Source organism: Variovorax sp. GW821-FHT10B04 (assembly GCF_059415645.1).
Map to the genome: position 1 here is coordinate 223,482 of NZ_JBWKNQ010000006.1, position 57,273 is coordinate 280,754.

General features: G+C 66.2%; 51 protein-coding genes (2 of these 51 running past the window's edge). 34 read left to right on the top strand and 17 right to left on the bottom strand.

The genetic code is table 11. From position 1 onward, the window contains the following. The 3 genes in view from AC07PZ_RS17255 to AC07PZ_RS17265 are tightly spaced (at most 23 nt apart) and all read left to right on the top strand, a layout consistent with a single transcriptional unit that may run on beyond the window. Positions 1-1,051, top strand: partial view of a thiamine pyrophosphate-binding protein gene (locus AC07PZ_RS17255; RefSeq protein WP_495296341.1) — the 3' portion only. Its footprint begins 701 nt before the window's first position; only the last 1,051 of its 1,752 coding nucleotides appear in the window; the start codon falls outside the window, past its left edge; its stop codon occupies positions 1,049-1,051. After that, positions 1,048-2,499 carry an aldehyde dehydrogenase gene (locus AC07PZ_RS17260; protein ID WP_495296342.1) on the top strand — a complete coding sequence of 484 codons (1,452 nt, stop codon included), beginning with the start codon at positions 1,048-1,050 and terminating at the stop codon, positions 2,497-2,499. The genes AC07PZ_RS17255 and AC07PZ_RS17260 overlap by 4 nt, the downstream gene beginning before the upstream one ends. A 23-nt stretch (positions 2,500-2,522) precedes the next feature. Then, complete coding sequence (locus AC07PZ_RS17265; protein ID WP_495296343.1) at positions 2,523-2,948, top strand: GlcG/HbpS family heme-binding protein; 426 nt, start codon at positions 2,523-2,525, stop codon at positions 2,946-2,948. Between the two features lie 11 nt (positions 2,949-2,959). On the opposite strand, the gene AC07PZ_RS17270 is transcribed toward AC07PZ_RS17265, so the two are convergent. Then, positions 2,960-3,862 carry a LysR family transcriptional regulator gene (locus AC07PZ_RS17270; protein WP_495296344.1) on the bottom strand — a complete coding sequence of 301 codons (903 nt, stop codon included), beginning with the start codon at positions 3,860-3,862 and terminating at the stop codon, positions 2,960-2,962. A gap of 85 nt (positions 3,863-3,947) precedes the next feature. Here AC07PZ_RS17270 and AC07PZ_RS17275 point away from each other — a divergent pair, with 85 nt between their 5' ends. From AC07PZ_RS17275 to AC07PZ_RS17320, 10 genes are all read left to right on the top strand, one after another. Continuing rightward, positions 3,948-5,042: an amidohydrolase family protein gene (locus AC07PZ_RS17275; protein ID WP_495296345.1), complete on the top strand. Its 1,095-nt coding sequence runs from the start codon at positions 3,948-3,950 to the stop codon at positions 5,040-5,042. Then, entirely contained in the window at positions 5,039-5,944 is a 906-nt protein-coding gene (locus AC07PZ_RS17280; RefSeq protein ID WP_495296346.1) for a VOC family protein, read from the top strand. The genes AC07PZ_RS17275 and AC07PZ_RS17280 overlap by 4 nt, the downstream gene beginning before the upstream one ends. A gap of 47 nt (positions 5,945-5,991) precedes the next feature. Continuing rightward, the gene (locus AC07PZ_RS17285; RefSeq protein WP_495296347.1) at positions 5,992-6,855 is read left to right on the top strand and encodes a fumarylacetoacetate hydrolase family protein; all 864 of its coding nucleotides are present in this window, start codon (positions 5,992-5,994) and stop codon (positions 6,853-6,855) included. A 4-nt stretch (positions 6,856-6,859) separates the two neighbouring features. Further along, positions 6,860-8,419 carry a bifunctional 3-(3-hydroxy-phenyl)propionate/3-hydroxycinnamic acid hydroxylase gene (locus AC07PZ_RS17290; protein ID WP_495296348.1) on the top strand — a complete coding sequence of 520 codons (1,560 nt, stop codon included), beginning with the start codon at positions 6,860-6,862 and terminating at the stop codon, positions 8,417-8,419. A 35-nt stretch (positions 8,420-8,454) separates the two neighbouring features. Then, complete coding sequence (locus tag AC07PZ_RS17295) at positions 8,455-9,429, top strand: Bug family tripartite tricarboxylate transporter substrate binding protein (protein WP_495296349.1); 975 nt, start codon at positions 8,455-8,457, stop codon at positions 9,427-9,429. A 216-nt stretch (positions 9,430-9,645) separates the two neighbouring features. After that, positions 9,646-11,331, top strand: coding sequence for a ShlB/FhaC/HecB family hemolysin secretion/activation protein (locus AC07PZ_RS17300; RefSeq protein WP_495296350.1), 1,686 nt, complete (start codon positions 9,646-9,648; stop codon positions 11,329-11,331). 72 nt (positions 11,332-11,403) lie between these two features. Continuing rightward, positions 11,404-12,234 (top strand): hypothetical protein, encoded by an 831-nt coding sequence (locus tag AC07PZ_RS17305; RefSeq protein WP_495296351.1) that lies wholly within the window; start codon positions 11,404-11,406, stop codon positions 12,232-12,234. A gap of 65 nt (positions 12,235-12,299) precedes the next feature. Continuing rightward, entirely contained in the window at positions 12,300-13,028 is a 729-nt protein-coding gene (locus AC07PZ_RS17310) for a hypothetical protein (RefSeq protein WP_495296352.1), read from the top strand. Between the two features lie 21 nt (positions 13,029-13,049). Further along, positions 13,050-21,692: a two-partner secretion domain-containing protein gene (locus AC07PZ_RS17315; protein ID WP_495296353.1), complete on the top strand. Its 8,643-nt coding sequence runs from the start codon at positions 13,050-13,052 to the stop codon at positions 21,690-21,692. Beyond that, positions 21,650-22,063, top strand: a complete 414-nt coding sequence (locus AC07PZ_RS17320) for an Imm8 family immunity protein (RefSeq protein ID WP_495296354.1) — start codon at positions 21,650-21,652, stop codon at positions 22,061-22,063. The genes AC07PZ_RS17315 and AC07PZ_RS17320 overlap by 43 nt, the downstream gene beginning before the upstream one ends. Positions 22,064-22,217: 154 nt before the next feature. Here the strand turns inward: AC07PZ_RS17320 and AC07PZ_RS17325 are convergent, their stop codons facing one another. After that, positions 22,218-22,541, bottom strand: coding sequence for a hypothetical protein (locus tag AC07PZ_RS17325; protein WP_495296355.1), 324 nt, complete (start codon positions 22,539-22,541; stop codon positions 22,218-22,220). Positions 22,542-23,034: 493 nt separating this feature from the next. Here AC07PZ_RS17325 and AC07PZ_RS17330 point away from each other — a divergent pair, with 493 nt between their 5' ends. After that, entirely contained in the window at positions 23,035-23,253 is a 219-nt protein-coding gene (locus tag AC07PZ_RS17330) for a hypothetical protein (RefSeq protein ID WP_495296356.1), read from the top strand. 424 nt (positions 23,254-23,677) lie between these two features. Then, positions 23,678-24,580: a LysR substrate-binding domain-containing protein gene (locus AC07PZ_RS17335; protein ID WP_495296357.1), complete on the top strand. Its 903-nt coding sequence runs from the start codon at positions 23,678-23,680 to the stop codon at positions 24,578-24,580. On the opposite strand, the gene AC07PZ_RS17340 is transcribed toward AC07PZ_RS17335, so the two are convergent. The 4 genes from AC07PZ_RS17340 to AC07PZ_RS17355 form a co-directional block, all read right to left on the bottom strand. After that, entirely contained in the window at positions 24,581-25,474 is an 894-nt protein-coding gene (locus AC07PZ_RS17340; RefSeq protein WP_495296358.1) for an NAD(P)-dependent oxidoreductase, read from the bottom strand. It lies immediately after the preceding gene. 55 nt (positions 25,475-25,529) lie between these two features. Next, positions 25,530-26,540 (bottom strand): Bug family tripartite tricarboxylate transporter substrate binding protein, encoded by a 1,011-nt coding sequence (locus AC07PZ_RS17345; protein ID WP_495296359.1) that lies wholly within the window; start codon positions 26,538-26,540, stop codon positions 25,530-25,532. A 24-nt stretch (positions 26,541-26,564) separates the two neighbouring features. Then, complete coding sequence (locus AC07PZ_RS17350; protein ID WP_495296360.1) at positions 26,565-28,043, bottom strand: aldehyde dehydrogenase; 1,479 nt, start codon at positions 28,041-28,043, stop codon at positions 26,565-26,567. Positions 28,044-28,143: 100 nt separating this feature from the next. Then, positions 28,144-29,217, bottom strand: coding sequence for a flavin reductase (locus tag AC07PZ_RS17355; protein WP_495296361.1), 1,074 nt, complete (start codon positions 29,215-29,217; stop codon positions 28,144-28,146). Between the two features lie 361 nt (positions 29,218-29,578). Here AC07PZ_RS17355 and AC07PZ_RS17360 point away from each other — a divergent pair, with 361 nt between their 5' ends. From AC07PZ_RS17360 to AC07PZ_RS17410, 11 genes are all read left to right on the top strand, one after another. After that, positions 29,579-30,940, top strand: a complete 1,362-nt coding sequence (locus AC07PZ_RS17360) for an LLM class flavin-dependent oxidoreductase (RefSeq protein WP_495296362.1) — start codon at positions 29,579-29,581, stop codon at positions 30,938-30,940. Continuing rightward, positions 30,940-32,316, top strand: a complete 1,377-nt coding sequence (locus tag AC07PZ_RS17365; RefSeq protein ID WP_495296363.1) for an acyclic terpene utilization AtuA family protein — start codon at positions 30,940-30,942, stop codon at positions 32,314-32,316. Before AC07PZ_RS17360 ends, AC07PZ_RS17365 begins: the two co-directional genes overlap by 1 nt. Continuing rightward, positions 32,313-32,624, top strand: coding sequence for a DUF4387 domain-containing protein (locus AC07PZ_RS17370; RefSeq protein ID WP_495296364.1), 312 nt, complete (start codon positions 32,313-32,315; stop codon positions 32,622-32,624). Before AC07PZ_RS17365 ends, AC07PZ_RS17370 begins: the two co-directional genes overlap by 4 nt. Before the next feature lie 75 nt (positions 32,625-32,699). Further along, the gene (locus AC07PZ_RS17375; RefSeq protein WP_495296365.1) at positions 32,700-34,109 is read left to right on the top strand and encodes an MmgE/PrpD family protein; all 1,410 of its coding nucleotides are present in this window, start codon (positions 32,700-32,702) and stop codon (positions 34,107-34,109) included. 103 nt (positions 34,110-34,212) lie between these two features. Further along, entirely contained in the window at positions 34,213-35,124 is a 912-nt protein-coding gene (locus AC07PZ_RS17380; protein WP_495296366.1) for a LysR family transcriptional regulator, read from the top strand. 228 nt (positions 35,125-35,352) lie between these two features. Then, a complete protein-coding gene (locus AC07PZ_RS17385; RefSeq protein WP_495296367.1) occupies positions 35,353-36,525 on the top strand; it encodes an ABC transporter substrate-binding protein in 1,173 nt (390 codons plus the stop codon). A 39-nt stretch (positions 36,526-36,564) separates the two neighbouring features. Beyond that, positions 36,565-37,434, top strand: a complete 870-nt coding sequence (locus tag AC07PZ_RS17390) for a branched-chain amino acid ABC transporter permease (protein WP_495296368.1) — start codon at positions 36,565-36,567, stop codon at positions 37,432-37,434. Between the two features lies 1 nt (position 37,435). Next, complete coding sequence (locus tag AC07PZ_RS17395; protein WP_495296369.1) at positions 37,436-38,428, top strand: branched-chain amino acid ABC transporter permease; 993 nt, start codon at positions 37,436-37,438, stop codon at positions 38,426-38,428. Further along, entirely contained in the window at positions 38,425-39,204 is a 780-nt protein-coding gene (locus AC07PZ_RS17400; protein WP_495296370.1) for an ABC transporter ATP-binding protein, read from the top strand. The genes AC07PZ_RS17395 and AC07PZ_RS17400 overlap by 4 nt, the downstream gene beginning before the upstream one ends. Beyond that, on the top strand, positions 39,191-39,901 hold the full coding sequence (locus AC07PZ_RS17405; protein WP_495296371.1) for an ABC transporter ATP-binding protein: 711 nt from the start codon (positions 39,191-39,193) through the stop codon (positions 39,899-39,901). The genes AC07PZ_RS17400 and AC07PZ_RS17405 overlap by 14 nt, the downstream gene beginning before the upstream one ends. 112 nt (positions 39,902-40,013) lie before the next feature. Then, positions 40,014-40,943: an amidohydrolase family protein gene (locus AC07PZ_RS17410; RefSeq protein ID WP_495296372.1), complete on the top strand. Its 930-nt coding sequence runs from the start codon at positions 40,014-40,016 to the stop codon at positions 40,941-40,943. Positions 40,944-40,982: 39 nt separating this feature from the next. Here AC07PZ_RS17410 and dmeF read toward each other — a convergent pair whose 3' ends face one another. Next, on the bottom strand, positions 40,983-41,963 hold the full coding sequence (dmeF, locus tag AC07PZ_RS17415) for a CDF family Co(II)/Ni(II) efflux transporter DmeF (RefSeq protein WP_495296373.1): 981 nt from the start codon (positions 41,961-41,963) through the stop codon (positions 40,983-40,985). A 64-nt stretch (positions 41,964-42,027) separates the two neighbouring features. Between dmeF and AC07PZ_RS17420 the strand changes: the two genes are divergently transcribed. Next, complete coding sequence (locus AC07PZ_RS17420; protein ID WP_495296374.1) at positions 42,028-42,303, top strand: metal/formaldehyde-sensitive transcriptional repressor; 276 nt, start codon at positions 42,028-42,030, stop codon at positions 42,301-42,303. A gap of 13 nt (positions 42,304-42,316) precedes the next feature. Here the strand turns inward: AC07PZ_RS17420 and map are convergent, their stop codons facing one another. Both map and AC07PZ_RS17430 read right to left on the bottom strand, forming a co-directional pair. Next, on the bottom strand, positions 42,317-43,108 hold the full coding sequence (gene map, locus AC07PZ_RS17425; RefSeq protein ID WP_495296375.1) for a type I methionyl aminopeptidase: 792 nt from the start codon (positions 43,106-43,108) through the stop codon (positions 42,317-42,319). Further along, complete coding sequence (locus AC07PZ_RS17430) at positions 43,105-43,371, bottom strand: ParD-like family protein (RefSeq protein ID WP_495296468.1); 267 nt, start codon at positions 43,369-43,371, stop codon at positions 43,105-43,107. Before AC07PZ_RS17430 ends, map begins: the two co-directional genes overlap by 4 nt. Positions 43,372-43,512: 141 nt before the next feature. Here AC07PZ_RS17430 and AC07PZ_RS17435 point away from each other — a divergent pair, with 141 nt between their 5' ends. Beyond that, complete coding sequence (locus tag AC07PZ_RS17435; RefSeq protein WP_495296376.1) at positions 43,513-44,034, top strand: CinA family protein; 522 nt, start codon at positions 43,513-43,515, stop codon at positions 44,032-44,034. Positions 44,035-44,049: 15 nt separating this feature from the next. Here the strand turns inward: AC07PZ_RS17435 and AC07PZ_RS17440 are convergent, their stop codons facing one another. Next, on the bottom strand, positions 44,050-45,258 hold the full coding sequence (locus tag AC07PZ_RS17440; protein ID WP_495296377.1) for a GAF domain-containing sensor histidine kinase: 1,209 nt from the start codon (positions 45,256-45,258) through the stop codon (positions 44,050-44,052). Between the two features lie 407 nt (positions 45,259-45,665). Between AC07PZ_RS17440 and AC07PZ_RS17445 the strand changes: the two genes are divergently transcribed. Together AC07PZ_RS17445 and AC07PZ_RS17450 are read left to right on the top strand one after the other, a co-directional pair. After that, positions 45,666-46,070 (top strand): ferric uptake regulation protein, encoded by a 405-nt coding sequence (locus tag AC07PZ_RS17445; protein WP_495296378.1) that lies wholly within the window; start codon positions 45,666-45,668, stop codon positions 46,068-46,070. Between the two features lie 42 nt (positions 46,071-46,112). Continuing rightward, entirely contained in the window at positions 46,113-46,700 is a 588-nt protein-coding gene (locus AC07PZ_RS17450) for a nitroreductase family protein (RefSeq protein ID WP_495296379.1), read from the top strand. Between the two features lie 43 nt (positions 46,701-46,743). On the opposite strand, the gene AC07PZ_RS17455 is transcribed toward AC07PZ_RS17450, so the two are convergent. From AC07PZ_RS17455 to AC07PZ_RS17470, 4 genes are read right to left on the bottom strand one after another with little or no spacing between them, the layout of a single operon-like run. Next, positions 46,744-47,769 (bottom strand): tyrosine-type recombinase/integrase, encoded by a 1,026-nt coding sequence (locus AC07PZ_RS17455; protein WP_495296380.1) that lies wholly within the window; start codon positions 47,767-47,769, stop codon positions 46,744-46,746. Between the two features lie 39 nt (positions 47,770-47,808). Next, complete coding sequence (locus tag AC07PZ_RS17460) at positions 47,809-48,525, bottom strand: hypothetical protein (protein ID WP_495296381.1); 717 nt, start codon at positions 48,523-48,525, stop codon at positions 47,809-47,811. Positions 48,526-48,535: 10 nt separating this feature from the next. Next, a complete protein-coding gene (locus tag AC07PZ_RS17465; protein ID WP_495296382.1) occupies positions 48,536-49,726 on the bottom strand; it encodes a PrsW family intramembrane metalloprotease in 1,191 nt (396 codons plus the stop codon). Continuing rightward, on the bottom strand, positions 49,723-50,283 hold the full coding sequence (locus AC07PZ_RS17470; protein ID WP_495296383.1) for a hypothetical protein: 561 nt from the start codon (positions 50,281-50,283) through the stop codon (positions 49,723-49,725). Before AC07PZ_RS17470 ends, AC07PZ_RS17465 begins: the two co-directional genes overlap by 4 nt. A 187-nt stretch (positions 50,284-50,470) precedes the next feature. On the opposite strand from AC07PZ_RS17470, the gene AC07PZ_RS17475 reads away from it, so the two are divergent. Next, complete coding sequence (locus AC07PZ_RS17475) at positions 50,471-51,916, top strand: serine hydrolase domain-containing protein (protein ID WP_495296384.1); 1,446 nt, start codon at positions 50,471-50,473, stop codon at positions 51,914-51,916. 30 nt (positions 51,917-51,946) lie between these two features. Here the strand turns inward: AC07PZ_RS17475 and AC07PZ_RS17480 are convergent, their stop codons facing one another. Further along, positions 51,947-52,765: a sulfite exporter TauE/SafE family protein gene (locus AC07PZ_RS17480; protein WP_495296385.1), complete on the bottom strand. Its 819-nt coding sequence runs from the start codon at positions 52,763-52,765 to the stop codon at positions 51,947-51,949. Between the two features lie 99 nt (positions 52,766-52,864). On the opposite strand from AC07PZ_RS17480, the gene AC07PZ_RS17485 reads away from it, so the two are divergent. Further along, on the top strand, positions 52,865-53,629 hold the full coding sequence (locus AC07PZ_RS17485) for an AraC family transcriptional regulator (protein ID WP_495296386.1): 765 nt from the start codon (positions 52,865-52,867) through the stop codon (positions 53,627-53,629). 4 nt (positions 53,630-53,633) lie between these two features. On the opposite strand, the gene AC07PZ_RS17490 is transcribed toward AC07PZ_RS17485, so the two are convergent. Further along, the gene (locus tag AC07PZ_RS17490) at positions 53,634-54,086 is read right to left on the bottom strand and encodes a RidA family protein (RefSeq protein WP_495296469.1); all 453 of its coding nucleotides are present in this window, start codon (positions 54,084-54,086) and stop codon (positions 53,634-53,636) included. 308 nt (positions 54,087-54,394) lie between these two features. Here AC07PZ_RS17490 and AC07PZ_RS17495 point away from each other — a divergent pair, with 308 nt between their 5' ends. Together AC07PZ_RS17495 and AC07PZ_RS17500 are read left to right on the top strand one after the other, a co-directional pair. After that, positions 54,395-55,891 carry a M20/M25/M40 family metallo-hydrolase gene (locus AC07PZ_RS17495; RefSeq protein WP_495296387.1) on the top strand — a complete coding sequence of 499 codons (1,497 nt, stop codon included), beginning with the start codon at positions 54,395-54,397 and terminating at the stop codon, positions 55,889-55,891. Between the two features lie 5 nt (positions 55,892-55,896). Next, complete coding sequence (locus AC07PZ_RS17500) at positions 55,897-57,072, top strand: aminotransferase class V-fold PLP-dependent enzyme (RefSeq protein WP_495296388.1); 1,176 nt, start codon at positions 55,897-55,899, stop codon at positions 57,070-57,072. 22 nt (positions 57,073-57,094) lie between these two features. Here the strand turns inward: AC07PZ_RS17500 and AC07PZ_RS17505 are convergent, their stop codons facing one another. Further along, positions 57,095-57,273 carry the 3' end of a helix-turn-helix transcriptional regulator gene (locus AC07PZ_RS17505; RefSeq protein WP_495296389.1) on the bottom strand. Its footprint extends 709 nt past the window's final position, so 179 of the gene's 888 nt are visible here — the last part of the coding sequence; its start codon lies beyond the right edge, outside the window; its stop codon occupies positions 57,095-57,097.

Below are 57,273 nucleotides of genomic sequence, written 5' to 3' on the forward strand. Positions count from 1 at the left end.
ACGCCTGAATGCGCCGGTCGTGCCGACGCAGATGGCGCTGGGCGTGATCGCCAGCGACAGTCCGCACTTCATCGGCCACGGCGGCCTGATCGCGGGTGACGCGGTGCGTGCCGCGTTCGACGGCGCCGACGTGGTGCTCAGCATCGGCTGCCGCTACTCGTCGTGGATGTGGGACGACCGCGGCCCGTTCGCGCGGCGCCATCACCGCACCATCAGCATCAACATCGATCCGTCCGCGCTCGGCCATCCGGCGCTGCACGAGGTCGCGATGCAGGCCGATGCCGGACTGGCGCTGCAGGACCTGCTGGCGGCGCTGGGGGACGCTGCCTTCGACGGCGTCGAGCCCGGCTGGCTCGGCGGCGTGCGCCAAGTGCGGGCACGCTACGAAGACAGGCTGGCGACGATGGCCGCCGACCCGGATCCGGTCATGCATCCGGCCGCGCTCGCCACCGCCATCGCCGCCGCGATGCCGTCGGATGCGCTGGCCGTGTTCGACGGCGGCCACACCACGTTCTGGAGCAACGACCTCACACCGGTCGATGACGTGCGCACGCGCTTCCACGAGCCGGGCATGAGCCACCTCGGCTTCGGCCTGCCCTATGCGATCGCCTTGCAGTTGCAGCAGCCGGGCCGCCCGGTCGTCAACATCACCGGCGACGGCTCCTTCGGCTTCACGCTCAACGAGCTCGACACCGCACGCCGCGCGGGGGCACCGGTGCTCACCGTCATCCACAACAACGCGGCGTGGGGCATCATCCGTTCCGGCCAGAAGGCGCAGTTGGGCTTCGAATTCGGTACCAGCTTGGAAGGCACCGACTACGCGGCCATCGCGCGTGGCTTCGGCTGTTTCGGTGAACGCGTCGAACATGCGGACGACGTGGCGCCGGCGATGGCCCGCGCCCTGGCTTCGGGCCTGCCGGCCGTGCTCGACTGCCGCACGCGCTTCGTGCCGCATCCGGCCGGGCCGTCGTTCGGCGCCATGAACCGCTTCGGCTTCGACGCACTCACACGCCCTCCGGCACCACCTCCTTCGAAAGAGAAACAACCATGAACGACATCCAGATGCTGATCGGCGGCCAGGCCGCCCTGGCGAGCGACGGCCAGACCTTCGAGCGGCGCAATCCGCTCGATGGCGCCGTCGCCACACGGGCGCCCGCCGCGACGCCGGCCGACGCCGTGCGCGCGGTCGAGGCCGCCGCCGCTGCCTTCCCGGCCTGGTCCGCGATCGGCCCGACCGAGCGGCGTGTGCTGCTGCAGAAGGCCGCCGTGGCGCTCGAGGCCAAGACCGCGCGCTTTATCGAACTGATGGCCGCCGAGACCGGCGCCGCCGCGCCCTGGGCCGGCTTCAACGCGCACCTGGCCGCGTCGATGCTGCAGGAGGCCGCCAGCCTCACGACGCAGATCGGCGGCGAGGTCATCCCGTCCGACGTGCCCGGCAGCCTGGCGATGGGCCTGCGCGTGCCGGCCGGCGTGGTGCTCGGCATCGCGCCGTGGAATGCGCCGGTGATCCTCGCGGTGCGCGCCATCGCGACGCCGCTGGCCTGCGGCAACACGGTGGTGCTCAAGGGCTCCGAGCTGTGCCCGGCGACGCACGGCCTGATCATCGAGGCGCTGCAGGAAGCCGGCCTGCCCGTCGGCGTCGTCAACTTCGTGACCAACGCGCCGGCCGATGCCGCGGCGGTGGTCGAGGCGATGGTGGCGCATCCGGCGGTGCGCCGTGTCAACTTCACCGGCTCGACCGGCGTGGGGCGCAAGGTCGCGCTGACCTGCGCGAAGTATCTGAAGCCCGTCGTGCTGGAGCTCGGCGGCAAGGCCCCGTTCGTGGTGCTGGACGATGCCGATGTCGATGCGGCCGTCGACGCCGCGATCTTCGGCGCCTTCGCCAATTCGGGCCAGATCTGCATGTCGACCGAGCGCTTCGTGGTCGACGAGGCCGTGGCCGACCGCTTCGTCGACAAGCTCGTCACGCGCGCGGTCGCGCTGCCCAGCGGCGACCCGCGCAACGGCCCGACCGTGCTCGGCTCGGTGGTCGACCAGGCGACCGTGGCGCGCTGCAATGCGTTGATCGACGACGCGCTGGCCAAGGGCGCGCGCCTGCTGTGCGGCGGCAAGTCCGACAGCACGCTGATGCCCGCCACTGTGCTCGACCACGTGACGCGCGAGATGGCGATCTACCACGAGGAGAGCTTCGGTCCGGTCAAGCCGGTCGTGCGCGTGAAGGGTGTCGAGGCAGCCATCGCATGTGCCAACGACAACCCCTTCGGCCTCTCGGCGGCGGTGTTCGGCGGCGACATCGGCCGCACGCTGCAGGTGGCGAAGCGCATCGAGTCGGGCATCTGCCACGTCAACGGCCCGACCGTGCACGACGAGGCGCAGATGCCCTTCGGCGGCGTGAAGGACTCGGGCTACGGCCGCTTCGGCGGGCGTGCAGGCATCGAGGCCTTCACCGAGCTTCGCTGGATCACCGTGCAGACGGCGCCGCGGCACTATCCTTTCTGACTCCAACTTCCTTCATCCACACCATGACCGCACTCACGCTCGAACTCGCGCAACAGATCATCACCGGGGCGCTCGCCCAGTCCAGGCAATCGGGCTACCAGCCGATGGGCGTCGTGGTGCTCGATGAATCCGGCAACCTCAAGGCCTTCGCGCGCGAAGATGGCGCGAGCATGTTCCGCTTCGAGGTGGCGCAGGCCAAGGCCTGGGGTGCGGTCGGCATGGGCGTGTCGAGCCGCGTGCTGCTCGAGCGCGCCAAGGGCAATCCGAGCTTCTACGTGTCGCTGGCTTCGACGGCCAATGGCCGCCTCCTGCCGCAGACGGGCGCAGTGCTGATCAAGGATGCGGCCGGCCGCACGATCGGTGCCGTCGGCGCGAGCGGTGGCACCGGGGACGAGGACGAGGCGATCTGCATCGCGGGCGTGACGGCGGCGGGGCTCGTCGCCGGTTGAGCGCTTGATCGCTAGGCGCTGAACAGCCGATGCACCAGGCTGCGCAGCCACACGTTGGCCGCGTCCTGGTGAAAGCGCCGGTGCCAGAACTGGTGGACCTCGACCACCGGTGACTTGAAGGGCGGCTCCACGATCCGGATGTCGCCATGCCGCACGCAGATGTTCGCGAGGTCGCGCGGCACCGTCGCGACCAGGTCGGAACTCTCGATGATGGGCAGCAGGCTCATGAAGTGCGACAGCACCACCACCACGCGCCGCTCGAGCCGGCGCTGCTGCAATGCCTGTTCCAGCAGGTGCTCGCGCCCGTCGGGGCTGACCACCGCGTGCGAGGCTGCGAGGTAGGTCTTCAGCGTCAGCTTCTCGCCGATCTCGGGATGCGCGCTGCGCACGATGCACACATAGTCGTTGCGAAACAGCTTCTGCAGGAAGAAGCCCGCCTTCTGCAGGTCGGGCAGGTAGCCGATCGCCAGTTCGGCCGCGCCGGATGCGAGCGCCTCCGCCGCGGCGTGGCGCGACATCGACACCGTGCGCAGCGCGCATTGCGGTGCCTCGCGCGCGAACTCGGCCAGGATGCGCGGCAGGAAGTGAACCTCCGCGATGTCCGGCGTGACGATCGCGAACTCCTTGGTCGAACTCGCCGGATCGAAGGCCGATGCCGGAAGGATCTCGGCCTTGATCGCCTCGACCACGCGCAGCACCGGCTCGGTCAGCTGCATGGCCCGCGGCGTGGGCTGCATGCCGGCGGCGGTCTTCACGAACAGCGCGTCGTCGAACAGCAGCCGCAGCCGCGCAACCGCGGCGCTCATCGCCGGCTGGCTCAACCCGATCGACTCGGCCGCGCGCGTGACGCTGCGGTGCTGGGCCATCGCGGCAAAGGCCACGAGCAGGTTCAGGTCGACCTCGGTGATATCCATGGCGTGGATTTTATGTATATGCCCGATCCACTTCATCAATGGAGCGGCGATGCCTAGACTGCGCCCATTCGGAGACAAGACAAGCATGGACGCACGATCCAACAAGGCCGCGGACAGCGGTATGCAGCGCCTGCGCTGCGCCTGCGGCATCGACATGCATGCGCATGTGGTGCCGGAGAATTTCCCCACGTACCTCGGTAGCCGCACGCCCGCGGACTGGCCGTCGATGGCGGCTGCGCCCGCGGCCGGCGGCCTGTGCCACCGGCAGGTGGTGATCGCCGGCAAGAACTACCGCACCGTGTCCGAGAAGTGCTGGAGCGTGACGCGCCGGCTGGCCGACCTGCCGGAGATGGGCCTGGCCCACCAGGCAATCTCGCCGATGCCGGAGCTGCTGTCCTACTGGATGGATGCGGCGGATGCGGGCCAGCTCCTGCGCTTTCTCAACGAGGAGATCGCGCGCATGGCGGCCGAGTCGCAGGGCGTGCTGATCGGCCTGGGCGCGGTGCCGCTGCAGGACATCGACGCGGCCATCGTCGAGCTGCGCTACGTCGTCGAGACGCTGGGCTTTGCCGGCGTCGAGATCGGCAGCAACGTCAACGGCACGCCGATCGGCGACCCGCGCTTCGATCCGTTCTTCGAGGCGTGCGAAGCGCTCGATGCGGCGGTGTTCGTGCATGCGCTGAAGCCCACCGGCATGGACCGGCTGGTCGGCCCCGCGCCGTTGCAGCAGGTGCTGGCCTATCCGACCGACGTCGGCTTGGCCGCGGCATCGGTGATCACCGGCAACCTGCTGTTGCGCCGGCCGAAGCTGCGCATCGCGTTCAGCCATGGCGGCGGCACGCTGGCGTCGCTGTTGCCGAGGCTGCAGCGGGGCTGGTCGGTGTTCCCGGCGCTGCGCGAGCAGGTAGGGGCCGCACCCGTCGACCAAGCGCGCCGGCTGTTCTTCGACACGCTGGTGTTCGACCCCGCCACGCTGGCGCATCTGGTCGACCAGTTCGGCGCTTCGCAGCTGATGCTGGGCACCGACTACCCCTTCAACTTCCACGAGTCGGCCCCGCTGGCCGCGCTCGATGCGGCCAGCCTCGGCGCCGACGCGATGGCTCGACTCACCGAAGGCAACGCGCGTCGCTTCCTCGCGCGCGCATTCGCCTTCGCAGCCCCACACAAGGACAACCCATGAGCTCACCCTGGATCGGTGGCCTGCGCAGCGTGGCACTCGACGTGCCCGACCTCGCGCGCGCCGAAGACTTCTACACGCGCGTCTGGCACCTGGACGTGGCTGCGCGCACGGCCGACGCGATCTACCTGCGCGGCACCGGCGCCGACCACCACCTGCTCGCGCTGCACCGCGGCGGGCCGGCGACCGCGATCCGCCACGCGACGCTGCGCGCGCGCCATGCCGAGGCGCTGGAAGCGATCGAACGCGCCACCGTCGCGGCGGGCGGCCGCGTCGAGACCGCGCTGGCACCGATCGACGAGCCCGGCGGCGGCATCGGCCTGACCGTGCGCGACCCCGATGGCCGATTGCTGCAAGTGGTCTTCGGCGATGCACTGCACGCCGATGCACGCGAGGCGAAGGACCGGCCCTCGCGCCTCGCGCACGTGGTGCTCAACAGCCACGACGTCGAGGCCACGCAGCGCTTCTTCGAGCAGGCGCTGGGCTTCACGCTGGCGGACCGCACGCGGATCATGGCCTTCCTCAACTGCGCGAGCGACCACCACAGCGTAGCGCTGGGCGACACCGACAACGACGCGCTCAACCACATCGCCTTCGTCATGCCCGACCTCGAATCAGTGATGCGCGGTGGCGGCCGGATGCGCGATGCGGGCCACATGATCGAGTGGGGGCCGGGCCGCCATGGCCCCGGCAACAACGCCTTCAACTACTTCGTCGGCCCGTTCGGCGAAGTCATCGAATACACGGCCGACGTCGAGCAGATCGACGACAGCTACGCCGTCGGCGGCCCGGACGACTGGAAGTGGCCGGCCGGCCGCGTCGACCAGTGGGGCATCTCGCAGCCGCCGTCCGCACGCCTGAAGGAAGCGCAGCGCCAGGTCTTCTTCGTGAAGACGCCGGACTGAACCTGCCCGTCTCCGCGTCCGTTTCTTTTCCTCACCCCGAAGCTCCCATGAAATTCACCACCTTCCACAAAGACGATCAGACGCGCCTCGGCCTGGTCGACGGCGACAGCGTCATCGACCTGAACGCGGCACTGCCCGAGGTTCCGTCCAGCCTGCGCGGCGCGCTGGCCGCAGGCGTCGACCTGGCGGCGGCGGCCACGCGCGCGCTGGCGTCCGGTGCGCCGCGCCTGCCGCTGGCCGGCCTGCGCCTCGCGCCGCTGGTGCCCGAGCCCGGCAAGATCATCTGCCTCGGCCTGAACTACTTCGACCATGCGAAGGAGGGCGGCCGCGAGAAGCCCGAATACCCGTGGTTCTTCTTCCGCGGCGCGAGTTCGTTGATCGCGCATGGCGACGCGGGCATCGCACCCAGGGTGTCGGTCAAGTTCGACTACGAGGCCGAGCTCGCGCTGGTGATCGGCCGCCGCGTGCCGCGCCACGTGACGCAGGCCGACGCCCCGTCCTATGTGTTCGGCTACACCTGCTTCAACGACATGTCGGTGCGCGACTACCAGAAGCGCACGCCGCAGTGGACCATCGGCAAGAACTTCGACGGCACCGGTGGCTTCGGCCCGGTGCTGGTGACGGCCGACACACTGCCGCCGGCTGCGGCCGGCCTGAGGATCCAGGGCCGCCTGAACGGCGAAGTCATGCAGAACGCCAACACGACCGACATGATCTGGGGCGTGGCCGAGACGATCGCGCTGCTCAGCGAGGTGCTGACGCTGGAGCCCGGCGACGTGATCGTGATGGGCACGCCAGCGGGCGTCGGCCAGGCACGCACGCCGCCGGTCTGGATGAAGGCGGGCGACACCTTCGAGGTCGAGATCGAAGGCATCGGCACCCTGGTCAATCCGATCCGCGCCGAGGGCTGAGGCCATGGCATCCACGGAACGACGCGACGTGTTCGACGTCGCGGTGGTCGGCTTCGGCCCGTCGGGCGCGGTGGCCGCCGGACTGTTGGCCAAGCAGGGGCTGAGCGTGTTCGTCTGCGACCGCCTGCGCGAGGTGTACGACAAGCCGCGCGCCATCGCGATCGACCACGAGGTGATGCGCGTGCTGCAGCAACTCGGGGTCGTCGACGCCGTCGAGTCCCATGTCGAGCCCTTCACGCCATCGGCGTATTACGGCGTCGATGGGCAGTTGATCAAGCGGCTGACGATGGTCGCGCCGCCGTATCCGCTGGGCTACACGCCATCGAACGTGTTCACGCAGCCGCCGGTCGAAGAGATCCTGCGTGCGCATGTGCGACAGGCCGAGCGCGTGCAGGTCGTGCTGGGTGCCGAATTGACGGCGCTCGCGCAGGACGCCGATGGCGTGACGCTCGAGCTGATGCACGACAGCAGCCAGACGCAGGCCGTGCGCGCCCGCCATGTGATCGGCTGCGATGGCGCGTCGAGCACCGTGCGCGAACTCGCGGGCCTGAGGCTCGAGGACCTGGCTTTCGACGAGCCCTGGCTGGTGGTCGACGTACGCGTCAATGAGCGCGGACTCGCGAAGCTGCCGGACCACAGCGTGCAGTACTGCGAGCCCGACCGTCCCTGCACGATGGTTATCGGGCCGGGCAACCACCGGCGCTGGGAGATCTCGCTGAAGGAGGGCGAAGACCCGCGCCGCATCGTGCAGCCGGAAGAGACCTGGAAGCTGCTGTCGCGCTGGCTCACGCCGGAGGACGGCGAGCTGTGGCGGCAGGCGGCGTATCGCTTTCATGCGCTGGTGGCCGAGCGCTGGCGGGAGCGTCGCGTGTTCGTTGCCGGCGATGCGGCGCATCAGCAGCCGCCCTTTCTGGGCCAGGGCATGTGCCAGGGCGTGCGCGACGTGGCCAACCTGAGCTGGAAGCTCGGCGCCGTGATCCGCGGCGAGGTGACGGGCAGCGCCGCCGATGCGTTGCTCGACAGCTATGGCGAGGAGCGCAAGCGGCACGTGAGCGTGCTGACCGGCCGCATCAAGGCCATCGGCGCGGTGATCGGCGAGCGCGATCTCGGGCTGGCGCGCGAGCGCGATGCGCGCATGCTGGCCGAGTGCGGCGGCGTCGTGCGCGACATGCCGCGCCAGGATGTGCTGCCTGCGCTGGAGGTCGGCCTGGTGTCGCCGGTGGCGCATCCGGCCAACGGCACGATCTTTCCTCAGCCATGGATCGACCGCGACGGCGTGCCCGTGCGCTTCGACGCCATCGCCGGCGACGGCTGGTGGCTGGTGCTCGCTCACGATGCGGACGCCGCCGCGGCCGATGTCCCGCTGCCCGCGCAGCCGCAGCTCGCGAGGCTGCAGTTCGGCGACGCGCTGCGCGAGACCGAAGGCGTTGCTGCCGACTGGTTCCGCCGCCATGAATGCTGCGCGGCGATCGTCCGGCCCGATCGCTACGTCTACGGCGTGGCAGCCGATGCCCGCGCACTGCGGGCGCTGATCGACGGCCTCGCAACGCGGCTGCATGCATAGCGCTTCCCCTCAACGACAACACAAGGAGACAAGACATGGACAGAAGAACATTTCAATTGAGCGTGGCGCTGGCGGCGCTCGGGCGCACCGGCTTTTCGGCCGCGCAGGACAAGTGGCCCGACAGGCCGGTGAAGGTCGTGCTGTCGCAGCCCGCGGGCTCGGGGCCGGACAACGTGGCGCGCCTGCTCGGCGATGGCCTGGCGCGCGCGGTCGGCCAGCCCTTCGTCATCGACAACAAGCCCGGCGGGCAGAACGTGATCGGCGCGCAGGCCGTGGCGCGCGCGCCGGCCGATGGCTACACGCTGTACTTCGCGACCACCGCGGCACTCGTCACCAACAGCTATCTCTTCAAGACGCTGAGCTATGACCCGTTGAAGGATTTCACGCCGGTGGCCTTCGTGGCCAACAGCCCGTTCGCGGTGCTGGTCAACCACGACTCGCCGATCCAGTCCTTCCCCGATCTGCTCGCACGCAGCGCGAAGGACCCGGGCCAGCTGTCGCTGGCCAATGAAGGTCCGCGGACCTTCGGCGGCATGATCGCGCGGCTCATCAACGCACGGGGCAAGGCGCAGGCCAACCTGGTCGCGTACAGCTCGGTGGGCGTGGCGCTGCAGGATGTGATCGGCGCGCATTCGAGTGCCATCGTGGCCGACGTGGCGTCGACCTCGCAGCTGGTGCGCCAGGGTCGACTGCGCATGCTGGCCGTGACTTCCGCCCAGCGCATCGTCGGCTGGGAACAGGTGCCGACGGTCGCAGAGTTCCTGCCGGGCGTCGACATGACGGGATGGATGGCGATGGTCGCGCCCAGCGGCACGCCGCCCGCCGTGGTCGCCCGGTTGAATGCAGAGATCAACAAGATGCTGGCCGACCCGGCCATCGCCCAGAAGATGGCGATCGTGGGCCCGATCGCCGCGCCGGGCACGTCGCCGAAGGAGTTCGAAACCTATCTGCTGGCCGAACACAAGCGCCTCGGCCAGGTGGCTGCCGAGATCGGTCTGCTGCCCGAGTAAGGACTGCGGCGCGCCGATCTCGGCCGCCAATTCTGCAAGTCCGAACCCCTGATTCGGCTGTTCATCACGTTGTTCCCCTGAGCGCGACGCCCCCCGGCAGACTCCGCCGCTGCCGACGCGGGGCGTCGAGCCAATCAGGGGGGAATCTTGAGAACAAATCATGCGGTGCCCGTGCACCGCGGTGCGCCAACGTGCGCGCGCGCTGCCATCGGGCCGATGCTTTCGGCCGTGCTGATGCTCTGCGGCCAGATCGCCCAGGCGCAGAGCGCTTCGTCTCTTCGACCGTTCATCGAAGAACAGCGCCAGCAGGAACGCGAACGCGCATTGCGCGAGCAGCAGGAGCGCACGGTCGATGTTCGCTTGCCGCCGCGGGCGGCGACCAACGACGCCACGATTCCTGCCTCCGAAAGCCCGTGCCTGCACGTCGATCACCTGGCGCTCGATGGCACCGGTGCCGACGATTTCATGTGGGCATTGGCGGCGGCCGACGAGCCGGCGGACGATCCGTGGCGAGGCCGCTGTCTCGGCGCTGCAGGTATCAACGTCGTGCTTGCGCGCGTGCAGCGTGCCATCGTCGAACGCGGCTTCACGACCACCCGCGTGCTGGCAGGTCGACAGACGCTGGGCGCCGGAACGCTCACGCTGACCTTGGTGATCGGCCGCATCACGGCGATCCGCTTCACCGAAGACAGCAACGCATCGACCAGCCTGGGCAACGCGATGCCCGCGCATCCAGGCGATCTTCTCGACCTGCGGGACATCGAGCAGGGCATGGAGAACCTCAAGCGCCTGCCCTCCGTCGAGGCCGATGTCCAGGTCGAGCCACCGAAGGCCGCCGACCTGCGGCCCGGCGACAGCGACCTCGTCGTCAATTACACGGCCAGGCGGCCACTGCGTGTCAGCCTGAGCATCGACGACAGCGGCACGGACGCCACCGGAAAAGTGCAGGCGGGCGCCACCGTGGCGTGGGACGGACCGCTCGGACTCAATGACCTCGCCTACCTGAGCCTGAACCACGACGCCTTCAACCACACCGGCCAGGGCACCGATGGCCGAACGCTTCATTATTCGATTCCGTATGGCTACTGGTTGCTCGGTGCCACAGCCAGCCAGAGCGGTTACCACCAGTCGGTCGCGGGGTTCAGCCAGGACTATGTCTACGCGGGCGAGACGCGCAATGCCGAAGTGCGCTTGTCGCGGCTGGTCTATCGCGACCGGAGCCGCAAGACGACTGTCGCATTGAGAGGGTTCCGGCGTGCGTCCAGCAACGACATCGACGACACCGAGATCGAGGTGCAGCGGCGGGTCGTGGCCGGGCTCGAGGCCAGCGTCAACCACCGGGAGTTCATCGGCGAGTCCACGCTGGACGGCACGCTGGCCTACCGGCGCGGCACCGGTGCGTTCGGTGCATTGCCGGCACCCGAAGAAGCCTTCGGCGAAGGCACCTCGCGGCTGAAGCTCTACACCGCGGAGGCGAATCTCAATGTGCCCTTTGCGTTGGCCCAACAGAAGCTGCGCTACACGGCGCTGTGGCGCGCGCAGTGGAACCGGACGCCGCTGACGCCGCAGGATCGATTCGCCATCGGCGGCCGCTACACGGTGCGCGGCTTCGACGGCGAGACCAGTCTGATGGGCGAGCGCGGCTGGCTCGTGCGCAACGACCTCGGGCTGGCGCTGGGGCAGAGCGGGGCCGAACTGTATGTCGGCATCGACTACGGCGCGGTAGGCGGGCCGTCGGCAGCTTACCTGCTCGGACGACACCTCGCGGGCGGTGCCGTGGGCATCCGTGGCGCCATCCAGGGACTGAACTACGACCTGTTCATCGGCGCACCGATCAGCAAGCCACAGGGTTACAGGACATCACGCACGACGGCAGGCGTGAGCCTGAACTACAGCTTTTGACAAGGAGCGCCACCACCACCCAGTCCATCTTCCACACGATTCCGTTATTCATTTTTTTAGATTTTTCATCCAATGAACAAGACAATTTCTCTCGCTCTCTCCGTTCTTTCTCTCGCGTTGCTGCAAGCATGTGGCGGCGGTGGCGGGGATTCCGGAGGCACGTCGGTCACGACCGATGCCGGTACCGATGTACCGAGCACGCAGACCACTCCCATCACGAGCCCGAACACGGGGTCGGTGTCCGCACCGTTCAGCCGCGGCACGACCGCGCGATATCAACTGGTCGGCGTCAGCCGCCAAAGCGTCGGCGTCCTGGACACGAGCGTCCAGGACGCCAGCGGTGCCATGACGACCTTGGGGACCAATGTGCTGAGCGGCGACATTGCGGTGAAAGAGATCAGCGGTGATGCGTCTTACGCGATGGGCCGTTGGACTGCCGGAACTGTCACCACGCGTTCTGGCGCCTCGACGCTGAGCGGTACAGGCAACGACGTGTACCACTATCTCACGATCAATCTGCCGACCGCATTCCCGACGTCGGGCACTTTTGCATGCGACGCGGGCGTCTTCACGGCGCCCACCTATGCGAGCGGTGCCGGCAGTGCGACTGTCGTCGGCAGTGCCACCGGCTCGGCCAGCCTGAGTTTCGGTACGGGCGGTGCGACTGTCACCGGTGCCATCAACGTCACGGCATCGGGCAGCAGCGGTTCCGCTTCGTTGAACGGGTCGGTTTCGGAGCCGAGCAGCGCAACGATCACCGGCGCGTATTTCAGCAATGGTGCCGGTGCGTATGTCCAGATCGGTGATGGGGGTGCGGGGTCCTACCTGGTGGCAACCAGCTTCGTTGCCGTGCTTGCCAATGGCGCGCACTACATCGGCGTGGCGAAGTTCCGCTGCAGCTGATCGATGAAACGGGCGGCGTTCGCGTCGCCCGGCCATCCCACCGTCCTTTTCAAGGAGACCTCTTCATGCACTTCCCAATCAGCCAGCCAGCGCGGCATTTCATCGCCGTCTTTCTCCTCTCGGCCGTTGCCCTCCTTGTGTGCGGGTGTGGTTCGCGCTCAGTGAGGCCACCCGTGCCCTTCAAAAGCATTGCATTGATTCCGGTCGCGTCGCCGCAGAGCATTTACACGGAGAACCGGCTCGTGCCATTACCGCTCGTACCCGTGCTGATTGCATCGTCGATTTCCAATCGAGGTAAGAGTGCCGAGTTCTCTCGACGCATGGATACGCCGAGGTCAGAAATGGGTGCGCACTTCACGAAGATGCTGCTCGATGAACTGCGGACGCGGGGCTTCACCGTCCATGTGTATGAGGACTTCGATCGAAGCCAGACCGATCCGGACGACATCGACTATGCCAAGTTGCAGACGGATGAGGCGGTATTGCACGTCTACTTTCGGGACGTCAGCATGGACTCGCCACGCACGTCGACCGATTACCTCCCTCGAGTCAATGTGGATGCCACCTTCATCCCGCGTGTGGGCCGGCCGGACGATTCATTGAGTCTGTACTACCGCTACGGAGCCGATGCCGGCAGCAATGACAAAGACTGGAGCATCCCGAGCAATGCGAAGTACCGATATCCCAACTTCGATGCGTTGATTTCCAGGGCCGATGAAGTGGCCGAAAGCTGGCAAGCGGCAATGCACGAGATGGCACACCGCATGGCGCAGGACCTGCCCAGTCCTGACTGAGCAATCAAGAGGGGAAGAACAATGAACAAGAGTTTCTACAGCGTCGTCTTCAATGCAGCGCGGGGTCTTCGCATGGCGGTACAGGAGACAGCGCGCGGTACGGGCAAGACAGGTGCGAATGGAAGCACCTCGGCACGCGGCGCGGCGTCCGCATTCCTCGTCTTCATCGCCTCGCTGACGGCCGTGGCGGCAGCAGCACAGATCGCAGCCGATGCGAACGCCCCGGGCCGCCAACGGCCCACGGTATTGATGGCCCCCAACGGCGTGCCGGTCATCAACATCCAGACCCCGTCGCCCGCAGGCGTCTCGCGCAACACCTACCGCCAGTTCGACGTGGGCGCGCAGGGCGTGGTCCTCAACAACAGCCGCACGAACGTGCAGTCCCAGATCGGCGGGCTCGTGACCGGCAACCCGTGGCTCGCCACCGGGCCGGCACGCGTGATCCTCAACGAGGTCAACAGCAGCAATCCCAGCTATTTGAACGGCCCGGTCGAGATCGCCGGCCAGCGCGCCGAGTTCGTGCTGGCCAACCCGTCGGGCATCTCGGTCAACGGCTCGACCTTCATCAACGCCTCCGCCGTGACGCTGACGACGGGCACACCGCAGTTCGGCGCCTCGGGAAGCCTGGAGAGTTATGCCGTGCGCGGCGGAACCGTCTCGGTCGACGGCATGGGCCTGGACGCCCGCAGCACCGACTACGCGGCGATCCTCGCGCGGGCCACGCAGATCAATGCGGGCGTCTGGGCCAGGGACCTCAAGCTCGTGACCGGGGTGAACGATGTCTCGGCCGATGCGACGCAGGTGACGCCCGCCACCGCTGCGGGCGCTGGCAGCGGTCCTGTCCCCCGGTTCGCCCTGGACGTCGCAGCCGTCGGCGGCATGTACGCCAACCACATCTTCCTGATCGGCACCGAAGCCGGGCTGGGCATGCGCAACGCGGGCGTGATCCAGACTTCTTCGGGGCCTGTGCTCATCACGGGCGAGGCTGGCAAGTTGACGCTGAGCGTCGACGGCATCCTGGAGAACTCGGGGCTGATCCAGCTGGCCTCGGAGGGGGCAATCCATGCGGCGGGGTTCCTCAACAGCGGCACGGTGCGCAGCGCAGGCAGCCTGCAGATCGCGACGCAAGGTGATCTGGCCAATCACATCGGCGATGTCGGCGGGGCGCTGGAAGGGCAACGCGTCGAACTGGCGAGCGCCACAGGCGACCTCGACAACCGAGGCGGGACGATCCGCCAGACCAGCGCGGCGGGGCTGACGATTGCGGCGCCGAGGCTCAGCAATACGGGTGGTGTCATCGGGGTGGAGCCTGTGGCTGCTTCGGCTTCGTCAGGTACAGGTGGCGCAGGCGGTGCGAGCGGTTCAGGCGCAGATGGAACGAGCGGCACTGGCGGCGCAACGGGCACCACGCCCAGCACACCTGCAGACACCGGCACCGCCACAGGAAGCGCCGGCACATCACAGACCGTGCCCGCCGCAGTCGCAGTCTCCCCAGGCTCGCTCGCAGCCGCAGGCAGCATCCTCAACGACAGCGGCAGGATCTACGCCGGCGGTCCCATCACCCTGCAGACACCGGCCGTGAACAACGCCGGCGGCAGCTTGAGCGTTGCCAGTCTCGCGGTCACCGGGGCAACCTTCAGCAACGCGAACGGCACGCTGAACGTCGCGAACACCTTCACAGCCAACGTCGGCACGCTCGACAACACCGGTGGCAACCTGCACGCCGGACAGATCGACATCACGACCACCGGCGACCTGAACAACAGCGCTGGCCAGTTGATCGCAGACCAGGCACTCCACCTCCACGCCGACAACCTGAACAACGCCAGCGCAGGCGTCCTGCGCGCAGGCGGCGACGCCACGCTCGACGTCACCAACGCCTTCACCCACCAAGGCAGCCTCACGGCTGGCGGCGATCTGAGCATCACTGCAAGGAACCTGAACGCGGGCACCGCCAGCGTGCTCGGCGCAGGCATCCGCGCCGACGGCAGCCTCGCACCATCGGGCGACCTGCGCATCGCGACGACCGGTGTGCTCCAGGCCAAAGGCCGCAATATCGCTGCAGGCGCTGTCTCGCTGCAAAGCGGCAGCATCGATCTCACCAGCAGCCAGACAAGCGGCGCAAACATCGCACTCGCCGCCACCACCGGGAATGTGACGACGAGCCAGGCCATGGTGACCACGCCCGGTGCCTTGACCTTGGAAGCGAACGCAACGGCCAACCAGTCGCTGGTCAACGAACACGGGCTGCTGAGCGCCGGTCAGTTGGATCTGCATGCGTTCAACGTCCGGAACAGGAATGGTGGTCGGATCGTGCAGACGGGCACGGGGGCGAGCTCGATCACAGTCGACGGAACTCTGGACAACAGCGGTGGTGTCATCGCGAGCAATGGCGATGCCACAGTCCACGCTGGCGATCTGTCCAATGACGCGGGTTCTGTCACCACCGTCGGCAATCTCGACGCAAGGGTCTCCGGCGCAGCCAGCAACGTCGGCGGCACCCTCGCGGCCCAACGCGATACGACCGTTGCCGCAGCGACTTTGGATAACACACTGGGCCAAATCACGGGCGACACCCTCGCCATCGACACGAACGGTAGCTCGCTCGTCAACACCGGTGGCACTCTGGCTGCCACCACGACCGTCGCGTTGCAGACCGGCGGGCTCGACAACGACCACGGCCTGGTGCAATCGGGCGGCACGATGGCGATCGATACGCACGGCGGGACGCTGATCAACACGAATTCCACCGGCTACGCGAACGGCGAAGGCGGCATTGCGAGCAGCGGCACGCTGAGCCTGAACACGGGCACGGTCGACAACACTGCTGGCTTCATCGGCGCGGCCGGCAAGCTCACTGCCAGTACCGGCAATGTCACCAATGCAGCCGGCGGGGTGATCCTGGGCCGGGCCGACGTGGCGATCAACACGAACGACGCGAGCTATGACAACCGTGGGGGCCAGACCCTGGCCGCGCATGACCTCACGGTGGACGCTGGCAGCGCAACCGTGCAGAACGACGGCGCGCTGATCCGCTCCGGCGGCACCACGGGCGTGCGCGCCGGCGGCGTGGTCAACACGTCCACGCTCGGCATCGACCAGGGCATCGAAGGCCAGAACGTCGTCATCGCCGCGGCGACCATCGACAACGGCAACGGTGCCGTGCGCGCCGATGCGAATGTGACCATCACCAGCGCAGGCGCCGTCAACAACGTCAACGGCCTGATGTCGGCACGCGACACGCTGGCCATCCTCGACCCGGATCGGGCCAGTTCGCAGTCGAAGTCACTGTCCGTGGCGAACACCGGCGGCACGCTCACGGCCGACAGGCGCCTGCAGCTGGACGCCGCCACCTTCAGCGGCGACGGCACGCTGACATCGGGCCAGGACCTGTGGCTCTCGCTCACGCAGAACCTGGTGAACAACGCTGTCGTCAGCGCAGCCAGCGACCTGACCTATGCCACCACCGGCACCCTGACCAACAACGGCAAGCTGCTGGCCGGCAACGTGCTGACCGTATCAGGCAGCGACGTGGAGAACGCCACCGGCGGCGAGATGCGCGGCGACATCACCATCGTCGGTGCCAGCGGCACACTGACCAACCGCGGGCTGATCGACGGTCGCGACACCCGCATCGATGCGGGCGCGCTGGTCAACGCGCCGACCGGACGCATCTATGGCGACCAGCTGTCCATCGCAGCCAGCCGCATCCTCAATGACGGCGACGGCAGCTCGGCCGGCACCATCGCCGCGCGCGACAGGCTCGACATCGGCGCCGACACGATCACCAACCGCGAACATGCGCTGATCTTCAGTGCCGGTGACATGTTCATCGGCGGCGCACTCGATGCCAACCGACAGGCGACCGGACAGGCGAGCGCCATCGACAACAGCAGCGCTTCGATCGAATCGCTCGGCAACATGCGCCTGGCGGCGCGCACCGTCGGCAACACCGACGCTCACCTGAGCGTCACACGCGAACCCGTGTCCAGCGTGCGCGTCACCGAACTCCTGCCCGAGGGCTGGACCACACCGCAGCCCGCAACGGACTTCGTCTCGCCGGACAGCAAGTGGATCTACCTCAAGGTTCATCCCGAGCTGTACGGGCAGCGATCGACGGTGGCGCAGGCCATCGTCCAGACGACCGTCTGCGACGGTGCCGGCGAGGCGATGAACTGCGGAGTCGTCACGACACAGGAGCTGCGCGACTCCGCGCGCTTCGCGCAATTCGGTATCGCGGCGCCGATCCAGGCAGATCCTTCGCCAGGCTGCTCGGTGCGCATCTGCACCGCCGCCGAGCAGCAGGCTTATGCCGCCGCAGTCACCGCTTACGAAGACAGCTACACCACCGCACTGGCCGCACTCGATTCCGCCATCACCGCTTACAACGACAGCGTCAACGAGGACAACCGTCTGCAGCAGATCGCCCGTGCGTGGACCGACTACGACTACACGATGACCACCACGCGCGACGTGGTCACGGGCAGCGACCCAGGTCGCATCGTCGCGGGCGGCAACATCGACATCCACGGCCTGCTGGTGAACCGCGACAGCCAGGTCGTCGCAGGCGGCACCATCACTGCCGACCAGGCGCCGCAGAACATCCAGACACAGGGCACTCAGGTCGAGAGCCGAAGCGGCACGGCGGTCTACAGATACTGGACGCACCACGGTGGTCTCGACGGAGGCACCGAATGGTTCGCCGACACGACGGCTTACACGCCGGCCGATCGGGTGACCACCTACCCGCTGTCGGCGATGCGCTACGAGCAGGGTGCCCAGGCAACGACCTTGGGTGCGCCCGGTGCCGCAACACCCGTGAGCGTCGTCGGCAGCGCCGGGGCGGCAGGAAGCGTGACCGGCAACAGCCGTGCAGGTGCGATCCTGGAAGTGCCTTCGACTGTTGGTAGCGGACCGGGCGCACCGGGGTCGGCCGGCTCGGGCCTCGTCGTTCGCACCGCCACCGTGGACACCACGGTTCCCAAGGCGAGCCTGTTCAGCACGGTGCCCGGCACGACGAGCCACTACCTGATCGAAACCGATCCGGCCTTCACCAATTACCGCAACTGGCTCTCCAGCGACTACCTGCTCACCGCGCTGGGCAGCGACCCGGCCACGGTCCAGAAGCGCCTGGGCGACGGGTTCTACGAGCAACGGCTCATCCGCGAACAGGTGGCACAGCTCACCGGCTACCGCTACCTGGACGGCTATCAGAGCGACGAAGCGCAGTACGTGGCGCTGATGAATGCGGGCGTGACCTTCGCCCAGCAATACCAGCTCACGCCGGGCATCGCCCTGAGCGCCGCGCAGATGGCGCAGCTCACCAGCGACATCGTGTGGCTGGTCGAGCAGACGGTCATGCTGGCTGATGGCAGCACGCAGAAGGTGCTGGTGCCGCAGGTGTACGTGCGGGTGAAGCCGGGTGACATCGACGGCTCGGGCGCGTTGCTGTCGGCCGATGCGTTGGTCGTCCAGAACGCGGTGGGCGAAGGCGACATGGTGAACAGCGGCACCATCGCGGGCCGCACGATGGTCGCCATCACCGCCGACAACATCCAGAACCTGGGTGGACGGATCACGGGCGGCAGCGTCGGGCTGACTGCGCGCAACGACCTGAACGACCTCGGCGGGACGATCGAGGCGCAGAACTCGGCTGTATTGACGGCCGGGCACGACATCCACATCGCATCGACCACGCAGACCCAGGTCGGCGCGCAAGGCAGCCGCACGAACCTGGACCGGATCGCTGGTGTCTACGTGACCAATCCCGGTGGTACGTTGCTCGTGTCGGCGGGCAACGACGTCAATGTGGTCGGTGCCATCCTTGCGAACACGGGGGCAGGTGGCGTGAGCGTGGTGAAGGCGGGCAACGACATCAATCTGGGCACCGTCAAGACCGCCAGCAGCCAGGACACGACATGGGACGCAGACAACCACCGCCGCACCGGTGAGAGTGCAGAGATCGGCAGCCGCATCGTCACCGATGGCACGACCGTGTTGAGCGCTGGCAATGACATCAACATCCGCCAAGCCAGCGTCGACGCAGGTACCGGCCTGCTATCGGTGCATGCCGACCATGACGTGCGCATCGACCCCGGCCAGAGCACGCAGAGCTTGGACGAGGCGCACAAGACGGTCATCCATGGCTCGTTGACGACGAGCACGAACACCGCCACCCACACGCTTGAAGCGACCACCAGCCAGGGCAGTCGCCTGAGCGGCGGCATGGTGTCGATCACTGCGAACAACGATATCGCCATGGAAGGCGCCGCCATCAGTGGCACGGACGGCGTGCTGGTGCATGCGGACAACATCCTGAGCATCACCGAAGCCAGAGATGCCCGAAGCGAGAGCCAGAGCGCTTCGGAGAAGAGGAGCGGCTTTGCGGGCAGCGCGGCGGGATTGCCGTTGCCCATCGGTGCGGGTAGCCGGGACTCAGCCACGTCGTCGAGCAACACGGCAGTCGCAAGCAGCATCACCAGCGCCCGTGGCGGCGTGCTGCTGCAGGGCGACGGTGCGGCCATCCTGCGGGGCGTGAACGTGGACGCGGCCCAGGACATCACGATCAAGGGCGGTGTGGTGTCGATCGCGGGCGCCACCGATTACACGTCCTCCAGCAGCGAGCACTACACGCGCGGCACGGACATTGGTGCGTCGCTCTGGCATGACCCGGGCAAGGGCATCGACGCGAAGAACACGGACACGGGTGAGCAGCAGGCGACGAGTCTGGTGCGCACCACCCTGACCGGCGCGAACGTCAGCATCACGGCGACAGGCGCAGACGGCAACGGTGGCCGTCTCTCCCTGACGGGAACCACCGTCAACTCCCCCGGCACGCTGACGCTGAGCGCGGACCAACTGATCCTGGGAGCGCAGACGACACAGACCGACACCAGCCAGACAAGCCAGGGCGGCGACGTGGCCTGGATGAAGAACAAGGGCGAAGGCACGAGCGATCAGACGACGAACTACAACCAGTTCAACGTCGGTACGCTGGTGACACCGGTCAAAAGCGTCCAGGTGGGACTCGGCGCCAAGGACAGCATCGCCTCGCTGGCCGAACAACCAGGCATGGCCTGGATCAACCAGATGGCGAACGACCCGAGCCTTGCGGGCAAGGTCGACTGGGTGAAAGTCGAGGAAGCGCACCAGAGCTGGAACTACAGCCAGCAGGGGCTGACACCTGCGGCGGCGGCAGTCGTGACGCTGGTGGTGTCGTACTTCACCTGGGGCGCGGCCTCGGGTGCGGGCGGACTGGCAGGTGGCGCGGTCGGCGGCGGCACGGCGGGCATGGTGGCGGCTGGCGCGGTGAGCGCAGGGCTGTCCGCCCTCGCAGGTCAGGCCGCAGTAGCCCTCATCAACAACCGCGGCGACATTGGTGATGCGCTCAATGACCTGGGCAGCAGTGCGAGCGTGCACAGCCTGCTGACCGCCATCGTCACGGGAGGTGTGCTCAGTGGAATGAACCTGAACCCCACGGGGTTGCCTACGACGGGCACGGGTGCCCAGGAGTTCATGGCGCAGCTGGGGCAGAACCTGCAGGCCGGGGTGGCGCGCGCGGTGATCGACACAGCGATCAATGGCGGCAGCCTGGCGGACAGCCTCAGCAACAGCATTAAGACGGCCTTCATCGACACGGCTGCAGCGCAAGGCGCTTTCGCCATCGGCGACATGAGCGTTGGCAATCAAGCCGTGCTCGACGACTTCACGAACAAGGTGGCCCACGCGATTGCAGGCTGCGCGGCGGGCGCAGCACGCACGGACACCTCGGGTGGCTGTGGTGCAGGTGCAATCGGTGCAGCGGTCGGGGAGATGGCCGCGGAAGCCTACGGCAAGAAGGCCGACACGACGCAGTTTGCAGCGATGGTGGCTGCGATTGCAGCGGCGGCGACGGGCGCCAGTGCGGAGGAGATCAATCTGGCGAGTCAGGCCGGGGCCAATGCGGCGGCGAACAACTATGTGAGTCACTCGCCATTTGCGAGCGTCAAGACACTCGTCGCCAAAGAGAACGCGCGCTTGATTGCCGCGTGCGAGCCCGACTGCACGAGGGCGGACTTTGCGCGCATTGATGCGCAGATGCAGAAGGTGGAGGCAGCAACGCAGTTGCTCGAAAGCCAAAAGCACACAGCGTTGACTACGGAGCAAGCGATGTTTCTCGGAGAAAACATTGCGGCCCTCCTTCCTGTGTACGGCACGCCCATCGCGCTCTACCAAGCAATTACCGGGGAGAGTCTCAGCGGTAACGAACTGACTACTATCGAGCGACTACTCAATGGAGTAGCTGCGGCGCTGCCCGCTGGAGTGGCTGCGTATCGCGTACTGGCGAATAGCATTGCCGACACCCAATGGGCGATTACGCAAATGGGTTTGCTGAGAGAGGCATCTAGCAGTCGCGCGCTCAGCAGCGGGAATTTCAGTCTTGGGGACGCCACAGCAGCACAATCTCAGATTCTTGGCGAGGCGTGGGTCGGTCCTGGATATAGGGTTGCCAGCGATGGAAAAACAATAATTAGTGCTGATGGTCTGCGTCAGTACCGACCTCCGGCAGCAAAGCCCAATAGTGATTTCGCAACCACTGGTGTACAAGCCAATTTTCAAGGTCGAATCTCTACTGAGACGACATGGACAAGCAACGGGCACCTCAATATTACGATCCCCCAATGAACGCAATTCTAAGATCGATGATCTCCAGTAATGTTGATCTTCAAAATTTCTCGCCTGCCGGAGCGTCATTTCACATCCCGGTCGAGCTTGAAATTGGGCCGGCGGATAGTTGCGGGGCAGATACCTTTCAAATAGAGATCTGCTCAATCGATTGGCTCATGATTCATTCTGATTTGCCTAGCGATCTATCCATCGATGCGCCGATTTCATGGGCAAATCGCCCTTTCCTGCTGGTAAAGAGATATTCATACGAGGCGTTGATGTTTTTTCTTCAAGATTTTCTTTCTGAAATTGAAGGCGCGACGTGGAGAGATTTGGCTGAAGAGATAAATAAGTTTGCTTTGTGGGAATTCGACAGATATCGTGGCTGATCGTTTCCAATTAAGATCAAAGGCACTGACGATGGTGCCGGCAATGACATCGGCATGAAGGCCGTGCAACTGCGTGCCGACGGTGCGATCGGCCTCTCGGCCGAGAGTGGCATCACGCCCAGCACGGCCAATGAAGCCGCCGCTCAGGGCCGCTTCAAGCAGGACACGCACAGCGCAGCGCCAGCGCTAGCGGCATTGGCAAAGCCCTCGATATCGCGCTGGGCGCCAAGCTCATCAGCAGCAATGCCGCAATGGGCGATGCTGCCCTGACCACCACCAAGGCCATCGGCACCACCATCTCGGCCGGCACAACCTGCAAACGGTCAACGGACGCGACGCCATCTTGCAAGGTGCCACCATCGTCGTCGTCGTCGTCGACGACAACAACAACAACGACATCGATGCTCGCCGATCGCAATCTCACCGTCGAGAGCGCGCAGATCAACACGGTGAACGGCCAGATGGCGTCGGCGAACAACGTCGTGCGCGTGGGTTATGGCGACGAACGGAGGCAACCCCCCCGACATCTCGACCACGAAGGAAGCCGAGATCGTTGTGGTGCTTCGCTGCGACGATCAAGGCGGCTACCGAGGTTCAGGCGATGGTCGTGGCCGCGCGCTTGAAGGCCGAAGCGGAGAACGCGCGACAGCGACAAGCGGCGGCGAATAATTCGGATGCTGGGGAAGAAATGGAAGGGTATCTTCTCGACCCCGCACATCCACGGAATCAAACGGAGGCAACTTGGTTTGAGCAGGAGCTCGGATTTGAAAGGGGCAACTGACAGCAATTGGAATCACAAATCATCTTCAACGAACCACAGCCATTGCGACGAAAACCACGCGATGCGGTCAGACCTTTGAGCAAGTCATACTCGCAACCGGCGCAAATGGCAAACCGATTGATAAGCCGTCTTTATTGACGAAAGACAGCACAGGACCGGTACGCTTGGTGACAAGCACTCCGACGAGGAAATGAAGATTCACCATGAGAACGATGTGATTCACTTACAAGAATCAGTGATTGCGGATGTAATTGAAGAGCGAGGGGTTCTGATCGTAACGGCCGGGACGACAGGTGCAGTTGTATTGGTGCTGGGAGATCCCATGAGTCCCGCCGCTTATGAAATTGAGTTTCATATTCAAGAGAAAATTTGCTACGTGCTTGCGACCATCGGGGCTGAGAAAATTTAACGTGAAGTTTTTTCGTTGTTGCTCGGGCCGTCTGTCAGCGCTTCAGTAGCTTCAAAGTCAAAAACTAGCTGAGAGGGATGGGAAACAGCCGATTGCGTCGACGAAGAACACCGTGCGCGTGGTCACTGTGACTCAATCCGTACGACGAAATCGCAATATCTTTTGCCTCGATAGAGAGGGAAATGTGACGCGGAATCGCCCGAAACACGGCAAATGGGCCGCAACGGCCCTGGTAGTTGACGTGAGTCTCAGGCGTACCGACATATTGCGCAGGCTGTGGCGCGACCTTGGCGACGCCGACCAAGGCTCCATCCCGAGAACCCACTTCCAGATGGAATCAACAACATGGGGAAAACATGCTGGCGCGACAGTCCCCGCTGGCTATCCTCTGCGCCATATGGAAGTCATGGGGTGATGCGGCACGATGGATCTCAAGCAGTTGCGTTACTTCGTCATGGTCGCAGAGGAGCTGAACTTCAGCAGGGCCGCGGAGCGGTTGCACATGTCCCAGCCGCCGTTGTCGCAGCAGATCAAGGCACTCGAGCAGGAAATGGGCGTCGTTCTTCTTCAACGCAACCCTCGCGGCGTTCGTCTCACGGATGCGGGCAATGTCTTCCTGCGCGAGAGCCGGTTGCTGCTGACCCAATTCAGCTCGGCCATCCACTCGACGGTTCGTGCGAGCCAGATCAACGAAGGAAGTATCCGGCTGGGTGTCGCCACGTCGGGCCTGTTCAGCGTGATGCCCACGCTCATGAAGATGATGCGCGCCGAACTTCCCAACGTCGAGGTGCTGCTGCGCGACATGCAGTCCGATGAGCAGATACCGGCGATCGCCCAGGGCTCGCTCGACCTGGGCATCGTGCACGTGAAGCCCGAGAGGCGCAATCTTGCTCGCCTGCCTTTGCTCAGCGAGCCCTTGTGCCTGGTACTGCCCGAGGATCACGTGCACGCCTCAGGCCCTGCACCCCGCCTTGCCGTCTTTGCCGAAGAGCCCATGGTGGCACTGGCGCGCGAGCATGCACCCACCGTCTTCGATGCGCTCATCGCCTGTTGCGCCGAGGCCGGCTTCAGCCCCAGGATCCGGCATACCGCACGCAGCCCGTTCACCATCTTTCAGATGGTACGGACTGGCTTCGGCATTGCGCTGGTGCCCCGCTCCTACCGGCACGGCACCTATCCTGGCGTCGCATTCCGCGACCTCGACACACAGGTCGGTCAAGTCCGCCTCGAGGTCGTCTGGAGCGAACGGCATGCGTCCGACCTGGTGCTGAAGATCGTCGGTGACCTGATGCCGCGCCTTGCGACCACCCTGGCCGCATCGGCGTGATCAGTGCGGCTGCAGGCTGACCCGGCCGTCCACGAGATTGATCACCGCCGGGTGATAGGCCTTCGAGAAGCCGGCGTCCCTCGCCTTGCAAAGAAGATCGTGGGTGTACTTCGCAATGTGCGGCTCGAAGTCGCCGTCCGCCGCAAGCGCCAATGCCAGCGATGCATCCTTGATGGCGTAGTCAACCGGAAAGACCTTTTCCGGAAAGGTATCGGGCACGAGCGACTTCATGCCATGGTTGCGCAACGTGAAGCTGTCGGCGGACCCGAGCGACAACGCGGTGAAGAGTTCCTTGCCATCCATGCCGGCACGCCGGCCGATGGTGAGCACTTCGGACAGCGCATTGACCGTCATGAACACCATGATGTTGTTCAGGATCTTCACGATCTGGCCGCAGCCGATGTCGCCGCAGTGCAGCACGTCGCTGCCCATGCACTTGAGAAAGGGCAGCAGTCCCTCGAAGTTGGCGACGCTGCTGCCCACGGTGATGAACAACGTGCCCTTGATCGCGGCCTCTGCCGTCCGCGCGACGGGTGCGTCGACAAGCGTGATGCCGACGGCCGCCAGCCGCTCGCCCAGCGCGCGCGTGCGTGCCACTTCGCTGGTGCTCATGTCCACGATCATCCTGGGTGCAGGCGACGCCTGCATCAGGCTGGCGCAGACCGTCTCGACCTGAGCGATGGAAGGCAGCGACAGGAACACGATGTCCACCTCCCGTGCCAAGGCATCGAGCGACGGCTCCGCGATGCCGCCCTTGGCAACCACGCGGGCGATCGCGTCGGGCGACTGGTCGAATATGTGCACAGGCAGGCCCGACTTGTGAACGAGGTTGGAGCACATGTGCTCTCCCATCACGCCGAGACCGACGAATCCGATTTTCTGAATGGAGATCATGGCAATGCTTTCTTGAGAAACTGGTGGAGAAAAGCCAGGCTGGCGAACGACTCGCTCACTGGCCGAGATGGATGCGGGCCGCAGCGACAAGCTTCTTGTCCATGCTCAATTCGCGCGTCACGAATTCGGTGAACTCCGAGGGCGACGAGACCGCCGTCTGGAAGTACATCGACTGGAGCTTCGTCACGACGGCGGGGGCCTGCATCGCAGCCTTCACGTCGGCGTTGAGCTTGTCCACGATGGCCTTTGGCGTGCCGGCCGGCGCCCAGATGCCGTACCAGCTCGGCATGTCGAAATCCGGAAACCCACTCTCGGCCACGGTCGGCAAGTCGGGCAGGCTCGGCAGGCGCCTGGCGGTGGTGATGGCCAGCGCGCGCAGATTTCCACCCTTGACCTGCGGATAGGCCGAAGCCATGGGTTCGATCATGGCGGCGACATGCATGCCGATGAGGTCGTTGAGCGCGGGCGCGCCGCCCTTGTACGGCACGATAGGCATGTCCACCTTGGCCTGCACCTTCAGCAGCTCGGCTGCCAGGTGCCCGGCGGCACCATAGGCCGCCGTTGCCCATTGCACTTCACCCGGCCGCTTTCGCGCATCCGCCAACATGCCTTGAAGCGTCGCATAGGGACTCTGCGACGACACGATCACCAACTGCGGCAACGCGCCGAGGTAGGTGATCGGCGTGAAGTCGTTGACCGGGTCGTAGGTGCTGACGTCGGTCATGATCAGTGGGTTGACGACCTGCAGCGATGCGTTCAGCAGCAGCGTGTAGCCATCGGCTGGCGAGCGTTTGACATGCTGGGCACCCAGCACGCTGTTGGCGCCCGGACGGTTGTCGATGATCACCGGCTGGCCCAGTTGGCCCTGCAGCTGAGGCGCAAGCGCCCGCGCCACGGTGTCCACCGACCCGCCCGGCGGAAACGGCACCACCAGCTTGATCGGACGCTCGGGATAGCCCTGCGCCCAGCTGCGACCGACGGTGCTCGCCGCGGCCAGGCCGGCGCCCGCGAGCAGCAGCGACCGGCGTCTGCTGGACGCCGGCGCGATGTTGAAATTCCTTGGCATTCTTGTCTCCGGTCGTGGCGGGCTTCAGCTCTTGATGGCAAAGGGATCGCGCTCGGTGTCCGAGTAATCGATCATCACGTTCTTGGTGGTGGTGTATTCGAGCAAGCCGGCCTCGCCACGCTCACGGCCGATGCCCGACTCCTTGAAGCCGCCGAATGGCGCCTGCGCCGCCAGCGCCCGGTAGGTATTCACCCAGACGCTGCCGGCCTGGATCGCGCGGCTCACCCGCATCACGCGGGAGATGTCCCTGGACCAGATGCCCGCAGCCAGTCCGAAGCGACTGTCGTTGGCCAGGGCGATCGCCTCGGCCTCGGTGTCGAAGGGAATGATCGCCAGCACCGGGCCGAATATCTCTTCCTGCGCCAGGTGGCTGCTGTTGGAGACATCGGCGAAGACCGTCGGCTCGACGAAATAGCCCCGCTCCAGCCCTTCGCCCTGAGCACGTCGCCCGCCCGTCACGAGCCGCGCGCCCGATGCCTTCGCGCCTTCGACGGCGCCGAGGATGCGACGGAACTGCGGTTCGTTGGCGACCGTGCCCATCTCGGTGGCCGGGTCGAGCGGGTCGCCCATCCGGATCCGTGCCGCGCGCTCGGACACCCGTTGCACGATCTCTTCGTAGACACCGCGTTGCACCAGCAAGCGCGAGCCCGCAACGCATGTCTGGCCGGTGGCGCCAAAGATGCCGGCGAGTGCACCGATCACCGCCTTGCCCACATCCGCGTCGTCGAACACGATGTTGGGCGACTTGCCGCCGAGTTCCAGCGTGACAGGCACCAGCCGCCGGCCGGCCGCTGCCGCGATCTCGCGGCCGACGCCCGGACTTCCCGTGAAGCTGACCCGCATCACGCCCGGTGCCTCGACCAGCGCCCGGCCGGCCTCCGGCCCGCCGGTGATCACGTTGAAGACGCCCGGCGGAAACCCCGCCTCTTCAACCAGTGCGGCGAACTCCAGCGTGGAGCAGGCAGCGTGTTCGGACGGCTTCACCACCACGCAGTTGCCGGCGGCCAGCGCAGGCGCCAGCTTGTTGGCCAGCAGCGCGAGCGGTGAGTTCCATGCGGTGATGAGTGCCACCACGCCGTAGGGCTCGCGCACCAGGTAGTCGAGGACGTCGGGTTGGTCGACCGGAATGTGCTGGCCGAAGAGCTTGTCGGCATAGCCCGCGAAGAAGCGCAGTTGCCGGCCCACCCACTTCATTTGCGGAAAGGTCTCGCGGACGATCTTGCCGTTGTCGCTGCTCTCGATCACCGACATTCGCTCGGCCGAGGCCTCGATGAGCTGGGCCAGTTTCAGCATCATTCCGGCACGGGCAATTCCGGAGGTCCGGCGCCATGTCGTTTCATAGGCACGCTGGGCCGCGGCGACCGCGGCCTCGACATCCGCCGCATCGGCATCGGGTATCTCGGCCCAGACCTCCCCGGTATAGGGATTGACGCTGGGCAGCATTCGGCCCGAGCTGGGCGCGACATACCGGCCGTCGATGTACAGCTTGTGTTTCTTGATCATGAAGTCTCCGTCTCTGTTCAAACTCTAGGGGCGCACACGGTGCGCGGTCCAATATGAAAATCGTCTCTCAGCTATTCGCTGCGCATTGCGCTGCGCGCACTCATGCGGTTGTTCGATGGCCGAGGCCGGCCGACAGCGCAGCTGCCGCGGCATGCAGCGCCTGAGGCACCGTGCCTTGCCAATCCGGGTCGAGACGTTCGGCCTCGCATGTGGTCGACAGTGCCAGCACCATCTGGCCGCAGGCGTCGAACACCGGGGCACTGAAGGCATTCACCGTGACCTGATGGCGTTGTGATGGCGCGGCGCCCACGGCGCGCGCAATGCCGTGCCGCCGCGCCTCGTCGCGGCGTTCGCCAAACCTGCCATCGTCCGCCTGGCCCGCCGTCATCCGCGCACCCAGCTCGCGGTCGATCGCGGCATGCACCGTGCTGTCGTCGAGGAAAGCGGCAAACGCCAGTCCGGTCGCAGACTGCGTCAGGCTGACGAGCACGCCGGTCTGCAGGTAGGGACTCACCGGGCGGCTCGACGGCTCCCAGCGCACGATGGTCGGCCCGTGGCTGCCCCATACGGCCAGACCCAGGGTGCGCTGGCCTATCGCCTCGCAGATCTGCGGCAATGCAGCCGTGGCCAGCCGCACGGCTTCGATGGCAGGCAAGGTCGTGGCGCCTTCCTGTCCGCCCACGCGGCCGCCGAGGTCGTGCGCGAAGGTGACCATGTAGCGGCCCTCGCCGAAGGCCAGCGACTTGCGCGGCAGCCGTTCGATGTGCTCGACCTGTCCGATGAAGACGATGTGGTCGCCGCCCGGATAGGCCGCCACCTTCACGCATTCGAGCGTGGCAGCGCAGCCCTCGATGACCGGTACACCGCCGAGCCCGGACCTTGTCGCGATGCCGGCGAACTTGTCGTCGCCCGACTTCGCGAACTGGTTGGCGACATGCACCTGGTCGTCCGCCATGATGTTCACGACGAAGCGTTCGGCATCGCGGAATGCAGGGTGGCTGCTGGACGTCATTGCCTGGCTCCACAGGATCAGGGGCGGATCGAGCGATACCGAGCTGAACGAGTTTGCCGTCACGCCATAGGCCTTGCCATCGGCACCCACGGTGGTGATCACCGTGACGCCGGTCGGGAAAGCGCCCAGCACCTGGCGCAGTTGCCGGCTGTCGAATTTCATGATGAAGCCTCCACGTCATCGACACGGGAAACTCTTCCCCGTGTCGTCGAACGCCCGGCGGCGTCCAGTCCATCCACTACGGCCAATAACGGGTCCACATCAACTCCATTCATAACGATGCAGTCAGTGTGGAAGGCGGCTTCTTCAATGACAAATGGCGAAGTTCAATGGATTCATGGAGAAAACCAATAAGTGGCTTCCGTGCATTGCCGCGCATCGGCACGCAAGAGGGGAGGGGCCACTTATTGACCTCCGCTATAGGTTCATTGCAGACCGGAAATTGCCGCCGAAAGCGCGACGCGCAAACATCGAGATGCGTGCCAAAGACGGCATGGTCCTTTGCTCAAACGAAAGCCAATCGATGTCCCAATCCAAACGTCAGATGACGCTCATCGCCTTCATGCAGGCGCAGAACTGCACCAACTACGCCGGCTCATGGCGGCATCCGTCGAGCATGACGGACTATCTCTCGCCGGAGTACTACCAGCGCGTCGCGCGAACGCTGGAGGAAGGCAAGTTCGACATGGCCTTCTTCGACGATCGGCTCGCCATTCCCGACATCTACGGCGACAGCCACCGCGACACCGTGAAATACGGCGTTCGCGCATTCAAGCTCGAACCGACCTCGGTGCTGATGGCCATGGCCATGGCGACCTCGCGGCTCGGCCTGGGCGCGACCTATTCCACCACCTACTACGAGCCCTTCCACGTGGCCCGGCTGTTCGCCACGCTGGACCTGATGACGCAGGGCCGCGTGGCCTGGAACGTGGTGACCTCGATGAACGACTCGGAGGCCGCCAACTTCGGCCACGAGGACCACCTGGCGCACGACCTTCGCTACGACCGCGCCGACGAGTTCATGGAAGTCGTCATGGGCCACTGGGACACCTGGGAGAACGATGCCATCGTGGCGAACAAGGCCGACGGCTTCTTCGCGGATCCCGACAAGGTGCACCGGCTGGACCACGTGGGCAAGTACTTCAAGTCGCGCGGGCCGCTGCCCGTGCCTCGCTCGCCGCAGGGCCACCCGGTGATCCTGCAGGCCGGCCAGAGTGGCCGTGGCCTGGCCTTCGCCGCACGCTGGGCCGACCTGGTGTTCGCCAAGTACCCAACGCTGGAAAACGGGCGCAAGCAGTACCAGGCGTTCAAGGACGGCATCGCTGCGGCCGGCCGCAACCCGGTCGACGTGCGCGTGGCGCCGGAGCTCAAGATCATCGTCGGCGAGACCGAGAGCATCGCGAAGGAAAAGCGCGACCTGATCGCCAGCCTGTCGCGGCCGATCGACGGCCTCACGATGATGGGAGAGACCCTCAACATCGACTTCTCGGGCCGCCCCTACGAGCAGCCTTTCACCGACGCGGAACTGGCTGCCATGTCGTGGCAAAGCCTGCGGGACAAGGTGATCCAGGTCAGCGGCAAGAAGAACCCGTCGGTGCGGGACTTCGTCGAGGCCTCGGGCCGCGGCACGCTGAATGACGGGCCTTGCTTCGTCGGCACCGCCACCCAGGTGGCCGACCAGATGGAGGAATGGTTCAAGACCGCATGCGACGGCTTCGTGCTGTCGGGCACCACGGTGCCGGGCACCTACGAGGACATCGTGCGGCTCGTCATCCCCGAGCTGCAGAAGCGCGGTCTGTTCCGCAAGGAATACGAAGGCACGACGCTGCGCGACACGCTCGGCGTGAGCCGTCCCGACGCGGGCGACTGGAAAAAGGTGGCGTGATGGCGCAGAAGACGGTCAAGATGATGTCGGCCAGCGGCATCCTGGGCTATGGCTTTCCGGAAGCCTCGCTCGAGGCGGCCCTGGCGCGCAAGCCGGACATGATCGGGGTGGATGGCGGCAGCTCGGACCCGGGGCCGCACTACCTCGGCTCCGGCAAGACACTCAACTCGCGCATGGCCATGAAACGCGACCTGTCGCTGCTGCTGCGCGGCGCCATCCGCAATGGCATACCGATGATGGTCGGCACCTGCGGCGGTGCGGGCGGCGAGCCTCATCTCCAGGCGTGCGCGGACATCATCCGCGAGGTCGCGCGCGAGCACGGCCTGAGCTTCAAGATGGCACTCATCCATTCCGAGCAGGGCAAGCCCTTCCTGCTCGAACAGCTGGCGGCGGGAAAGGTGCGCGCACTGGGTAACGCGCCGGAGATCCATGCCGAGGACATCGCTGGCGCGGAGCGCATCGTCGGCATGATGGGCCCCGAGCCATACCGTGCGGCACTGGCTGCGGGTGCGCAGGTCATCCTCGGCGGGCGCGGGACCGACCCGGCGCCCTGGGTTGCGCTGGCCATGCATCACGGCCTGCCGCCAGCGCCCGCCTGGTATGCGGGCAAGATCCTGGAGTGCGCCTGCAATGCGGCCATACCCAAGAAGCACGATTGCCTGCTGGTGACGGTGGGCGAAGACTTCATCGAGACCGAACCCCTCAATCCCGAGCTGCGCTGCACACCGATGTCGGTGGCGGTGCAGGCGCTGCACGAAAACGCCAGCCCCGTCATCCGCTACGAGCCCGGTGGCGTGGTCGACTCCACCGGCTGCGTGATCGAAGCCCTCGACGACCGCAGGGTGCGGGTCACCGGCATGGAATGGAAGCCGGCGCCCTATTCCATCAAGCTCGAAGGCGTGCGCCGGGTCGGCTTCAGCGCGATGGCCATCGCGGCCACGCGCGACCCCGGGTTGATCGGGCAGATCGACAGCTTTCTCGATTTCGTGCGCAGTTCCACCGCCACCAAGGTCGGTGCCCTCGGCATCTCGCCGGACGACTACGAGTTGGTCTTGCGCGTCTATGGCAAGGATGGCGTGATGGGCAGTTGGGAGCCCTCCACCGGCGTGGTTCCGGTGGAACTGGCGCTGGTCGCCGAAGTGGTTGCAATCAGCCAGGACGTGGCCAACGCCGCGCTCTCGCTGGCCCGTGTCACCCTGCTGCATTCGGACTTCCCCGGTCGCATGTGCCGGGAAGGCAACATGGCCTTCCCCTTCTCGCCCTCGGACATCGAACGTGGAGCGATCTACGAGTTCATGCTGCAGCATGTGATCGAGATCGACGACCCGCTGTGCATGTTCCCCATCGAATACGAACAGGTAGGAGCGCCCGCATGACTCGCCTCAAGGACATCGCCAAGGCCTGCAAGAGCAAGAATGCCGGCCCTTTCCACATCACGCTGGACATCATGTTCGACGACGAATCGCTGTTCGAGCGCGTACGCGCCACGGGCGTGATCACCGCGGAACTCATCGCAGGTCTTTATGGCGTTTCGGTCGATGCCGTGCTGTTCACCGAATACCGGCCCGCGCTCGCATGGAAGGCCACGTTGCCTCGCCGCATCGCATCGGGCGCGGTCGGCGACACCGATGTGTATGGCGCGCAGCAGCACGCGCCGTTGCTCGACATCGACGTGCCGATCTGATCCGATGCAAGGCCGTGCGCAACGCTCACACCAGAGCTCGCGAGCGGTCACCATCTCCAACACGAGACAGACAACATGAAGAACGAGACCCCTCATCTGCAGGTTTCCACACCCGGCATCGCAGCCCGGCTTGCCGACTTCGCCTATTCGCTGCAGGCAGACGACGTGCCGGATGCGGTGTGGACCAAGTCGGTTCACCACATCGCGGATGCCGTCGGGCTTGCGTATGCGTCGCACCGCTTCCCCTTTGCCGCGCCGGGCCTGACGGGTATCGCTGCTGCGGGCAGCCCTGGCGACGGGACCGTCGTCGGCGGCAGCCAGCGCCTGGCGCCGCGTGATGCCGCCATGGCCAACGGCTACCTGATGCACGGCCTGGACTTCGACGACACCCATCCCGGTGCCATCGTCCACCCGACCGTCGCCTGCCTGCCCGCTGCTCTGGCGATGGCCGAATCGCTCGACCTGAGCTGGGGCGAACTCATTGCGGCTTATGTCGCCGGCATGGAGACCTGCATCCGCATCGGCCGGGCGGTCAAGGGCGGCTTCCATCACGCGGGCTTTCATGCCACCGGGCTGGTGTCGCACTTCAGTTCCGCCGTGGTCGCCGGCAAGCTGATGGGCCTCGATGCAGCCCAGCTGGTGGGCGCACAAGGCCTCGTGGCGAGCACCGCATCGGGCGTACAGGTCTTTCTGGAGACGGGCGCCTGGACCAAGAGGTTGCATCCAGGCTGGGGCGCGATGGCCGGCATCACCGCGGCAACGCTGGTCAAGCATGGCTTCGATGCGCCTGCACGTCCTTACGAAGGCCGCTTCGGCTTCTTCGAGACGCACATGCAGGCGCACGTCGGTGCCGTCGACACGGCGTCCATCGCCGCGGGGCTCGGCAGTGAATGGACGCTGCTCGAAACGGCCATCAAGCCCTACCCGGTCTGCCACTTCATCCACGGTGCTGCGGAGGCTGCGCTGCAATTGCACGGCGAGTTGGGCGCCGATGCACAGGTCGTGCACATCCGCTGCGAACTGCCCAAGGACACCTTGCCCATCGTGGCCGAGCCGCACGCAGCCAAGGCGGTGCCGCGCACCGACTACGAAGCCAAGTTCAGCGCGCACTTCGTGGTGGCCACCTGTCTGCTGCGGGGCCGGTTCGGCCTGGCGGAACTGAGCGACACCAGCCTGGTCGACCCGGAGATCCTGGCGCTGTGCCAGCGCGTCGAGTGTGTCGAGGAGCCTGGTTCCGCCTTCCCCAAGCACTTCTCGGGCGCAGTCACGATCACGCTGGCATCGGGTGAAACGCGCAGCCGACGGGTTCCCGTGAATCTGGGCAGCGGCGAGCGTGCGCTGACACGCGAAGACATCGTGACCAAGTTTCGCGGTACCGCGGGCATTACGCTCACGCCCGATCGCGTCGATGCCGTGCTGTCCGTGCTGCTGTCCGCCACGCGCGACACGCCCGTGCGCACGATTACCGCCGCCCTGGGTCGCTAGTCAACCGTGAAAACGACGCCCCGCGAAGGGCGTCGCACTGCCCGGACCGGGTTTTGCCTGGATTAAGCTCATGGCGAGTCAAGCAGGGAATCCCGGGGACACCTTGAGCCAACATCCGCAGCTGCGTTTTCACCTGCCCGAACTGGAAACCTTCCTGGTCGTGCTGGAGGAGCGCAGCTTCAGCCGGGCCGCCGAGCGGCTTTGCATTTCGCAGCCATCGGTATCGAACCGGATCAAGCGCCTGGAAAACGTCCTGCGCGTCAAGCTGATCACCCGCACCACCCGCAGTGTCGAAGCCACGAGTGACGGCAGCCTGCTGCAAGCGGCCTCGCAGGAGGCGTTGGCCGGTCTGTATGCCGTGCTCCACCAGTTTCGCGACCGCTCGGAGGCGGCTCGCAATCGCGTGGTGATCGCTGCAACGCCGATGATTGCGGCCACCTTCATGCCGCAGATCATCCATACCTATGGCGAGATCTTCTCCGACGTGCAGGTCGTGCTGCGGGACATGCCTTTCGAGGTGCTCTTGAAAAGCATCGGCGACGGCTCGGCCGACATCGGCGTGACCGCACTGGATGGCGACTACGACAACCTGCTGTTCCATCCACTGGCCGAGGAGCCGGTCGTGCTGGTCGTCCCCGCACGGCACCCGCTGGCCCGTGAAAAGGTGGCCTCGCTGGAGATGATCCTGCCCTATCGGATGATCTTCCTCGACCGCTACACAGGCCTGCGGGAACGGCTGGCGGAGGCGTTTTCGGCCTACGGTGCAGTGCCGGATGCCGCAACGGCCTCCACGCTGCCGACCTTGATGGGCCTGATCGACACCGGCAGCTGCGTCACCTTCCTCCCTCGGTCGATGGCGCAGACCAATGCACGCCAGTCGCGTGCCATCGTCGAGCTCGCCGACTTTCGCGCGGTACGCAGCTACGGCAGCATCGTCGCCCGCAAGGCGGTTCTGACGACTGCCGTCCAGAGCTTCCGGGACCACCTCCACCGCGAATTCGAGCCGCTGTTCTAGCGGCCGGCATACCCGTGGGTCATGGCTGCCGCGAACGCGGTGGTGGAGTCGCGCGCGGCCGGATGCGTCAGGGCTATAGCCCGGCATGGGCGCTTATTGGCGCCCTGAATAAATGCATACGCATTGCCCATTTTTGTTCTCCGAATGCGCGGCCCAGAATTGTTTGGCCGGCTGATCGATGCAGCGCAACGATGCGTTCGACCGGCTCCATTTCTATTCGGAGACACCATGAACCCCCTCTTTCGCAGCGCCATCGCCGCACTGCCTTTCGCACTGCTGACCCTTCACGCGGGCGCCCAGGAAACCCTCAAGATCGGCGCCATCGTCACCTTGTCCGGGCCCGGTGCGGCATGGGGACAGGCGATGAAGAACGCGGCGGAACTCGCCGCCGACAGCGTCAATGCCAGCGGCGGCCTCGAGGTGGCCGGCAAGAAGTACAAGGTCGAGATCGTCGCCTACGACGACAAGTATCAGGCCGGCGAGGCGGTCACAGTGGCCAACCGGCTGGTGTTCGAGGACAAGGTCAAGTTCATCATCGGCCCGACCGGCTCCGCCCCCACGCTCGCGATCCAGCCGACGACCGAGAAGAACGGCGTCATGACGGTGACCCTGGGCTTCACCGACAAGGCCTTGGCCGCCGCCAAGCCGCTGAGCTTTCGCCCCGTGGTCACCACCCTCGAGTTCGCCGAGCCGCAGATCGCCTGGATGATCAAGACCCAGGGCGTCAAGAAGGCCGGCGGACTGTTTCCCAACGACGAGTCCGGCCAGGTCATCGCACGGGATCTCGAGGCGGCCTACAAGCGGCACGGCGGCGAGCTGGCTGCCAAGGAGTTCTTCGAGCGTGACCGGGTCGACTTCATCCCGCTGCTGACCCGCATGCTCGCGCGGGGCATCGACACCATCGAACTCGACGGCAACTCACCCGGCACGGCGGGCCTGATCGCCAAGCAATCCCGCGAGCTGGGCTTCAAGGGAAAGATCGTGCGCACCGGCGGCCCCGCGACGGCCGAGCTCGTGACGGTGGCGGGCAAGGAGGCATCCGAGGGAATGATCGTGCACGCGGTGATCGATCCCGGCCTGCCCAGCACCAAGTCCTACCTGGACCAATACACGGCCAAGTACAAGACTGCGCCCAACGGCTTCAGTCCTTCGTTCTACGACTTCACGGGCATGCTGTTCGAGGCCATGCGCCGTGCCGGCAGCACGACCGACACACCCAGGGTCGCCGCAGAGCTGGAGAAGATGAAGGACTACACCGGCGTGCTCGGCAAGCTCAACTGGACTGGCAAGGCCGCCTATGGGGTCGACCACCAGCTGGCCGTGCCCTTCTACGTGGCGGAGATCAGGAACGGCACCGAGACCATCCGTGCCCGCTGCACCGTGGCCGAAGGCTGCAACTGAGCGCCGCGCGCATCTCCACACCTACGTTCTAGGAGCGACATGGACTGGTATCTCTTGTTGGGGCAGGCGACGGTCAACGGGCTGATCGTCGGGCTGCTGTACCTGCTGATGGCCGTCGGCTTCACGCTGGTCTTCGGCGTGATGCGGATGGTGAACTTCGCGCATGGCGAGTTCTACATGCTCGGCGCCTTCTGCGCGTACTTCTTCACCGTCAAACTCGGCTTTCCATTCCTGCTCGCGGTGGCCGCAAGCTTCGTGGCGGTGACGGCCATCGGGTGCGTGCTTGAGGCCGTCATCCTCAAGCCCTTCCGCAAGGACGAGCTCAACGGGATGATCGTCACCATCGGCATGGCGCTGATCGTGCAGAACGTGGCCTTGCTCGTGTTCGGTCCCAATCCCGTGTCGATTCCATCCATCACCGAAGGCTCTTCGAAGCTCCTCGGCATCAGCGTGGCGAATTCGCGGCTGTACGTGGTCGTCTTCGCCGTCGCGGTGCTCGCACTGCTGTATGTCTTTCTCAAGCACTCGCGCGGTGGCCGCGGGCTGCGGGCGGTGGTCGAAGATGCGCAGACCGCATCGATCCAGGGCGTGCGCGCCCGGCTGTACTACCCCCTGGGCTTCGGCATCGGCGTGGGGTTGGCCGCCATCGGTGGAGCGCTGATGGCTCCGCTGTTTTCGGTGTCGCCGTTCATGGGACAGACGCCGCTGCTGAAAGCCTTCATGGTCGTGATCCTCGGTGGGCTCGGCAGCATTCCGGGCGCGGCGATAGCGGGGCTGATGCTGGGTCTGCTGGAGAGCTACTCGTCGCTCTTTCTCAGCACGAGCACGGCAGACATGATGATCTTCGTGCTGGTCGTGGTGGGCATGCTGGCCTTTCCGCGCGGCGTGATCGGCCGCGGGGAAGCCTGAGATGAACACACAGACCATCGTGAACTCGGCGATGTCCGCTCGGTCCCTGACCTTGCCGCGAACACGTGCGCTCCGGATCGCGCTCGGCGTGGCAGTACTGGCCGCTGCGGCATGGCCGTGGAGTGCCGGCCAGTTCATCCTGCACCTGGCGGTGCTGGCCTGCATCAACATCGTCATCGTCAACGGCCTGTCGATCATCGACCGCTCCGGCCAGTTGTCCTTCGGACATTCGGCGCCTGTTGCCATGGGCGCCTATGGTTCGGTGCTGCTGTCCTCGTCCGCGGGGCTGGGAAGCATCTCTGCGATGGGACTGACCCTGCTCGCCGGTGCGCTGATATCGGGCGCCATCGGCTGGGTGATCCTGCGGCTGCGCGGGGTGTACTTCGTGCTGGTGACGTTCGCCTTCGCGGAACTGGTGCGGCTGGTGTTGCTGGACGCAGTGTCCGTCACCGGAGGCGCCAATGGCATCGCCAACATCGCGCCGCTGACCATCGCCGGCTTCGCCTTCGACACCAGGGCGCGTTTCTACGGCCTGGCGCTGCTGATGGCTGCAGCGTCGGTCGGTCTCATGGTGTGGCTGTTCCGTCGACCGCTGGGACATGCCATCGTCGCGGTCGCGGCCAACCCGGCACTGGCCGAGTCGACCGGCCTCAACGTCACGCGGCTGCAGCTGGTGGCCTATGTCCTGGGTTGCGCGCTTGCCGCCCTGGGCGGTGCACTGACGGCGCGCTACATTGGCTTCATCTCGCCGGAGTCCTTCAATACAGGCACCTCGGTGGCCTTCATCACGATGCTGGTGATCGGTGGTCGCAAATCCCTGTTCGGGCCGATGCTTGGTGCACTGGTGCTGACGCCGTTGCCCGAGCTCTTTCGGGGCGCGGTGCAGACGCAACAGATCTTCTACGGCGCAGCACTGATCCTGATCCTGCGCTTCCTGCCCGGTGGTATTGCCGGGGTCCTGAAGCTCGTCACGCACAAGGGAGGCACCCGATGACCGCGTTGCTCAAGGTCCAGGGTCTAACCAAGCTGTTCGGTGGTCTCGCCGCGGTCAAGGACCTTTCCTTTCAGGTAAACAAGGGCGATATCGTCGGCCTGATCGGGCCTAACGGCGCAGGCAAGACCACCGCCTTCAGCACCATTGGCGGCGCGTTGTCCGCGACGCGCGGCAAGGTGATCTTCGATGGCGTGGACATCACGGGCAAACGGCCCAGTGCCATCGTCGCGCTGGGGCTGGGCCGCACGTTCCAGTCCACCACATCCTTCGCCGATGAGACCGTGGCGAAGAACATCGAATGCGCATTGCTGTCACGCATCGAAGGCTCTGCACCACAGCGGCTCATGCAGCGTACCCGCGCGCTGCTGCCGGCGTCGGGTGTGGCGGCAGAGGTCGACCGCATCATCGAGATCGTCAACCTGCAGGCGTGGCGCGACGTGCCGGCCGCCGAGCTGGCCTATGGGCTGCAGAAAAAGCTGGGCATCGCCATCGGCCTGGCCGCACGGCCGTCGATGTTGCTGATGGACGAGCCCGCCGCCGGCCTCAACCACGAGGAGTGCAACGAACTCACCCGACTTCTGCGGAAGCTGCGTGAGGAACTCGGCCTGACGGTTCTGCTGGTGGAGCACCACATGGCCATCGTGATGGAGGTTTGCCACACCATCGTGGTGATGGTGCATGGCGAAAAGATTGCCGAAGGAAGTCCCGAGCAGATTCGCGCCAATCCGGCGGTCATGGAAGCCTACCTGGGAGCCCCCGACTATGCGCATGCTTGAAGTGGATCGCATCAGCGTCCATTACGGACTGATGAAGGCCGTGTCGTCCATCGGCTTTCGCGTTGACAAGGGCGAAGTGGTGGCCTTGATCGGTTCGAACGGTGCGGGCAAGAGCAGCACGCTCAAGGCCATCGCGGGCATCGTGTCTTCCGGCGACGGCACGATCAGCCTGGACGGAGAGCAGATCCAGCGTCTGCAGCCGGAGCAGCGGGTGCAGCGCGGCATTGCGCTCTCACCCGAGGGCCGGCGCCTGTTCGGGCGCATGACGGTGCTGGAGAATCTGCAGGTCGGCGCGCACACCATCAAGTCGGCGTCGGAGCGATCGGAGACACTGCAATGGATCTATTCGCTGTTTCCGCGCGTGCACGAGCGCCGGGCCCAGCTGGCGGGGTCGCTGTCGGGCGGGGAGCAGCAGATGGTGGCCATCGGCCGGGCGCTGATGGCGCGGCCCAAGCTGCTGATGCTGGACGAGCCCTCGCTGGGCATCGCCCCCAAGGTCGTGGCCGAGATCGCGGATGCGATCCGCAAGCTCAACGCTGGCGGCATGTCCATCGTGCTTGTCGAGCAGAACGCGCGCCTGGCGCTCCGCCTGGCGCACAACGCCTACGCGCTGGAACGCGGCGAGGTGGTGAAGTCCGGCAAGGGTGCCGAGATGCTGGACGACCCTTTCGTCCGCAAAGCCTATCTGGGGGTGTGACGAGATGACCGCGACGCAAACGACCAGCGAACTTCTGCTGGTGGCGCAACACCGGCCCGATCCGGCCTGGCTGGCGGCCGGCCATGAAGAGGCGCTGGAGCCGGAACTGCCGATGATCGATGCGCATCATCATTTCTCCGAGCATTGGGGCGGCTACCTGCCCGACGACCTGCTGGCCGACGCGGAGGGTCATGACGTTCGTGCGACGGTCTATGTGCAGTGTGCGTGGCAATACCGTACCGAGGGTCCGGCGGCCATGCGTCCGGTCGGGGAGACCGAAGCGGTGGTCGCCTGCACCCGCGAAGCCAATGGTCGCCAGCACCGCACCAGGGTCGCCGCCGGCATCGTCGGCTATGCGGACCTGCGGCTGGGCGACGCAGTCGATGAAGTGCTGGCCGCACAGGTCATGGCCGGGCAGGGCCGCTTCAGGGGCATCCGCAACAGCGGCGCCTGCGACCCGGAGTTCCGGCATGGCGTGCTTGCACGGCCGATGGCCCGTCTTTATGCCGACCCGGCGTTCCGGGCGGGCTACGCCCTGCTTGCGCGGCACGGGTTGTCCTTCGACGCATGGGTGTATCACCCGCAACTCGGGGACGTTCTGGAACTCGCCTCGGCCTTCCCTCACATTCCGCTGATCGTCGACCACGTGGGCGGGTTGCTCGGTGTCGCCCGCTTTCGGAACGACCCGCGCGGCGCGATCGACGAGTGGCTTCCATGGATGCAGCGACTTGCGCAATGCCCGAACGTGACCGTCAAGCTCGGCGGCTTGGGCACGGCGGTGTTCGGCTTCGACTTCACCCGGGGCACGCAGGCACCATCGTCCGAAACACTGGCAGCTGCCTGGCGGCCGGCGATTGAGCCGGTGCTGGATCTGTTCGGCGCCGAGCGTTGCTTCTTCGAGAGCAATTTTCCGGTCGATCGCAGTGCCGCGTCGTACGGTGTCGTCTGGAATGCACTGAAACGCCTGGCGTCGGGAGCGTCGCCGCGGGAGAAGAAACTGCTGTTTCACGACACCGCAGCGCGAATCTATCGCCTCGACTGAGCGGATGATGTGGCAATTGCCAATCGGTGTTGACAAGCGCTAGTCAATACGCGCCATCGGTCGATTCACTTCCACCGAGATGTGAGCCAGTTCTTCGTGAACGCGCAATTGGGACTTGAAGTAGTCCGGCGACACTTCGGCGTCGGTCGCGAGCGCGAGGATGCACGCGTACTTGCCGCGGCCGACTCGCCAGACGTGCAGGTCGCAGATGTCGGCGTGGATCGGGCTTTGTGCAATGACCTCACGAATCTCTTCCACCACGGGCGCGTGCATCTCCGCGTCGAGCAGCACGCGGCCCGACTCACGCAGCAGTCCGTACGCCCAGTACGCGACCAGCACTGCGCCGACGATGCCCATGACCGGGTCGAGCCAATCCGCCCCCCACAGCTTGCCGCCGATCAGCGCGACGATCGCGAGCACCGAGGTCGCTGCGTCGGTCACCACGTGGATGTAGGCCGCGCGCTGGTTCAGGTCATCGTGACCGTGCGCGTGCCCATCGTCATGTGCGTGTGCATGTGTGTCGTGATGATGGGCATGACCATCGCCGTGGTGGTGATGATCGTGATTGCCGCGCAGCAGCCAGGCGCAGATCAGGTTGACGACCAATCCGGCGATACCGATCGCGATGGCTTCGTCGTAGTGGATCGCCGTCGGCGAGATCAGCCGCTCGGCCGACTGGAACAGCATCAATGCGGCGATGAGGGCCAGCACGATCGCGCTGCTGTAACCGCCCAGTACCTCGATCTTCCAGGTCCCGAAAGCGAAGCGGCCGTCGCCCGCCAGCCGCCGCGCTGCGGCATAGGCGATCACGGCAAGCCCGAGCGCCAGCGCGTGGGAACTCATGTGCCAGCCATCGGCCAGCAGCGCCATCGAGTTGAAAGTCCAGCCGCCGACGATCTCCACCACCATCATCACGGCTGTCAACACCACCGCCCACAGGGTGTTGCGCTCGGCGAGCGGGTTGCCTTCGTCGAAGACGTGCGTGTGTTGCCAGGCGTGGGCTGCGGAAGGGGTCTGCATGAATGGATTTCAACTGCTTCTGGATACTGTACCCCAGTATATTCCCGTGGCCTAAAATGCCACGATGGCACATACGATCACAGGGAAAAAGCAGCTGCTGACACGCGTGCGTCGCATCAAGGGACAAGCCGATGCGCTCGAGCGCGCACTCAGCGAAGAAGGCGATTGCCTGGCCATCCTTCAGCAGATCGCGGCCGTGCGCGGTGCCGTGAACGGGCTGATGGCCGAAGTGCTGGAAGGCCATATCCGGGAGCATCTCGGCGACCCCGAGATTGACGAGGCCACGCGCAGCCGCGATCTCGACGCGGTCGTTTCTGCGCTGCGGTCCTATCTGAAATAGCGATGCGGGCCGCTCAGATCGCGGGATAGGCGCCCGTGCCCTCGGGCCAGGGCGTCAGCACTTCGAAGCCGTTGTCCGTCACGGCGACCATGTGTTCCCACTGGGCCGACAGCGAGTGGTCGCGTGTCACGACCGTCCAGCCGTCCGGCAGCTGGCGGGTCTCGCGTTTGCCCGCGTTGAGCATCGGCTCGATCGTGAAGATCATGCCGGCCTCGAGCCGCAGGCCCTCGCCGCGCTGGCCGTAGTGCAGGACTTGCGGGTCATCGTGGTAGATCTGCCCGATGCCATGCCCGCAATACTCACGTACCACGCTGAACCGCTCGCGGTGGGCGACGGTCTGGATCGCGTGGCCGATGTCACCGAGCGTGGCGCCAGGACGCACCTGGCGGATGCCGGCGCGCATCGCTTCGTAGGTCGTGTCGACCAGCCGGCGTGCAAGCGGACTCGGTTCGCCGACGTAGTACATCCGGCTCGTGTCGCCGAACCAGCCATCCTTGATCACGGCGACATCGATGTTCAGGATGTCGCCTTTCTTGAGCACGCGCTGGGTCGATGGAATGCCGTGGCAGACCACGTGGTTGACCGAGGTGCAGACGGTTTTCGGATAGCCCTGGTAGCCGACGTTGGCGGGAATCGCGCCCTGCACCTCGACGATGTAGTCGTGGCAACGCTGGTCGAGTTCCTCGGTGGTGACGCCCGGCTTCACGTATTCGCCGATCATGACAAGCACGTCCGCTGCAAGCCGGCCGGCGGCGCGCGACATGGCGATCTCGGCGGGCGACCTTGTCAGCACACTGCTCTTCATGCGTGCACCTCCCTGGAAGCGGCCGCCACCATCGGCAACTTGCCGCGAGGCAGCGCCGACACGGTCGTGAGATCGAAGCCGCCGGCCTGCTCGGCGCGGATCAGCAACTGGCAGATGTCGCTGTGCTGCAGTCCGGGATGAAGCTCGGCCAGCATGCCGATGCGCATCCAGTGTTCCGCCTGCGCGTTGATCGAGCGGCTGAGCGCGTTGCCCGCCACCCGGAGGTTCTCATGCATGAGATCTGAAATCTTGACAATGCCCATGGTGCTGGTCGTGATGGATGATTCGTATATGAAATATATATGAATCATATCGTCCAATCGGCGGCGGCGCCAGTGTGGGGGCATGGCCCTGGTGCTTTCCAAGGTAGTCTCCTGGCTGCCGTTGAAAACCGAGACATCCCAATGACCGACTCGACCCGCCCCCCATCGCTCGATCAGCTGGCCGAGCGCATCGGCGCCACCCTGCGTGAACGCCAGCAGACCGTCGCGGTCGCCGAGTCCTCGGCGGGCGGGCTGGTGTCTGCCGCGCTGCTGGCGGTGCCTGGTGCTTCTGCGTTCTTTCGTGGCGGTGCCGTCGTGTACACGCGCCATGCCTTTCGCGGGCTACTCGATCTGGGTGCCGACGACATGGTCGGCCTGCGCGCCGAAACCGAACCGTATGCGGCGCTCATTGCGGGCCGTATCCGAGACATCCATCGCGCGACATGGGGTCTGGGCGAAAGCGGCGCTGCCGGACCGTCGCCGAGCCCTTATGGCGACGCGCCGGGCCATGTCTGCGTGGCTGTCGCGGGAGAGCACGCGCCGGCGACGCGCACCATCGAAACCGGCGACACGCGGCGCGCGGTCAACATGCAGGCCTTTGCCTGGCAGACGCTCTGGCTGTTCGACGGCGTGCTCCACGGCACGGTCGATGCGCGAACCTGAGCGAGCGCCTGGCGCTCAGGCGATGGCTGCAATACCTGGAATGGCCGGGATGCGCGCAACGAACTGCGTGCCGAGGTCGGCCGTCGAGCTGACCTGCAGCGTGCCGCCATGCGCCTTGACGATCAGCGAACAGATGTGCAACCCCAGGCCAAGGCCCTCGCGGACCTGCGTGGTGGCCGGCCGCCAGTAGGGCTCGAAGATCCGGGCCATGTTCTCTGCGCTGATCGGCTCGCCGCCGTTCACCACCGACAGCACCAGCCAGCCCTGCTTCGTCCAGGACTCGATCACCACGGGCGTGTCATGCGCGCCGTGCGTCAGCGCATTGGCCAGCAGGTTCGACAGCAACTGCTGGATGCGCGCGCAGTCGCACCAGACCGTGCCCTCGATGTGGATGTTCTCGATGATGTTGCGTCCTGGGTGCGCGCTGCGCAGTTCCAGGACGACTTCGCTGAGCGAGGCGGCGAGGTTCGACACCTCGGTCTTGGTCACTTCGAAGCCGGCACCGGTGCGTCCACGCGCGAAATCCAGCACGTCGTCGATCAGTCCGGCCATCCGGCGCGTCGTGGTGCGGATCTGCTCGCCTGCGCGCGCGATCTCCGGCTCGGAGACGCGCCGTGCAAACAATTCGCCCAGCGTGCTGAGCGCCGACAGCGGATTGCGCAGGTCGTGGCCCAGCACCGCAATGAACTGTTCCCGCATCTCCGCCGTCGCGCGCTCGTCGACCAGCGCGAGTTCGGTCTCCCGCTGCCGCTCTTCAATCTCGAGCTGGCAACCGATCAGGTCGGCGAAGCTCTCGAACATGGCCACGGTCTTGGGTTCCGACACCGACATCGGGCGCGGATCGATCGCGCAGAGATTGCCGAAGTAACGCCCGTCAGGCCGAACGATCGGCACGGAGATATAGCTCTCGATGTTGTAGATGCGCGGCGTATGGTGGCCGGCGTACACCGGGTCCTGGCTCGCGTGGTCGAAGTAGATGGGCGCACGCAGTGCGCGCGATTCGAAGCACAGCGTCGTCTGCACTTCGAGCTGGCCGCCAGGCATCAATCCGAAGCCGATGTGGTCCTCGACCGCGCAGGCGGTCCAGCTGGTGTCGGACACCCTGGCTACAGCGGCAAAGCCCATGCCTGTGTTGCTGCAAATGAGCTTGAGCAGCGACGGCACAGCGCCTATGCGACTGATCAGGTCGATGTCCTGGCTGATGGCCTCGGGTGAGTCGTCCATGCCTTCGAGAATTCGTTGCCCGCGTTACGTGTCTAAACAGCTGTCGATCATAACGGTTGGTCAAAATCTTCGGCACCGGTGTCTGGCATCGTATGGAAGAAAAAGCAAACTTTCGTCTACGGTCCGTTCAGGCGACCATCGACCTCGTTTCCTGGGCAACCGTAAAAAAATCCAAAAGAATTTCAAATTAAATGAGATGTATTCTCATTTGATGTATGATTCGGTCCATCGAGAAGGCGTGACCCAGCGTTCCGCCTCTCACCAGTTTCATCGTGGGGCGACCCGAGACTCTCAACGGTCTCCAAGGTCGTTTTTTGCTAGCCATCGGTTCTCCGGCCAGCCATGCATTTTTTCCCCACCTCTTGCCGCGGCCCGCGGTCCTCAACGCTTTCCCGCCCGCCAGCCGCATGGAGCACGTCGACAAACTCAAGCACACCGGTCTGAAGGCGACCTTGCCCCGGATGAAGGTGCTGGAACTCTTCGAGCGCAGCGCACAACGCCATCTTGCGGCGGAAGACGTCTATCGGCAGATGGTGCTGCTGGGCATCGATCTCGGCCTGGCGACCGTGTACCGCGTGCTGGCGCAGTTCGAGCAGGCCGGCCTGCTGAAGAAGAGCCAGCTCGGCGCGGGTCGCGCGGTCTATGAGCTCAACGACGGCGAACAGCACCACGGGCATCTGGTTTCGATGACCGACGGCGCTGTGCATGAGTTCTTCGATCCGCAGATCGAGGCGCGCCTCGCAGCCATTGCGCACGGGCAGGGCTTCGAGATGGCCGACTACGTGGTGACGGTGTTCGGCCGTCCGCGCTGAGCGCCCGATCCGTCTCGCCGGCAGGCGCCCAGAAACATCGTCATGCAATTGCCTTCTTCCATTTCCTCATCCACCGGCCGGCAGGCGCTGGAACTTCTCTTCGAACGCCGTTCGCCTTGGCCGCTGGTCGCACCCGCGCCCGATGACGAAGAACTTGCGCTGGTCTTCCGGGCGGCGCTGCGTGCGCCCGACCATGGCCAACTTCGGCCATGGCGCTTCGTGTTGATCCGCGACGCTGCGCGGGCCGCGTTGGGCGAGGTTTTTGTGAAGGCCGCACGGGAACGCGACCCAGGCGATGACGGCGAGCGCTTCCGCGCCAAGGCCATGGCGGCGCCGATGCTGATCGCGTTGTGCGCGCACATACGCGCTCCGCACAAGGTGCCCGAGGGCGAGCAGCTTCTGGCCGTCGGTGCGGCTGCGATGAACATGCTGAACGCGCTGCATCTGCTGGGCTATGGCGGCTTCTGGGCCACCGGCGTCAACAGCTATGACGCCCGGGTGCATGCGGGTCTCGGGCTCGCTGACGACGAACGCTTGCTCGGCTTCCTGTACGTGGGCACGGCCAAGGAGCAGACCGCGGCACCGGTCCGTCCCGACGCGCAGGACTACGTCCGCGAGTGGCGCGGCTGAGACGCCGCCTGCCGCGGACCCGCATGCCGGGCACGCGCACGGCTCAGACCACGTCTTCAGGCGCGGCCACGAGCCGGTCGTAGCGCGACATCGCCTCGGGCTCGATGCCGAGCCATCGGGCAACCTGCTCGGGCGAGGTGCCGCGGCGCAGCTGACGCAACGCGAAGGTGTGACGCAGCCGGAACGAGCCGCCGTCGCGGCTGTCGACGGCGGCTTCCTCCAGCACGCCCTTGGCCGACAGGTACTGCCCGTTCTTGCTCCAGGGCTTGCCGCTGCGCGTCGACGGAAACAGGTGCGGCCCTGGAATGCATGCCTCGGTGCGCACATGCAGCCAGTGGTGCAGCAATTCGCCGGCCCACGGCGCGATCGGCGTCTCGCGGCCGGGCGCATTGCCGTTGCCCGGCACGCTGACCTTCCAGGGCCGGTCGCGCACCTGGCCGCCGCGGCTGGTCGGCGATTCGAGCGTCAGCGCACGGACGTCCGCCGGCGTCAGCCCGGCACCCAGCTGCAGCGCCACGGACGCCCGGTTGCGCAGCACCTGCCAGCTCAACGACGCATGCGCATCGCGCGGCATGCCTGAGCGCGACGGACGCGGACGCGCACTCGACAGGAAGGTGATCAGGTGGCGAGCTTCCGCGACCGACAGGTACTCGGGCGATGGATCGGCATTGGCGGCTTCGGCGAAACGCACCTCTGGCTGTGCGGCGATGCAGTCGGCTGCGGCGGTGTTGGGCGGCTCACCGCGTTCTGCCGCCAGATGGGTCAGCACGCGGTCGATCAGCCGCAGCAGGCGCAGCGCATGCCGCGGCGAGAGGGACAGGTCGGCGCTCTTCTTGCCTGTGCGCGCGGCCTGAAAGGCCTGCAGGTCGTCGACGCTGAGGTCGGCCAGCGTGACCGCAGGCGACTGCCCGAGGCACCACGCGGTGAAGCCGCCCCACATGTCGCGGTAGACCTGGATGGACGCCGGGCGCTGGAGCAGGCCGAGCGCCTGCTGCTCATCGAGCCAGGATTCGAAGGCCGGGCCATGGGCGTCGAGCCGGGGTTCTTCGAAGAGGGACAGCGTGTGCATGCGCGGCGATGCTAGCGGCGCTGGCGGGCGTTGTCGAATTCACTGCCCCCCGGAAAGCCACCGACCCGAATCCGTGCACAGGGCGGCCGGCGCGCCGTCCAGCCACAGCTGCGCCTGGTCGGGCTGCGCTGCGTCCACCGGGTTCGTATCGAAGACCACGCGAAGCGCACGGGCCAGGCTCGCGTCCTCGATGGCGAGCTCCCATGTCAGGAACACCTGCGTACAGTCTTCGCGGATCTGAAAGTCGGCCGCGTCGAAGCCGCTACGGTCGCGCCGGATCACGGCATGCGGCTGTCCGGTGTCGAAGATCACCACCGTGCCGCGGGTCAGCGGCAGGCGATGGCCCGACACAGGGAAGTGCAGGTCCAGTCCGCAGTCTTCGCTCAGGAAGAGATTGCAGAAGGCCGCGCCGCCGTACTGCCCGCCGTCGTGGTGATAGCGGGCACCGCGGCAGGCCATGAGCGCGACCTCGGCGTGTGCGAGCACGTCGCCCAACCCCAGCGCTTGCGTCCACTCGGAAACCGCCTGCAAGCAGCGCCGGTAGTCGGGCCAGCGCATGCGGGCTCGCGCCAGCGGCAAGGATTCGACGTCGCCGGGCGCCAGGTCGAGGCGTTCGGCAATGTCTCGCGCCCAGTCGGCGGTGAGCCGGTCCGGCGGCGGCGGCACGGCGAGCGTGTCCGACAGCACGACGTCGCTCACGCTCCGGCTGCGTAGCGTGTCGCCGCTCCAGAAGAACGATGTCAACGGGCCTTGCATGCACCGCTCCTCATGGCTGCGCCCGGATGAGCGGATCGAGTTCGGCACGCAGCCGCCGGATCGCGATGTCGTGGCGCAGCGTCTGCGCGCCGCGTCCGTAGGTGCCGGCCTTGCGGATCAGCCGCATCTGTTCGCGCTGCAGTTGCGCTTTCAACCGCCGGGCGCGCAGTCCGAATGCGTACCCGATTTCCCTGCGCGCCCTGTACCGGGCCAGAGGCGCACCCAGGCGGACCCATTCGTCGTCGCGGATCAAGTCGCGCTCCGGCACGAAATAGGCGGCCAGCACATGCAGGTAGGCGCCGTTTTCACGGGCGGCCACACGCCAGAAAATCGCCGTCGCAATCAGCGCGGGAATGCCCTTGATGAACAGCAGGATGGCCATCTCGCCATAGCCGCCATCGAACAGGTCTTCCAGCCATGGTGCGTTCCACGCGAAGTGCATCGCCCAGGCCAGCGCGAAGCAGAAGAACGCAAAACAGATCCGGACGGCCATCGGCCGCTCCGCATGCAGCAGGAACCAGGCGACACCGAAGGACGCGATGGTGGTGTACGCCGCATGGCTCCACAGCCCGCTGAGAAGACCGCGCGTGAGCAGGTTGACCAGCACCGGATACACCTGGTTCTCGAGCGGAAAACTCATCGAGGCGCTCACGGTGGACCCGAGGTTTTCGATGACCTGGAAACCCAGCCCCGCCATGGCGCCGACGATGAGGACCGACAGGTAGGTCTGAAACTGGTTGCGCGCGACCAGGATCACCAGGATGACGCCGGCGAGCTTCAGGAACTCTTCGGTGATCGGACCCGCGATCGCCGGTCCCCAGACGGCGACGAACTCCGGCGACACCAGTTTGGCGCACAGGCTCTGGATGGCGGCGTTGGCCGGCGCCGCGAAATAGACCGCGCCGAGCCCGCCCCATGCGAAGGCGAGCAGATAGGCCTCCGGCGGATGCTGTTCCAGCAGGTCGAGTGTGCGGAAGACGAGAAAGAAGGCCAGCGTGTAGATGCCCCACACCAGCAGCCCGAGGAAGGCGGTGACGGGCACCACGCGGAACCCCATCGAGAAGGTCTGGACGATGTAGAACAGGCCATTGACGATCAAGGCGGTCAGCAGCCAGAAGGCGGCGCGGTGGGGCTGGAAGAACGAGTCGGTGCCGACCGGCCAGGCATCGTGGCCGTCCTTCTCGAACACGATCGGGTTCACAGCGGTGCCCCCAGGTCCATCGACTCCAGCATGGTTCGGGCCTCGATCAGCGCGTCGGTCAGGCCGTCGTTGGCGCCGTAGAAGTTGACCTGCAGCAGCGCCTGCCGCTGCAGGTCCACCACCTGCCAGAAGCGGCCCGCCAGCGTCGGCCCGTAATACGAGAAGGTCATGCCCTGCATGCCCCAGCCGTTGACGAAGTCCGACACGTCGCCATCGATGCGCAACCCCTGGCCGCGCTCCATGAGCCGCTGCTGCCGCAGCATCGGCCCGTCCGGGCCGCCGGCCCATGGCCCGGTCGTGACGAGGAAGGTGTGGCTGCCCTTGAACAGCATCAGCGACCTGCCTGCCTTCGAACGGGCCACGTCCATTTCCCAACCGGGTGCCGGCACGAAGCGCGCCGGCCCGAGCGTCACGGTCTGCCCCGCGACCAGCGTCCGGCTGCCGGGCGTGTGCTTGTCCCAGAACGTCAGCGCGCCGACATAGAAACCGATCGCCGCGAGGACCGAGAGTGCACCCGGCCAGGTGCGGTAGGGAATTCGGCGTGACGGCGCGTGCATGCGTTCGATCGTGCCATACGAACCCGGCGCGCCGGCCCGGGCCCGGACCGCCTGTCCCTATCATCCCGGGCAATCAACTCGGAGATCGACGATGTGCCTGGTACGAAGAACATGGTCGGCCGCACGGTCTGCCGTCTGCGCTTTGTTGGTCGTGCAGGCGTGGCCGTGCGCGAGGGCCGAAGAGGCTGTGGTCTGGCCGACGGCCGCCTGGACCGAGAGCACGCCCGAGGCGCAGGGCATGGACTCGGCGGCGCTCGCGGAACTCGTCGAATTCGGCCGGACGAATGCCATGGACAGCCTGCTCGTCACCCGCCATGGCAGGCTCGTGGTCGATGCGTACTACGCGCCGTTCCGTGCCGACCTCGAGCACGCCGTGAACTCCACGACCAAGGGCGTCATCGGCACGCTCACGGGCATGGCGATCCAGGACGGCCTGCTGGCCTCGCGCGAGGCGCCGGTACTCGACTTCTTTGCGGACCGCAGCATCGCCAACCTCGACGCGTCGAAGAAGGCGCTGACGCTGGGCCACCTGCTCGACATGACATCCGGCTTCGACTGGCAGGAAAAACTCGACGACTCCGTGCCGGAAACCATGCTGCAACTGGGCCGCAGCAGCGACTGGCAGGGCTTCGTCCTGGACCGTCCCATGGCGGCTGCGCCCGGCAGCCACTTCAACTACAACAGCGGCAACCCGCATCTGCTGTCGGCCATCCTGGCCAAGAAGACCGGCGGCAGCACGCTGGCCTATGCACGGAAGCGGCTGTTCGGGCCACTGGGCATCCAGGACGTTCGATGGAACAAGGACCCGCAGGGCATCGAGATCGGCGGATGGGGCCTCTACCTGCATCCGCGCGACATGGCGAAGATCGGCTATCTCTACCTGCGCAATGGCCAGTGGGATGGGCGCCAACTGCTTCCCGCAGCCTGGGTCGAACAGGTGTTCCAGGCATCGGTCGACATGGGCTTCGGCACCGCGCCGGCCTTTCGCTATGCCAACGGATGGTGGACGATTCCGGCAAAGCGCGCCTACATGATGGTGGGGTTCAACCGGCAGCTGATCGTCGTGCTGCCCGACGTCGATGTCGTCGCGGTGGTCACGGGTCGCCGCAACTATCCGATGATGACCCTGGTCGACAGGATCACCGCGTCGGTGCGGTCGCCCGGGCCCTTGCCTGAGAACGGCGATGCGAAGGCGCTGCTGACGGAGCGCGTCCGCGACGCGGCCGTTGAAAAGGCAAGTCCCGTGACGCCAGCGCCCGCGTTGGCCGCCAGCATCTCGCGCAAGACATGGCAGTTCGACCGCAACCTGCTGGGCGTGAAGAGCCTGGTGCTCGACCTGAGCCCGGAGAACGCCACGTACGAACTCGTCGCCAACGGTCGCCCCGGCGCGCCGGGCAAGCCGGTCACGGGGCGGATCGGCCTCGATGGCTACTTCCGTGTCACGGGTGGCAGCGCTCCCGTCGCGACCAAGGGCGACTGGCTGGATGCGCAGAGCTTCCGGATCATCTCGCGTGCGCTGAGCGATGGTGACGTGTCGGTCTACACCCTGCGCTTCGACGGCCCGACCGTGAACGTGGCATTCGAGAACAACCGCGGCTTCAAGACGCAGGTGCAGGGCAAGGTCGCGCCATAGCGGCCGTCCGCACGCAGGCGGCGGGAGCGATCAGCGCACCACCATCGCGAGCAGGACGGCCGTCAACAATCCCAGGTAGACCTTGGCATGGACGCGGTCGGGAATCCTGCCGATCCAGGGCGCAGCCATGCGGATCCCGATCCAGGAGCCGCCCACCAGCGCGGCGCAGGCCCGCACGTCGACATGGCCCACATGCCAGGCACCAGGCGACGGCGTCGAGCCCGAGGCTAAAGCCAAGGCCACATAGGTGGCGGTGCCGGCCAGCGCCACGGGCAACGAGAGTGGGTTGGCCATGGCGGTCGCGCGGCTCATCTCGATGCCGCGGCGCCGCATGAGGGGCACCGTCATCACGCTGCCGCCCACGCCCAGGAAGGCGGCCACGGTGCCCACGACGATGCCCGACAGGCTGGTGCGCATGCGCGACGGCGGTCCGCCGGGCGCCGGCTTCGACAGGAAGCCCGGCCGCAATACGCAGTCGAGAATCGTCAGCGCCAGGTACGCCGCGAAAGCCCGGCGCAGCCATTCGCCGGACACCGCCGTCGCAGCCAGCGCGCCCAGCACCGAGCCGACACCGATGGGACCGAGCAGCGGCCTGATCTGCGCCCAGTCCAGCGTGCCCGCGCGTCGATGCCGCAGCGTGGCCAGAAGCGCACCGAAGATCATCACGCAGGTCGATGTCGCGACGGCGATCTGCATGGCGGACTGGCCGATCACGCTGCCCTGGCCGTGGACGCCGAGCAGCAGCCGATAAAGCACCGGCACCACGACGAAGCCGCCGCCGAAACCGAACAGCACCGTGGTGACGCCGGCCATGCATCCGCATGCGGCCAGCAGGAAATAGAACTGCATCGAGAAACCCTTATTGAAGGGCTCAGGATAGGCAGCCGGCGCGTGGCGCGCCTGCGGCGATTGGTCAACAATCCTCGCATCTCGGCCAAGATCGCCTTCATGCGCAACGTTCCGCTCTCCGAACTCGACGCCACGCCGCGGCCGGTCCTCGCGATCGGTACCGACTACGCGCCCGGCACCCTGCTCGAGACGCACAGCCACCGCCGCGCCCAGCTCCTGTACGGCGCGACCGGCTTGATGGAGGTCGGCACCCACGACGGTGCCTGGGTCGTGCCGCCGCACAGCGGCGTCTGGATTCCGGCAGGCAAGCCTCACCGGGTGCGCATGGTGGGTGTCAGCACGCGCAGCCTGTACATCGAGCCGGCCGATGCGCCGCGCACCGGCGTGCAATGCGAAGTGCTGAAGGTGTCGCCGTTGCTGCGCCATCTGCTGATGGACGCCATCGACGTGCCTGCGGTCTACGACAAGCGCGGGCGCGACGGCGCGCTGATGGCGTTGCTGCTGCACGAGGTGGCCCGCGCCGAGACCCAGCCCTTCTTCGCGCCGCTGCCGCGCGATCCGCGCCTCGTCGCCCTGTGCACGGCATTCCTCTACCAACCCCGCGTGCACGACTCGCCGCGCGATTGGGCATCGGCGCTGCACCAGAGCGAGCGCACCTTCAGCCGCTTCTTCCGTGCCGAGACCGGCATGGCTTTCGGCGACTGGCGGCAGCAGGCGTGCCTGCTTGCCGCCTTGACGCGATTGGCCAGCGGCCAGTCGGTGACTGCCGTCGCGCTGGAGCTGGGCTATGACAGCCCGAGTGCGTTTTCCACGATGTTCCGCAAGCGCCTGGGGCGACCGCCCTCCGAGTTCATTGCGTCCTAGGCGGTCAGTCGATCTCCGCGATCAACTCGATCTCGACGCAGGCGCCCATCGGTATCTGCGCCACGCCGAAGGCACTGCGCGCATGCGCGCCCCGCTCGGGTCCGAAGACCTCGGCGAGGAGTTCGCTGGCGCCGTTGGTCACCAGATGCTGTTCGGTGAAGGCGCCGGTGGAGTTCACCAGGCTCATCAGCTTGACGATGCGCCGGACCCGATCCAGGTCGCCGATGGCCGCATGCAGCGTGCCGAGCAGGTCGATCGCGACGGCGCGTGCCGCCTGCCTGCCTTCGTCGGTCTGCAGGTCGGCACCGAGCTGGCCGACCCAGACCTTGCCGTCCTTCTTGGCCAGATGGCCCGACAGGAAGACGAGCTTGCCGGTCTGCACGAACGGGACATAGGCGGCAGCGGGAACGGACACCGGGGGCAGGCTGATGCCGAGGCTCGCAAGCCTGTCGTGGATACACCTGAGTGAGGACTCCTGGAGAAGACGGTCGATGGGATGTCGGCGGACACGGCGCGAAGCCGGGGCTCGCCGCTCGACGGGAATTCTGTGAGGCGGACTCACGCGCGTCCTTCCGTTTCCTGCGTGCGAGCCCGCGATTCTTCGCAAACGTGCGGGCCGCGCGGGAGCGGGCAGGTTCCATGAAAAAGCCGATCCGCGGCGCATGAATCTGAAAGACGCATGCACGCGGTATTCGAACAATCGGATGCGCACTTCCTGCACGACCTCCGCCCCACCTCCGCCCTACATCCGCCAGAAAGCCTCCAGTGCGTCTCCCACGCTTCACCCGTCACCACGCCGCCCCTCTCGTCCTGTCCTTCGTCCTTTCGCTCGCCCTGGCCGGGCCGGCGGGCGCGCAGACCGTGTCGCCGGATCCATCCGCGGACGTCGAAGGCGCCAAGACGGTGGCGCTGCTCAAGCAGCTCATCCGCTTCGACACCTCCAATCCTTCCGGCGACACGGCCGCGCTGGCTGTCTTCCTGCGCACGCAGTTCGAACCGCTGGGTGTTCAGATCGACGTCATTCCCGCGCCCAACGGCAAGGCCGTCCATTTCATCGCACGCCTGAAAGGCGATGGGTCGAAGAAACCGGTGCTGGTGGCGGCCCATGCCGACGTGGTGCCGGTCGAGCGCGACAAGTGGAGCGTGCCGCCGTTCGAGGGCATCGAGAAGGACGGCTTCGTCTACGGTCGCGGCGCCATGGACTTCAAGGGCGGCATGGCCGTCTTCGCACGTGCCGTCATGCGGCTCGCCGAGCAGAAGGTGCCGCTGGCGCGCGACGTGATCTTCCTGGCCGAGGCCGACGAGGAACAGGGCCAGTACAACACCACCTGGCTCGCCAAGGACCATTGGGACAGGATGGACGCGGAGTTCGCCCTCAACGAAGGCGGCTACATCCTGCAGGACGCGGCGGGCGTCGTGCGGCAGGTCAATGTCACGACCGTCGAGAAGATGTCCGTCGTGCTGCGACTGCGCACCAACGGCCCGGTGGGCCACGCGTCACGCCCGCTGCCATCGAACGAGACCGCCAACGGCAAGCTGATCGCCGCACTGGAGAAGCTGTCGGTCTACGAGCCGGGTGTCCAGCTGATTCCGCAGACACGCGCCTACCTCGCCGCGCTGGCGAAGCAGAGCCCCGGCCCGGTCGCACGGGGCATCGACAAGATCCTGGCCGGCGCCGATGCCCGCACCCAGGCCGAAGGCGAGCGCGAATTGCTCAAGGCCAAGGCGGCCGATGCGCCGCTGCTGCGCGCGCTGATGCACAACACCCTGGCGATCACCATGTTCAAGTCCGGCCAGGCCGCGAACGTGATCCCCGGCGAGGCCGAGGCGATCATCAATGCCCGGCTGCTGCCCGGTGCCACGACCGACCAGTTGATCGACGAATTGAAGCGCGTGGTGCACGACGACTCCGTCATCGTCGACTTCGCAACCCCGGCTTCGCAGGAGGCCACGCGCAACTACTACCTCGCGAAGTCGAAGACCCCCGAATCGTCGACGTCCACCGAGCTCTACCAGTCGCTCCAGAAGAACGCGGCGCTGATCTGGCCGCAGGCGCAGACGGTGCCGGTGCTGTTCGAGGCCGGCACGGACGCCGTGGCGTGGCGCGAGCGGGGCGTGCCCGTGTACGGGATCTACCCGTATCCGCTCGATGCGGACATTCTCAAGGGCATGCACGGCCACGACGAACGCATTGCCGTGCGCTCGCTGTACGAAGGCACGGACTGGGTGTATCGCATCCTGCTCGACGTGGCGAAGAAGTGAAGCACATGCCCTTCGACCTGCACAGGCTGCGCGCCGACACGCCGGGCGTCGCGCACCGCGTCCATCTCAACAACGCCGGTGCGGGCTTGATGCCACGCCCGGTGCTCGACAGGATGGTCGCCCACCTGCAGCGCGAGGCGGACATCGGCGGCTACGAAGCGGCCTACGAGGCATCGGCCGAGCTGGACGCTGTCTACGGCAGCGTGGCCCGGCTGATCGGCGCCTCGCCGTCGGAGATCGCGCTGACCGAGAACGCGACCGTGGCCTGGCAGATGGCCTTCTATGCGCTCGGCTTCAAGGCGGGCGACCGGATACTCACGGCGCGTGCGGAATATGCGGCCAACTACGTCGCGTTTCTCCAGGTGGCGAAGCGGACGGGCGTGACGATCGACGTCATTCCCGACGATGCGGACGGCGTGCTCGACCCCGTTGCGCTCGAATGCATGATCGACGCCCGGGTGCGGCTGATCGCCATCACCTGGATGCCGACCAACAGCGGCCTCGTCAATCCCGCGGAGGAGGTCGGCCGGATCGCGCGCGCGCACGGCATTCCCTATCTGCTCGACGCCTGCCAGGCCGTCGGACAGACACCGATCGATGTCGAGCGGCTCGGCTGCGACATGCTGTCGGCGACCGGGCGCAAGTTCCTGCGCGGCCCGCGCGGCACCGGCTTTCTCTATGTGCGCAAGCCGCTGCTCCTCACGCTGGAGCCGCCGATGATCGACCACTTCGGCGCGGTGTGGGTGGCGCCCGACCGGTACGAACTGCGCCCCGATGCGCGCCGCTTCGAAAGCTGGGAGAACAACTACGCGGCACGCCTCGGGCTGGGCACCGCGGTCGACTATGCGCTCGCAGTCGGGCTGCAAGAGGCCGAAGTGCGCTGCCGTGCGCTGGCCGCGACGCTGCGCGAGTTGCTGGGCGATGTTCCGGGCGTCGAGCTGCACGATGCCGGGCGCGAGCTGTCCGCGATCGTGTCGTTCTCGGTACGCTCGCACGACGCCGCCGCAGTCAACCTGCAACTGCTGCGCGCCGGCATCAATGTCAGCCATTCGAAGCCGTCGAGTGCGCTGCTCGATCACCTGGCCCGGCACCTGCCGACGGTGCTGCGCGCATCGCCGCACTACTTCAACACGCCGGCGGAGCTCGAGGCCTTGGCGGCCGCCCTGTGCAGCCTGCGCTGAGTGCGCGGCCGGCATGGCGTCGTCAGCGATGGCCGGCGCGCCACTGCAGCGGCGACTGCCCCATATGGCGCTTGAACTGTGTCGCGAAATGGCTCGACGAGCCGAAGCCGCAGGCCAGCGCCACATCGAGGATGCTCCTCTCGCTGGCGCCAGGCCGTTCGATGGTGCACAGCAGCCGGCATGCCTGCTGCACGCGGGCGT

Excerpts from the sequence above, each read along its gene's own strand:
- AC07PZ_RS17260 (WP_495296342.1), top strand. The coding sequence starts at position 1,048 with ATGAACGACATCCAGATGCTGATCGGCGGCCAGGCCGCCCTGGCGAGC.
- AC07PZ_RS17265 (WP_495296343.1), top strand. The coding sequence starts at position 2,523 with ATGACCGCACTCACGCTCGAACTCGCGCAACAGATCATCACCGGGGCG.
- AC07PZ_RS17270 (WP_495296344.1), bottom strand. The coding sequence starts at position 3,862 with ATGGATATCACCGAGGTCGACCTGAACCTGCTCGTGGCCTTTGCCGCG.
- AC07PZ_RS17275 (WP_495296345.1), top strand. The coding sequence starts at position 3,948 with ATGGACGCACGATCCAACAAGGCCGCGGACAGCGGTATGCAGCGCCTG.
- AC07PZ_RS17280 (WP_495296346.1), top strand. The coding sequence starts at position 5,039 with ATGAGCTCACCCTGGATCGGTGGCCTGCGCAGCGTGGCACTCGACGTG.
- AC07PZ_RS17285 (WP_495296347.1), top strand. The coding sequence starts at position 5,992 with ATGAAATTCACCACCTTCCACAAAGACGATCAGACGCGCCTCGGCCTG.
- AC07PZ_RS17290 (WP_495296348.1), top strand. The coding sequence starts at position 6,860 with ATGGCATCCACGGAACGACGCGACGTGTTCGACGTCGCGGTGGTCGGC.
- AC07PZ_RS17295 (WP_495296349.1), top strand. The coding sequence starts at position 8,455 with ATGGACAGAAGAACATTTCAATTGAGCGTGGCGCTGGCGGCGCTCGGG.
- AC07PZ_RS17300 (WP_495296350.1), top strand. The coding sequence starts at position 9,646 with ATGCTTTCGGCCGTGCTGATGCTCTGCGGCCAGATCGCCCAGGCGCAG.
- AC07PZ_RS17305 (WP_495296351.1), top strand. The coding sequence starts at position 11,404 with ATGAACAAGACAATTTCTCTCGCTCTCTCCGTTCTTTCTCTCGCGTTG.
- AC07PZ_RS17310 (WP_495296352.1), top strand. The coding sequence starts at position 12,300 with ATGCACTTCCCAATCAGCCAGCCAGCGCGGCATTTCATCGCCGTCTTT.
- AC07PZ_RS17315 (WP_495296353.1), top strand. The coding sequence starts at position 13,050 with ATGAACAAGAGTTTCTACAGCGTCGTCTTCAATGCAGCGCGGGGTCTT.
- AC07PZ_RS17320 (WP_495296354.1), top strand. The coding sequence starts at position 21,650 with ATGGACAAGCAACGGGCACCTCAATATTACGATCCCCCAATGAACGCA.
- AC07PZ_RS17330 (WP_495296356.1), top strand. The coding sequence starts at position 23,035 with ATGAAGATTCACCATGAGAACGATGTGATTCACTTACAAGAATCAGTG.
- AC07PZ_RS17335 (WP_495296357.1), top strand. The coding sequence starts at position 23,678 with ATGGATCTCAAGCAGTTGCGTTACTTCGTCATGGTCGCAGAGGAGCTG.
- AC07PZ_RS17340 (WP_495296358.1), bottom strand. The coding sequence starts at position 25,474 with ATGATCTCCATTCAGAAAATCGGATTCGTCGGTCTCGGCGTGATGGGA.
- AC07PZ_RS17345 (WP_495296359.1), bottom strand. The coding sequence starts at position 26,540 with ATGCCAAGGAATTTCAACATCGCGCCGGCGTCCAGCAGACGCCGGTCG.
- AC07PZ_RS17350 (WP_495296360.1), bottom strand. The coding sequence starts at position 28,043 with ATGATCAAGAAACACAAGCTGTACATCGACGGCCGGTATGTCGCGCCC.
- AC07PZ_RS17355 (WP_495296361.1), bottom strand. The coding sequence starts at position 29,217 with ATGAAATTCGACAGCCGGCAACTGCGCCAGGTGCTGGGCGCTTTCCCG.
- AC07PZ_RS17360 (WP_495296362.1), top strand. The coding sequence starts at position 29,579 with ATGTCCCAATCCAAACGTCAGATGACGCTCATCGCCTTCATGCAGGCG.
- AC07PZ_RS17365 (WP_495296363.1), top strand. The coding sequence starts at position 30,940 with ATGGCGCAGAAGACGGTCAAGATGATGTCGGCCAGCGGCATCCTGGGC.
- AC07PZ_RS17370 (WP_495296364.1), top strand. The coding sequence starts at position 32,313 with ATGACTCGCCTCAAGGACATCGCCAAGGCCTGCAAGAGCAAGAATGCC.
- AC07PZ_RS17375 (WP_495296365.1), top strand. The coding sequence starts at position 32,700 with ATGAAGAACGAGACCCCTCATCTGCAGGTTTCCACACCCGGCATCGCA.
- AC07PZ_RS17385 (WP_495296367.1), top strand. The coding sequence starts at position 35,353 with ATGAACCCCCTCTTTCGCAGCGCCATCGCCGCACTGCCTTTCGCACTG.
- AC07PZ_RS17390 (WP_495296368.1), top strand. The coding sequence starts at position 36,565 with ATGGACTGGTATCTCTTGTTGGGGCAGGCGACGGTCAACGGGCTGATC.
- AC07PZ_RS17395 (WP_495296369.1), top strand. The coding sequence starts at position 37,436 with ATGAACACACAGACCATCGTGAACTCGGCGATGTCCGCTCGGTCCCTG.
- AC07PZ_RS17400 (WP_495296370.1), top strand. The coding sequence starts at position 38,425 with ATGACCGCGTTGCTCAAGGTCCAGGGTCTAACCAAGCTGTTCGGTGGT.
- AC07PZ_RS17405 (WP_495296371.1), top strand. The coding sequence starts at position 39,191 with ATGCGCATGCTTGAAGTGGATCGCATCAGCGTCCATTACGGACTGATG.
- AC07PZ_RS17410 (WP_495296372.1), top strand. The coding sequence starts at position 40,014 with ATGATCGATGCGCATCATCATTTCTCCGAGCATTGGGGCGGCTACCTG.
- dmeF (WP_495296373.1), bottom strand. The coding sequence starts at position 41,963 with ATGCAGACCCCTTCCGCAGCCCACGCCTGGCAACACACGCACGTCTTC.
- AC07PZ_RS17420 (WP_495296374.1), top strand. The coding sequence starts at position 42,028 with ATGGCACATACGATCACAGGGAAAAAGCAGCTGCTGACACGCGTGCGT.
- map (WP_495296375.1), bottom strand. The coding sequence starts at position 43,108 with ATGAAGAGCAGTGTGCTGACAAGGTCGCCCGCCGAGATCGCCATGTCG.
- AC07PZ_RS17430 (WP_495296468.1), bottom strand. The coding sequence starts at position 43,371 with ATGGGCATTGTCAAGATTTCAGATCTCATGCATGAGAACCTCCGGGTG.
- AC07PZ_RS17435 (WP_495296376.1), top strand. The coding sequence starts at position 43,513 with ATGACCGACTCGACCCGCCCCCCATCGCTCGATCAGCTGGCCGAGCGC.
- AC07PZ_RS17440 (WP_495296377.1), bottom strand. The coding sequence starts at position 45,258 with ATGGACGACTCACCCGAGGCCATCAGCCAGGACATCGACCTGATCAGT.
- AC07PZ_RS17445 (WP_495296378.1), top strand. The coding sequence starts at position 45,666 with ATGGAGCACGTCGACAAACTCAAGCACACCGGTCTGAAGGCGACCTTG.
- AC07PZ_RS17450 (WP_495296379.1), top strand. The coding sequence starts at position 46,113 with ATGCAATTGCCTTCTTCCATTTCCTCATCCACCGGCCGGCAGGCGCTG.
- AC07PZ_RS17455 (WP_495296380.1), bottom strand. The coding sequence starts at position 47,769 with ATGCACACGCTGTCCCTCTTCGAAGAACCCCGGCTCGACGCCCATGGC.
- AC07PZ_RS17460 (WP_495296381.1), bottom strand. The coding sequence starts at position 48,525 with ATGCAAGGCCCGTTGACATCGTTCTTCTGGAGCGGCGACACGCTACGC.
- AC07PZ_RS17470 (WP_495296383.1), bottom strand. The coding sequence starts at position 50,283 with ATGCACGCGCCGTCACGCCGAATTCCCTACCGCACCTGGCCGGGTGCA.
- AC07PZ_RS17480 (WP_495296385.1), bottom strand. The coding sequence starts at position 52,765 with ATGCAGTTCTATTTCCTGCTGGCCGCATGCGGATGCATGGCCGGCGTC.
- AC07PZ_RS17485 (WP_495296386.1), top strand. The coding sequence starts at position 52,865 with ATGCGCAACGTTCCGCTCTCCGAACTCGACGCCACGCCGCGGCCGGTC.
- AC07PZ_RS17500 (WP_495296388.1), top strand. The coding sequence starts at position 55,897 with ATGCCCTTCGACCTGCACAGGCTGCGCGCCGACACGCCGGGCGTCGCG.